General features: G+C 59.2%; 51 protein-coding genes (1 of these 51 running past the window's edge). 19 read left to right on the top strand and 32 right to left on the bottom strand.

All coding sequences use genetic code 11. The features are described from left to right. The first annotated feature begins 363 nt into the window (after nt 1-363). Both AACX99_RS19315 and AACX99_RS19320 read left to right on the top strand, forming a co-directional pair. Entirely contained in the window at nt 364-1431 is a 1068-nt protein-coding gene (locus AACX99_RS19315) for a phosphotransferase family protein (RefSeq protein ID WP_339414051.1), read from the top strand. Between the two features lie 38 nt (nt 1432-1469). After that, nucleotides 1470-2237: an SDR family oxidoreductase gene (locus AACX99_RS19320; RefSeq protein ID WP_339414052.1), complete on the top strand. Its 768-nt coding sequence runs from the start codon at nt 1470-1472 to the stop codon at nt 2235-2237. A 58-nt stretch (nt 2238-2295) separates the two neighbouring features. On the opposite strand, the gene AACX99_RS19325 is transcribed toward AACX99_RS19320, so the two are convergent. After that, nucleotides 2296-2943: a hypothetical protein gene (locus AACX99_RS19325; protein WP_339414053.1), complete on the bottom strand. Its 648-nt coding sequence runs from the start codon at nt 2941-2943 to the stop codon at nt 2296-2298. Nucleotides 2944-3045: 102 nt separating this feature from the next. Between AACX99_RS19325 and AACX99_RS19330 the strand changes: the two genes are divergently transcribed. Further along, entirely contained in the window at nt 3046-3831 is a 786-nt protein-coding gene (locus AACX99_RS19330) for a TSUP family transporter (RefSeq protein ID WP_339414054.1), read from the top strand. On the opposite strand, the gene nudC is transcribed toward AACX99_RS19330, so the two are convergent. The 7 genes from nudC to AACX99_RS19365 form a co-directional block, all read right to left on the bottom strand. Further along, the gene (nudC, locus tag AACX99_RS19335; RefSeq protein WP_339414055.1) at nt 3799-4626 is read right to left on the bottom strand and encodes an NAD(+) diphosphatase; all 828 of its coding nucleotides are present in this window, start codon (nt 4624-4626) and stop codon (nt 3799-3801) included. The genes AACX99_RS19330 and nudC overlap by 33 nt on opposite strands. A 2-nt stretch (nt 4627-4628) precedes the next feature. Further along, a complete protein-coding gene (locus AACX99_RS19340; RefSeq protein ID WP_339414056.1) occupies nt 4629-6308 on the bottom strand; it encodes a ferrous iron transporter B in 1680 nt (559 codons plus the stop codon). Between the two features lie 50 nt (nt 6309-6358). Beyond that, complete coding sequence (locus tag AACX99_RS19345; RefSeq protein ID WP_339414057.1) at nt 6359-7171, bottom strand: crotonase/enoyl-CoA hydratase family protein; 813 nt, start codon at nt 7169-7171, stop codon at nt 6359-6361. 240 nt (nt 7172-7411) lie between these two features. Further along, nucleotides 7412-9670, bottom strand: coding sequence for an Orn/Lys/Arg decarboxylase N-terminal domain-containing protein (locus AACX99_RS19350; protein ID WP_339414058.1), 2259 nt, complete (start codon nt 9668-9670; stop codon nt 7412-7414). 393 nt (nt 9671-10063) lie between these two features. Beyond that, entirely contained in the window at nt 10064-10807 is a 744-nt protein-coding gene (gene dnaQ, locus AACX99_RS19355; RefSeq protein WP_339414059.1) for a DNA polymerase III subunit epsilon, read from the bottom strand. After that, nucleotides 10800-11252, bottom strand: a complete 453-nt coding sequence (gene rnhA, locus AACX99_RS19360) for a ribonuclease HI (protein WP_339414060.1) — start codon at nt 11250-11252, stop codon at nt 10800-10802. The genes dnaQ and rnhA overlap by 8 nt, the downstream gene beginning before the upstream one ends. 18 nt (nt 11253-11270) lie before the next feature. Further along, nucleotides 11271-12050 carry a class I SAM-dependent methyltransferase gene (locus AACX99_RS19365; RefSeq protein ID WP_339414061.1) on the bottom strand — a complete coding sequence of 260 codons (780 nt, stop codon included), beginning with the start codon at nt 12048-12050 and terminating at the stop codon, nt 11271-11273. Between the two features lie 96 nt (nt 12051-12146). Here AACX99_RS19365 and gloB point away from each other — a divergent pair, with 96 nt between their 5' ends. Both gloB and AACX99_RS19375 read left to right on the top strand, forming a co-directional pair. Next, complete coding sequence (gene gloB / locus AACX99_RS19370) at nt 12147-12920, top strand: hydroxyacylglutathione hydrolase (RefSeq protein WP_339414062.1); 774 nt, start codon at nt 12147-12149, stop codon at nt 12918-12920. A 98-nt stretch (nt 12921-13018) separates the two neighbouring features. Then, nucleotides 13019-14587 carry a lytic transglycosylase domain-containing protein gene (locus AACX99_RS19375; protein WP_339414063.1) on the top strand — a complete coding sequence of 523 codons (1569 nt, stop codon included), beginning with the start codon at nt 13019-13021 and terminating at the stop codon, nt 14585-14587. Here the strand turns inward: AACX99_RS19375 and AACX99_RS19380 are convergent, their stop codons facing one another. Beyond that, nucleotides 14588-16012 (bottom strand): HDOD domain-containing protein, encoded by a 1425-nt coding sequence (locus tag AACX99_RS19380; protein ID WP_339414064.1) that lies wholly within the window; start codon nt 16010-16012, stop codon nt 14588-14590. Nucleotides 16013-16180: 168 nt separating this feature from the next. On the opposite strand from AACX99_RS19380, the gene AACX99_RS19385 reads away from it, so the two are divergent. From AACX99_RS19385 to fabI, 6 genes are read left to right on the top strand one after another with little or no spacing between them, the layout of a single operon-like run. Then, nucleotides 16181-18010, top strand: coding sequence for an extracellular solute-binding protein (locus AACX99_RS19385; RefSeq protein ID WP_339414111.1), 1830 nt, complete (start codon nt 16181-16183; stop codon nt 18008-18010). After that, complete coding sequence (locus tag AACX99_RS19390; RefSeq protein ID WP_339414065.1) at nt 18007-19860, top strand: extracellular solute-binding protein; 1854 nt, start codon at nt 18007-18009, stop codon at nt 19858-19860. The genes AACX99_RS19385 and AACX99_RS19390 overlap by 4 nt, the downstream gene beginning before the upstream one ends. A gap of 1 nt (nt 19861) precedes the next feature. Then, the gene (locus tag AACX99_RS19395) at nt 19862-20935 is read left to right on the top strand and encodes a microcin C ABC transporter permease YejB (RefSeq protein ID WP_339414066.1); all 1074 of its coding nucleotides are present in this window, start codon (nt 19862-19864) and stop codon (nt 20933-20935) included. Between the two features lies 1 nt (nt 20936). Next, on the top strand, nt 20937-21956 hold the full coding sequence (locus tag AACX99_RS19400) for an ABC transporter permease (protein ID WP_339414067.1): 1020 nt from the start codon (nt 20937-20939) through the stop codon (nt 21954-21956). A gap of 1 nt (nt 21957) precedes the next feature. Further along, nucleotides 21958-23565, top strand: a complete 1608-nt coding sequence (locus AACX99_RS19405; protein WP_339414069.1) for an ABC transporter ATP-binding protein — start codon at nt 21958-21960, stop codon at nt 23563-23565. A gap of 30 nt (nt 23566-23595) precedes the next feature. Continuing rightward, nucleotides 23596-24390 (top strand): enoyl-ACP reductase FabI, encoded by a 795-nt coding sequence (fabI, locus tag AACX99_RS19410; RefSeq protein WP_274086671.1) that lies wholly within the window; start codon nt 23596-23598, stop codon nt 24388-24390. Nucleotides 24391-24606: 216 nt separating this feature from the next. Here the strand turns inward: fabI and sucD are convergent, their stop codons facing one another. The 9 genes from sucD to sdhC all read right to left on the bottom strand — a co-directional run bounded on the left by sucD (nt 24607) and on the right by sdhC (nt 35992). Next, nucleotides 24607-25494, bottom strand: coding sequence for a succinate--CoA ligase subunit alpha (gene sucD, locus AACX99_RS19415; RefSeq protein WP_136664820.1), 888 nt, complete (start codon nt 25492-25494; stop codon nt 24607-24609). Beyond that, on the bottom strand, nt 25494-26660 hold the full coding sequence (sucC, locus tag AACX99_RS19420; protein WP_339414071.1) for an ADP-forming succinate--CoA ligase subunit beta: 1167 nt from the start codon (nt 26658-26660) through the stop codon (nt 25494-25496). The genes sucD and sucC overlap by 1 nt, the downstream gene beginning before the upstream one ends. Nucleotides 26661-26868: 208 nt before the next feature. Next, nucleotides 26869-28305 (bottom strand): dihydrolipoyl dehydrogenase, encoded by a 1437-nt coding sequence (gene lpdA, locus AACX99_RS19425; protein WP_339414073.1) that lies wholly within the window; start codon nt 28303-28305, stop codon nt 26869-26871. Between the two features lie 66 nt (nt 28306-28371). Continuing rightward, nucleotides 28372-29598: a 2-oxoglutarate dehydrogenase complex dihydrolipoyllysine-residue succinyltransferase gene (gene odhB / locus AACX99_RS19430; RefSeq protein ID WP_339414074.1), complete on the bottom strand. Its 1227-nt coding sequence runs from the start codon at nt 29596-29598 to the stop codon at nt 28372-28374. A 69-nt stretch (nt 29599-29667) separates the two neighbouring features. Further along, nucleotides 29668-32499 carry a 2-oxoglutarate dehydrogenase E1 component gene (locus tag AACX99_RS19435; RefSeq protein ID WP_339414076.1) on the bottom strand — a complete coding sequence of 944 codons (2832 nt, stop codon included), beginning with the start codon at nt 32497-32499 and terminating at the stop codon, nt 29668-29670. Nucleotides 32500-32745: 246 nt separating this feature from the next. Beyond that, entirely contained in the window at nt 32746-33453 is a 708-nt protein-coding gene (locus tag AACX99_RS19440) for a succinate dehydrogenase iron-sulfur subunit (RefSeq protein ID WP_339414112.1), read from the bottom strand. A 26-nt stretch (nt 33454-33479) separates the two neighbouring features. Next, nucleotides 33480-35252: a succinate dehydrogenase flavoprotein subunit gene (sdhA, locus tag AACX99_RS19445; protein ID WP_339414077.1), complete on the bottom strand. Its 1773-nt coding sequence runs from the start codon at nt 35250-35252 to the stop codon at nt 33480-33482. 3 nt (nt 35253-35255) lie between these two features. Next, a complete protein-coding gene (sdhD, locus tag AACX99_RS19450; RefSeq protein WP_339414078.1) occupies nt 35256-35624 on the bottom strand; it encodes a succinate dehydrogenase, hydrophobic membrane anchor protein in 369 nt (122 codons plus the stop codon). Further along, nucleotides 35618-35992, bottom strand: a complete 375-nt coding sequence (gene sdhC, locus AACX99_RS19455) for a succinate dehydrogenase, cytochrome b556 subunit (RefSeq protein ID WP_339414079.1) — start codon at nt 35990-35992, stop codon at nt 35618-35620. Before sdhC ends, sdhD begins: the two co-directional genes overlap by 7 nt. 362 nt (nt 35993-36354) lie before the next feature. Here sdhC and gltA point away from each other — a divergent pair, with 362 nt between their 5' ends. After that, on the top strand, nt 36355-37629 hold the full coding sequence (gltA, locus tag AACX99_RS19460) for a citrate synthase (RefSeq protein WP_339414080.1): 1275 nt from the start codon (nt 36355-36357) through the stop codon (nt 37627-37629). A 66-nt stretch (nt 37630-37695) separates the two neighbouring features. On the opposite strand, the gene AACX99_RS19465 is transcribed toward gltA, so the two are convergent. From AACX99_RS19465 to AACX99_RS19485, 5 genes are all read right to left on the bottom strand, one after another. Continuing rightward, entirely contained in the window at nt 37696-38298 is a 603-nt protein-coding gene (locus AACX99_RS19465; protein ID WP_339414081.1) for an START domain-containing protein, read from the bottom strand. Between the two features lie 36 nt (nt 38299-38334). After that, nucleotides 38335-38595 carry a YkgJ family cysteine cluster protein gene (locus AACX99_RS19470; protein WP_339414082.1) on the bottom strand — a complete coding sequence of 87 codons (261 nt, stop codon included), beginning with the start codon at nt 38593-38595 and terminating at the stop codon, nt 38335-38337. 89 nt (nt 38596-38684) lie between these two features. Continuing rightward, the gene (locus AACX99_RS19475; RefSeq protein WP_339414083.1) at nt 38685-40580 is read right to left on the bottom strand and encodes a sensor histidine kinase; all 1896 of its coding nucleotides are present in this window, start codon (nt 40578-40580) and stop codon (nt 38685-38687) included. Next, nucleotides 40580-42799, bottom strand: coding sequence for a putative bifunctional diguanylate cyclase/phosphodiesterase (locus AACX99_RS19480; RefSeq protein WP_339414084.1), 2220 nt, complete (start codon nt 42797-42799; stop codon nt 40580-40582). The genes AACX99_RS19475 and AACX99_RS19480 overlap by 1 nt, the downstream gene beginning before the upstream one ends. A gap of 87 nt (nt 42800-42886) precedes the next feature. Continuing rightward, a complete protein-coding gene (locus AACX99_RS19485) occupies nt 42887-43756 on the bottom strand; it encodes an NAD(P)-dependent oxidoreductase (protein ID WP_339414085.1) in 870 nt (289 codons plus the stop codon). A gap of 403 nt (nt 43757-44159) precedes the next feature. Between AACX99_RS19485 and AACX99_RS19490 the strand changes: the two genes are divergently transcribed. From AACX99_RS19490 to rhtA, 3 genes are all read left to right on the top strand, one after another. Further along, on the top strand, nt 44160-44711 hold the full coding sequence (locus tag AACX99_RS19490) for an exonuclease domain-containing protein (protein WP_339414087.1): 552 nt from the start codon (nt 44160-44162) through the stop codon (nt 44709-44711). A 92-nt stretch (nt 44712-44803) separates the two neighbouring features. After that, nucleotides 44804-45085, top strand: coding sequence for a pyrimidine/purine nucleoside phosphorylase (gene ppnP, locus AACX99_RS19495; protein WP_339414088.1), 282 nt, complete (start codon nt 44804-44806; stop codon nt 45083-45085). An 80-nt stretch (nt 45086-45165) separates the two neighbouring features. After that, entirely contained in the window at nt 45166-46038 is an 873-nt protein-coding gene (gene rhtA, locus AACX99_RS19500) for a threonine/homoserine exporter RhtA (RefSeq protein WP_339414089.1), read from the top strand. On the opposite strand, the gene AACX99_RS19505 is transcribed toward rhtA, so the two are convergent. The 5 genes from AACX99_RS19505 to AACX99_RS19525 are packed head-to-tail and all read right to left on the bottom strand — an operon-like array spanning nt 46035 to nt 50402. Then, nucleotides 46035-47813, bottom strand: coding sequence for an ABC transporter transmembrane domain-containing protein (locus AACX99_RS19505; RefSeq protein WP_339414090.1), 1779 nt, complete (start codon nt 47811-47813; stop codon nt 46035-46037). The genes rhtA and AACX99_RS19505 overlap by 4 nt on opposite strands. A 27-nt stretch (nt 47814-47840) precedes the next feature. Beyond that, on the bottom strand, nt 47841-48230 hold the full coding sequence (locus AACX99_RS19510) for a DoxX-like family protein (RefSeq protein WP_339414091.1): 390 nt from the start codon (nt 48228-48230) through the stop codon (nt 47841-47843). Further along, a complete protein-coding gene (locus AACX99_RS19515) occupies nt 48223-48663 on the bottom strand; it encodes a thiol-disulfide oxidoreductase DCC family protein (protein WP_339414092.1) in 441 nt (146 codons plus the stop codon). Before AACX99_RS19515 ends, AACX99_RS19510 begins: the two co-directional genes overlap by 8 nt. Nucleotides 48664-48686: 23 nt before the next feature. After that, nucleotides 48687-49262: a DUF1287 domain-containing protein gene (locus AACX99_RS19520; protein WP_339414093.1), complete on the bottom strand. Its 576-nt coding sequence runs from the start codon at nt 49260-49262 to the stop codon at nt 48687-48689. Between the two features lie 24 nt (nt 49263-49286). Then, nucleotides 49287-50402, bottom strand: a complete 1116-nt coding sequence (locus tag AACX99_RS19525) for an ATP-NAD kinase family protein (RefSeq protein ID WP_339414094.1) — start codon at nt 50400-50402, stop codon at nt 49287-49289. Between the two features lie 152 nt (nt 50403-50554). Between AACX99_RS19525 and AACX99_RS19530 the strand changes: the two genes are divergently transcribed. Beyond that, entirely contained in the window at nt 50555-50731 is a 177-nt protein-coding gene (locus AACX99_RS19530) for a PA1571 family protein (protein WP_339414095.1), read from the top strand. Between the two features lie 80 nt (nt 50732-50811). Here the strand turns inward: AACX99_RS19530 and pdxB are convergent, their stop codons facing one another. Further along, the gene (gene pdxB / locus AACX99_RS19535; RefSeq protein WP_339414096.1) at nt 50812-51957 is read right to left on the bottom strand and encodes a 4-phosphoerythronate dehydrogenase PdxB; all 1146 of its coding nucleotides are present in this window, start codon (nt 51955-51957) and stop codon (nt 50812-50814) included. Nucleotides 51958-52123: 166 nt separating this feature from the next. Here pdxB and AACX99_RS19540 point away from each other — a divergent pair, with 166 nt between their 5' ends. Then, a complete protein-coding gene (locus tag AACX99_RS19540) occupies nt 52124-53503 on the top strand; it encodes an MATE family efflux transporter (RefSeq protein ID WP_339414097.1) in 1380 nt (459 codons plus the stop codon). Next, on the top strand, nt 53503-54585 hold the full coding sequence (locus tag AACX99_RS19545; protein WP_339414098.1) for a DUF3080 family protein: 1083 nt from the start codon (nt 53503-53505) through the stop codon (nt 54583-54585). Before AACX99_RS19540 ends, AACX99_RS19545 begins: the two co-directional genes overlap by 1 nt. Here AACX99_RS19545 and AACX99_RS19550 read toward each other — a convergent pair. Next, complete coding sequence (locus AACX99_RS19550) at nt 54543-55037, bottom strand: gamma-glutamylcyclotransferase family protein (protein ID WP_339414099.1); 495 nt, start codon at nt 55035-55037, stop codon at nt 54543-54545. The genes AACX99_RS19545 and AACX99_RS19550 overlap by 43 nt on opposite strands. A 104-nt stretch (nt 55038-55141) precedes the next feature. Further along, on the bottom strand, nt 55142-55393 hold the full coding sequence (gene tusA / locus AACX99_RS19555; protein ID WP_339414100.1) for a sulfurtransferase TusA: 252 nt from the start codon (nt 55391-55393) through the stop codon (nt 55142-55144). Between the two features lie 186 nt (nt 55394-55579). Between tusA and AACX99_RS19560 the strand changes: the two genes are divergently transcribed. After that, nucleotides 55580-57121, top strand: coding sequence for an alpha/beta fold hydrolase (locus tag AACX99_RS19560; RefSeq protein ID WP_339414101.1), 1542 nt, complete (start codon nt 55580-55582; stop codon nt 57119-57121). Between the two features lie 114 nt (nt 57122-57235). On the opposite strand, the gene rlmM is transcribed toward AACX99_RS19560, so the two are convergent. Then, nucleotides 57236-57671: the 3' portion of a 23S rRNA (cytidine(2498)-2'-O)-methyltransferase RlmM gene (rlmM, locus tag AACX99_RS19565; protein WP_339414102.1), read on the bottom strand. Its footprint extends 620 nt past the window's final position; the window shows 436 of its 1056 coding nt (coding positions 621-1056); its start codon lies beyond the right edge, outside the window; the stop codon is at nt 57236-57238.

Here is a 57671-nt window from a genome sequence, read left to right on the forward strand (position 1 = left end):
CTGGCTCACCTGGGCCAACCAGCGCTGAAAGGCTTGAGTATCCATGGTGGGCTGACCTCACAAGCGGATGTCTGCCTTAAAGCTTAGTCCTTGCAACACGGTCTTGGGACATAGCCTTTTTTATGGCCGCCATCCATGGCCGCCATCCATGGCGGCCATCCTACAGGCCGTCGCTACGCGACATTAACACTGGCTCCCGACCATTGTTTTATGGCTAAAAACTAAGCTTGAATGACCGATTAGGTAGCTTGATTGGGTAGCAACACGCCCGCCTATAACGGCGGGTAATTCTTGTGAGCCGCAGGTTGCAGCATTAGATTAGCTAATTATCTTAGGCACCCATCATAAGCAGAAGGGATAAACATGGCGCTTACTGACCAGTCCACCCGAATCCGCGAAGGCGAAGAACTCGACGCCGCGGTCATCGACCAGTACCTCAAGGCGCGTATCCCCGGTCTGACGGGCGAGCCACGCATCAGCCAGTTCCCCGGCGGCGCCTCGAACCTGACCTACCTGCTGGAATACCCGGACAAAGAATTCGTACTGCGCCGCCCGCCCTTTGGCCACAAGGCCAAATCCGCCCACGACATGGGCCGCGAGTACCGCATCCTCAATCAGCTCAACGCCGGCTTCCCCTACTGCCCGAAAGCCTATGTGCACTGCATCGACGAGTCGGTGATCGGCGCTGAGTTCTATGTGATGGAACGGGTCAACGGCATCATCCTGCGTTCGGACATGCCGGCCGAGCTGAACTTCAGCGCCGAGCAGACCCGCGAACTGTGCAAGAGCTTTATCGACAAGATGGTCGAGCTGCACAACGTCGACTATCAGGCCTGTGGCCTGGGCGACCTGGGTAAGCCCGAAGGCTATGTGCAACGGCAGATCGGTGGCTGGAGTGATCGCTACGACAAGGCCCTGACCCCCGACGCGCCGCTGTGGGAGCCGGTCAAAGCCTGGCTCAAGGACAAGATGCCTGCCGACCACCATAAGCCTGGCATCGTGCACAACGATTACCGCTTCGATAACGTGATCCTCAACCCACAGAACCCGAGCCAGATCATCGGCGTGCTGGACTGGGAGCTGACCACCATTGGCGACCCGCTGATGGACCTGGGCAACACCCTCGCCTACTGGATCGAAGCCGGCGATTCCGCACCGATCCAGATGATGCGTCGCCAACCGAGCAATGCGCCAGGCATGCTCACCCGTCAGCAGTTCGCCGACTACTACGCCGAACGCTCGGGCATCGAGATCAAGAGCATCGATTTCTACTACACCTACGGCCTGTTCCGCCTGGCCGGCATTGTGCAGCAGATCTACTACCGCTACTTCCATGGCCAGACTCAGGACAAACGCTTCGCGCAGTTCATTCACATGAACAAGCTGTTGGAGCAGATGAGCCTGCAGGTCATCAATAAATCGCAGCTGTAAACGGCCGAACAGGCCCCCTAAATAGGAAAGAAAAAGCCATGTCCAAGACCCAACTGTTCGACCTCGACGGCAAGATCGCTTTCGTTTCCGGCGCCAGCCGTGGCATCGGTGAAGCCATCGCCAAATTGCTGGCCCAGCAAGGCGCTCACGTGATCGTCTCGAGCCGCAAAATCGACGATTGCCAGAAAGTTGCCGACGCCATCATCGCTGACGGCGGCAAGGCCACCGCCGTGGCCTGCCATATCGGCGAGATGGAACAGATCAGCAACGTCTTCGCACAGATCAAAGAGCAATTCGGCCGCCTCGATGTGCTGGTCAACAACGCCGCCACCAACCCGCAGTTCTGCAACGTGCTGGACACCGACCTGGGCGCGTTCCAGAAGACTGTCGATGTGAATATCCGTGGCTACTACTTTATGTCCATCGAAGGCGGCAAGCTGATGAAGGCCAATGGTGGTGGCAGCATCATCAACGTCGCCTCGATCAACGGCGTTTCGCCGGGCGAATTCCAGGGCATCTATTCGGTAACCAAGGCTGCAGTAATCAGCATGACCAAGGTCTTCGCCAAGGAATGCGCGCAGTTCGGCATTCGCTGCAACGCCCTGCTGCCAGGCCTGACCGACACCAAGTTCGCCTCGGCGCTGGTGAAGAACGATGCCATTCTCAACCTCGCTTTGCAGCGTATCCCGCTCAAGCGCGTAGCAGACCCAAGCGAAATGGCCGGCACCGTGCTGTACCTTGCCAGCGATGCGTCCAGCTACACCACAGGCGTAGCGCTGAACGTGGATGGCGGCTTCCTCTCTTAAGAAAACCTGCCCAATAAAAAAGGCGACCTAGGGTCGCCTTTTTTACATCCACAGAAATTCACTGCCAGTCTTTCAGCGCCTGTTTGGCCGCCGGATTCATCGGCTCGGCGAGCAAGCCGGCAGGCGTCAGGTTGATGCTGTAAACCGCCTCATCAGCCAGCGGTAGGTAGGTCACCCGGCGCGCCTGCGGATCGAAGATAAGCAGATCATGCTGGCCCAACCGCAGCCAACGCCACAGATCGATACCATAAGGACTGCGCGCCAGTTCGACCCGGGTGTGCTGCGCCAGACTTTGCTGCTCAATGGAGAGGAAACGCCCCGACAGTTTCTCCAGGCGATAACCCGGCTGCAGGCCGATCAATGCCGCCACGCCCTTCCACTGCAAGAAGCGCGCATCCAGTTGCCAGAGATCACCCTCCATGGTCAGCGTGCGCTCACGCCCCCCCTCCAGCACACTGACTCGATAGAGCGGGCCGTCAGCCTTGAAGCTCAGCGTGGCCAGCGGTTTTCCTTCAGGGATTGGTGCATAGCTGCGTAAATCGTTGGCCAGCACGCCAATCAGCGCGGCAAGGGCAAGAAATGCCAGGCCGCAGGTGCCACGCAACCAACCAAGAAACCACTGCCGATTGAACAGGATGCGCGCCGCAACAAACGCTGCCAGTAACGCCAGCAATGCCATTGCCCATGCCAGTCCGCCGTATTGCATTGCTGTGCATTCCTTATGCTTGAAATTGTCGGCATTATGCGCAGCTACTTGGCTGGCGAACAGCCAGAGAACACCACAATTAGACACAGGACGTGTTTTTAAATGGCTTTCCCGTTTGAACTCAGTGTTGACCTAAGCACTTTGGCGATTCTCGCCCTTGTCGCGTTTATTGCCGGCTTTATCGATGCAATTGCCGGCGGTGGCGGCTTGCTGACCATTCCCGCGCTGCTGACTGCCGGCCTGCCGCCGCACCTGGCCCTGGGCACTAACAAACTCAGCTCAACCTTTGGCGCGGCCGCCGCGAGCTACACCTTCTACCGGCGCAAACTGTTTGCCCCCAACCAATGGCGCAATGCATTGATCGGTACAGCCGTCGGCGCCCTGCTTGGCGCCGCCATGGCGCAATGGCTGCCCTCAGAGTGGTTGAACCAGCTTTTACCTGCAGTGGTGTTTGGCTGCGGCCTGTACCTGCTGTTCGGCAAAACCCCAGCCGCACCGCTGCTCGCCGAGGCACCTATTGCCAAAGGCAGGCAATGGCCACAAAGCCTCAGCCTGGGTTTTTATGATGGGGTGGCAGGCCCAGGCACTGGCGCTTTCTGGACAGTCAGCAGCCTGCTGCTCTACCCACTTGACCTGGTCAAAGCCAGCGGCGTAGCCCGCAGCATGAATTTCGTCAGCAACATCTGCGCCCTGAGCGTGTTTATCATCAGCGGGCAAGTGGCCTGGCTGCTGGGCATCTGCATGGGCTTGGCGTTGATGGTCGGCGCGTTTCTCGGCGCACGTACGGCAATCAAGGGCGGTTCGAAGTTTATCCGCCCGGTATTTATCTTGGTGGTGCTGGCGTTGACCGTGCGCCTAGCCTGGCAGCACTGGTTCGGGCAGGCCTAGACGACGTGCTACATAGACGTCGATCAGATAGCGGGCAATCGAGCGTGCCGCCGGCAATGGCGGTAGATCATGCACACTGAACCACTGGGCATCCTCGATTTCGTCGGCCTGCATGACGATATCGCCCGAGGCGTATTCGGCATGAAAGCCCAGCATCAGTGAATGCGGGAATGGCCAGCCTTGGCTGCCCAGGTACTGCAGGTTGCTGATCTCGACCCCAACCTCTTCACGTACTTCACGGGCTACGCAGTGCTCGACCGATTCCCCCGCTTCTACGAAGCCCGCAAGGGTGCTGTAGACCCCGGCAACAAAGCGCGGCGAGCGCGCCAGAAGAACCTCATCGCCGCGAGTGACCAGCACGATCATGCTCGGTGAAAGCCGCGGATAATGCTGCAGCTCGCACTGCATGCAGTGCATCGCGCGCTCGCCCGGCAAATGCTGCATCGCTCCACCGCAGCTACCACAGAAGCGGTGCTGGCTCGCCCAGGTACCAATCTGAGTGGCATAACTGAGTAATCTAAAAATGTCGGCATCGCCCTGCAGCATAAACTGGCGCAGGCTCTGCCAGGCGCAGCCAGGCATGTCGAACGGCTGGCTCAGCTCCAGCAGGTAGACCGCATCACCATCAAAATGGCCGAGGCCGTGCTCAGCAATGATTGGCAAATCCTGCTTCTTCAGCCATTCACGGGGAAACAGCACACCATTGCTGTCCGCGAGAAAGTGCTGCTTGCAGTGCACGACCACCCAGCCACCGGGTTGCTGACTGTCGAGCAGCGTGGCTTGCCAACGTTGCATGCTCAAGCCCCCAGCGGCATGCCCAGGGCTCGCACGCTTTCCGCGGCAAGATCAAGCACGCTTGGCTGGGTTTCCGGACGCATCACCGCACCGGCTTCGAGGTAGTACTCAAGACTACTGAGAGCATCAGCCAGGGTTTCCAACATCTGTTCAGACGGCATTTGCTGCGCATCGAACATATGCTGCTGGATGTAATCGGCGCAGGCACCGACCAACAACGCGGCGCGCTCTTGACCGAGGAACCACAGCCCACCGCGAACGGCTTGTAGGCTGAACGGCACGTTGGATAGGTGCATACGATCACCACCCGACTCCAAGTATGCGGTAATCGCACGCTTGGCTAACGCCAGGCCAGCCTGGGCCTCATCGACGACGACTATGCGTGCCTCGTTGAGCTGATGCAGGGCGAACGACTCAGCCTCATCACCCGGTTTAGCCTGGGCAGGCCGCGTTTCACGGCGCTCGCCACGCTCCAGGCTGGCGACCATACCTTCGACATAAAGCACAGCATCGGCCAGCTTGTGCAGCTCCTCCGGTGCGGGGGCGCTTTCTTCGCTCCAGTTGGCAACGGTTTGCAGTTGGGCATTAAGGGAGTTGCCGGCCGAACTCAGGCCGACCATGCCAAGGGTCTTGCTCAACTTTCCGAGCAAGGCATGCAAGCTGTTGAGGCTATCGCTTTGCAACGTACCGCGCTCGATCAGGTCGAGCATGTCCTTGACGCTATTAAGCTCTTCACGGATCGCCGAGCTCAGCGAACGCATGACGGCCTGCCCTGGGCCGGCCAGGCGTTGGTATTCCTCTTCCAGCAGGTGATCGGTAAAGGGCAGCGGCATTAGGCCAAACACTTCACTTAGGGCTGCCGCTTGCGGCCCGCGCGTGTCTGCTAGGGCGACCAGATAGAGCAACTCCTTGAGGTGCCCACGCGGCGCTTCGTACTGTCCGTTAACAAGCATCTGCTTGAGTTCGCGATCAATTCGCGAGAACAGCTGTTTACGCGACTTGCGCGCCAGCAGTTGGCCCTCGACCTGCGCCTCAACGGCCGCCGCACCAATCCAGCACAGGCGACCGCGCGGTTCGTTGGCAAACAAGCTGTCGAGACGCGTCAGTGCGCGCCCCATCAGCTTGAGACTGGCTTGAGGGTTCTGCTCACGGATAAAACCCAGCAGCCCCACCTGATACATGTGCCGCAGACGACGCCCTTCACTTTCACGGGCGGCGCCATCTACCGATGGCGGCGAGGTTCGCGGACGAGCGTGGTCGAGGCGCACGCTGAAGAAGAAGCTTTCCGGCAAGGCGGGCTGGCCGCCGGCCTGTCGCAGATCGTTGATCGCCGGCAGCAGCAGCTCCGGCATTTCCTGACGATGCGCCTCAACATTTTCCAGATAACGGCGCAGCACGTGCAGCGCATTGCTCAGGGCCGAAAGCTGGACATCGCGCTCTTCACCAGCGCCTGCGGGAATATCGGTGGCTTGATCCAGTACTTCTTGAGCCAGCAGTTCGGCACCGGCTAGTTCGATCAAGTTCAGTGTGCCGCGTACCTGATGCAGGTTTTCCACGGCCTGTTGCAGCAGGCTACCGTTGTGACGATCGGCGATAAAATGCTCGAGGCTCGACTCTGCCTCTTCCATGGTGGTGAACAGTTCATCGCGCACCAGATTAAGCGACGTGGCTCCAGAAACCATGAGCTATTGCGCCTCCCGCGTCGGTGATAAAAACAGGTGGTAAGGCAGCATCAGTCAGCGAACTCCGGTTTCTGCTTGCTCATATGAGCCGTCATGGCCACCCGCAGGTCCGCCGACTGCAGCATGGCGGCGTTCCAGGTGGCGATATATTCCAGGCCGTCATCGACCCGGTGATCACGCATGTAGCGAAGCATTTCCTTGGTACCGCGAATTGCCACCGGCGACTTGCTGGCAATCTCGCGGGCGATGCCCATCACGCCATCAAGCAAGGCATCGGCATCGGCATAAGTGCGATTGACCAGACCGATACTACGCGCCTCCTCACCATCAATGGTGCGGCCGGTAAAAGCCAACTCGCGCATCATGCCATCGCCAATAATGCGCGGCAGACGCTGTAGGGTGCCGACGTCGGCGGCCATGCCGATGTCGATTTCCTTGATCGAGAACTGCGCATCAGCCGTCGAGTAACGCATGTCGCAGGCCGAGATCAGATCGATCGCACCACCCAGGCAATAACCTTGAATGGCCGCAAGAACCGGCTTGCGACAGTTATCCACGGCATTGAACGAGGCCTGCAGCTCAAGAATCTTGCGTCGCAGCTTTTCAGCATTGCGGCCAACATCCGGGCCCAGCTGGCTGCCGACGGAAGCCAGCATCATCAAGTCGATGCCAGAAGAGAAATGCTTGCCCGCACCGGAGATCACCACTGCCCGCACTTCATCGGTGTCATCGGCCCAGCGGAAAATCTCGATGATTTCACGCCAGAAGTCCGAGTTCATCGCGTTGACTTTCTCTGGGCGATTGATCACCACATGGGCGACCTTATCTGCCAACACGACATTAAAGGCTTTGTAGTCGGACACGGCAGTCATCCTCAGCAGGGGTGCAAGCGCACAATGAAAATTTTCTTATGCTAAAAATCGAGCAACTATAACAACCAACTGACAAATGTCGATGCTGGTCACTGTGACGCAGAACACGTCATCAAAGTTAAGCTCAATTTTGACTTATCGGCGATAAGCGCTTGATCTACTGAGAAACACTGGCGGAAAGCCGGCGAATAACACCGGCGCCGTTAGATAAAGCCGCAGGCCAGGACGGAATCAGGCCTTGATGCAGTCCACGGTGTAGATCCCCTCCTCACGCTGCAGGCCATGCACATCTGCATCGAAACCAGGGAAGCTGCGATCAAACGTGCGGGCAAATGCCAGGTAATCAATGATCGAGCGCGTCTGCGCGGTAAAGCGCTCGCCCGGCATGATCAGCGGAATACCTGGCGGGTATGGCACCAGCATTACGGCGGCAATTCGACCTTCCAGATGCTCAATCGGCACGGCCTCTACCTCGCCACGCACTAACTGGTTATAGGCGTCGGCAGGTTTGATTGCCACTTCCGGCAGCACGGTGTACATGCGCTTTAGCGCCTTGGCCGTGGCATTTTCTCGGTAGCAGGCATGCAAGGCATCACACAAATCGCGCAGGCCCATGCCTTGGTAGAAGGTCTTGCCGGCCTGAGCAATCGAGGGCAGTACATCGCTTAATGGCAGGTTGGCGTCATAGCTGCGCTTGAACTCCAGCAGCTCGGTCAGCAAGGTGCTCCACTTGCCTTTGGTAATGCCCATGGAGAACAGCACCAGGAAGGAATACAGGCCGGTCTTCTCAACCACCAAGCCACGCTCCCAGAGGAACTTGCTGACCACGGCAGCCGGAATACCCCGCTCGTCCAACTTGCCGTCGGCGGTCAGCCCTGGCGTCACCAAAGTGACTTTGATCGGATCGAGCAGCACGTAATCTTCGGCAACATCGCCAAAGCCGTGCCAATCGGCTTGCGGCTGCAGCAGCCAATCCTGAGTCACCACGTCATCGGCGCCTTCGGCCTTGGCCGGTTGCCAGATACTGAACCACCAGTCATCGCTGCTGAGGTTCTGCCGCAAGTTGGCCAATGCACGACGGAAGCTCAGGGCTTCATCGAAAGTTTCCTGAATCAATGAGCGTCCCGCCGGACCTTCCATCATCGCCGAGGCCACATCCAGCGAAGCGATGATGCCGTACTGCGGCGAGGTGGAGATGTGCATCATAAAGGCTTCGTTGAAGCGATCCCGATCCAGCTGACGCTTACCACCGTCCTGCACGTGGATCATCGAGGCCTGGCTGAACGCGGCCAGCAGTTTATGGGTGGAGTGAGTGGTAAACACCAGCGGCGTATCTTCGGTGCGCGCGGTGCCCATGCCGTAACGCCCGTTGTAAAACTCATGAAATGCCGCATAGGCGTACCAGGCCTCATCGAAATGCAGCACTTCGACGCTATTGCCTAGGGTTTGTTTGATCAGCTCGGCGTTGTAGCAAAGGCCGTCATAGGTCGAGTTGGTCACCACCACCAGCTTGACCATCGCCCCGCTGCTGCTCGGCACGCGACCGCGTGCCAGCGGGCTGGCATCGATCTTGGCCTGAATCGATTCACGGCTGAATTCGGACAGCGGAATCGGCCCGATAATCCCCAGCTCGTTGCGTTCCGGGCACAGGTAGAGCGGGATCGCGCCAGTCATGATGATCGAATGCAGGATCGACTTGTGGCAGTTGCGATCCACCAGCACCAGGTCATCGCGGCCAACCATGGAATGCCAGACAATCTTGTTCGCCGTTGAAGTGCCGTTGATCACAAAATAGGTGTGATCCGCGCCGAAATTGCGCGCCGCGCGCGCCTCAGCCTCGGCCAAGGGGCCGGTGTGATCAAGCAGCGAACCCAGTTCGGGCACCGATACCGAAAGATCCGAACGTAAGGTGTTCTCGCCGAAGAACTGGTGGAACGCCTGCCCTACCGGGCTTTTGCGATAGGCCACGCCGCCGCCATGGCCAGGGGTGTGCCAGGAATAGTTGGACTGCGCAGTGTGTTGCACCAACGCTTTGAAGAATGGCGGCAGTAGACAATCCAGATAATTGCGCGCGGCGCGGGCAACCTGGCGAGCGAGAAACGGCACGGTGTCTTCGAACAGGTAGAGAATGCCGCGCAACTGGTTGAGATCGACCATGGCCTCTGCCGGTGCGTTCTCGATGGTCACCTGTTCGCCCAAGGCGAAAATCGGCAACTGCGGTGCACGACGGCGAGCGATGCGAATCAGCTCGACCATGTCCTGCAGCAGGTTCTTGTTTTCCCCCGCGCCTTCGGCGGCCACCAGAATGCAGGCCAGGCCGTGGTGGGTGGAGGCTACGATACGCCCCTCAGCGGAGCTGGCAGTGGAGAGAATGCTGAAGCCGTCCTGCTCCAGTTCTTGGGCGATGGCGCGAACCCGATCACCGGCCACGGTATCGGCCTTGATGTCACGGTGCACGATCAGGACGGGGAATTTTAGGTCTTTATACATTGTGGCGTCCCTGGAAGTGGCAGGCCCGAACCTGCCTATCGCCTCAGGGTAGAGGCTGGCTCCGCCAGGCGGAACCCCCTCTGCGTGACGCTGTACGAAAAGGTCGCGAGTGGATAACTCGTTAGGGTCTGTTACCGTTTCAGCGCGGCCGCGCCGGAGCCTGTTTTAGCGCGAGGTAAGGCACGAGACGCGAAGTTTGGTGTTCCAAATGAGCGTCGAGAAACGCCGCATCGCGCTAAAACAGGCCCGGCCCTTCGGGTTGCGCGCAAAATCTCGCCATGCGGTGTTGTGGGACTTGGCAAGGGAACACCATTCCCTGCGTCCCACGCCTAGCCTGGCGAGATTTTGCGCGGCAACGCGACTCGCGATGAAACGGCAACACACCCTAGGCTCTCAGGCCTCAGCCGTGGGCTGCTCCATCTGCACCCAGAGCGGCGGCGCGCCAGCGGATTTTTCGATAATCGCCAGACGCGCTGCATGCTCGGCAAGTTCTGCAGCGCTAGCCTGAATCACCCGCGTACGCGCGCGCTCAGCAGGCAGGCGGCGGATCGCACTGGGTTGCTGACGGCCATTGCTGTCGCCTTCCGAGCCATCGCCTGCCAGGGACAGATTGGTCTGCCCGCCGGTCATGGTCAGGTAGACGTCAGCAAGAATCTCGGCGTCGAGCAAGGCGCCGTGCAGGTCACGGCCGGAGTTGTCGACGCCATAACGTTTGCACAGGGCGTCGAGGTTGTTGCGCTGCCCCGGGTGGCGCTCGCGGGCCATCATCAGGGTGTCAAGGATTGAGCAGTGCTCGCTGATATCGGCGCGGTCGTCCTGCTTGATCAGCGCGAATTCGTTGTTGATAAAGCCAACGTCGAACGCCGCATTGTGGATGATCAACTGTGCGCCTTTGATGAACTCGAAGAACTCATCAGCGACTTCCTTGAAGCGCGGTTTGTCTTTCAGCGCCTCATTGGTGATGCCGTGGACAGCGATTGCGCCTTCGTCGATCTCGCGATCAGGCTGCAGATAAACGTGAAAGTGCCGGCCTGTCAGGCGCCGGCCGATCAGTTCAACACAGCCGATTTCGATGACCCGATGGCCATCAGCCACCGGCATACCAGTAGTCTCGGTATCGAGCACCACACTACGCATGCTTCAACCCTCTTATTTCATCCACACCGCGATTGGCCAATTGGTCGGCGCGCTCGTTACCCGGATGACCGGTATGGCCGCGCACCCATTGCCACGTCACCTCATGACGATTGACCTGTTCGTCCAGCGCCTGCCATAGATCGGCGTTCTTCACGGGCTCTTTGGCGGCGGTTTTCCAGCCGCGCTTCTTCCAGTTCGGCATCCACTCCTGGATACCCTTCATCACATATTGCGAGTCGGTAATCAGGCGTACCGAACAAGGCCGAGTAAGCGCGATCAGGGCGCAAATCGCCGCCATCAGCTCCATGCGATTATTCGTGGTATTGGGCTCACCGCCCCACAGCTCCTTCTCCACACCCTTGCAAACCAACAACGCGCCCCAGCCACCGACGCCAGGGTTACCCTTGCAGGCACCATCGGTGTAGATCTCGACCTGTTCACTCATGTATCTACAATCTCTCGCTCAATTAATCGGCCGATGTTGTTCATCTGGCGTTTCGCGCCGGCTGACTTTGGCCACGGGCATGGGGATCAACTTGCCCACAGCTTGCCGGCTGGGTTGGCGTAATGGCCGCAGCCCCACCACCAGCTTGCGCGCCACCAGCACATAAAAGCCGCCACCGGGTGGCTGCCAGGCCGCGCCCAGTCGTTCCAACCCAGCCAGCCGCGTCTGCCAGGCCGGCGCAGAAAGCGGCGGACGATAGCACCCGAAGCGGCGTTTCTCCAGCGCGAAGCCCAGCAGGTGCAACCAGTCGCTGACCCGACTGGGCGCAATACAGCGAGCCTGACGCAGAGCGTCGCGGGCAAACAGATGACGCGCTCCCCAGCTGCTCATTGGATTGATCCCGACGATCAGCAGATGACCACCCGGGCGCACGCTGCGCGCTGCTTCACGCAGCAGGCCGTGGGGCGACAGGCTGAAATCCAGACCATGCTGCAACACCACCACATCGGCAGCGTGCTCGGTCAACGGCCAGGATTGCTCCTCACAAACAATCTCCACGCCCTTGAACGGCGCCCCAAGCCGCACGCTGCGCTGAATCTGCTGAGCGTCCGGCGGCGTATCGGCCGCTGGGCCGTAATGCACCAGATAACCACCAAAGAAACGCGCCAGTTCTTCTTCCAGCAGTTGCCGTTCCTGTTCCAGCAACAACTGCCCAAGAGGGCTGCTCAGCCAGCTGCGCGCTGCGGCGATAAGATCGAGCCATTCACTGTCCGCGAGGGCAAATGGATGATCGGACATAAATACTGCTCCCGTTTCATTCACCGCGGCACCAAGTAGTCAGCACCGCCGATGCGACCTAAGATGCACCTTTGTGCCCTGCTTAGCGACCCGCTCATGATTAAAATCGACGCCCTGCCTGCATTCTCCGACAACTATATATGGCTCTTGCAAGACGCTGAACAGCGCCGCTGCGCGGTTGTCGACCCGGGTGACGCCACGCCCGTCGAAACCTGGTTGGCGGCCAACCCCGGCTGGCAGCTAAGCGACATTTTGATCACCCACCATCATTTCGACCACGTCGGCGGTATTGAACGGCTGAAGGCGATTACCGGTGCGCGGGTATTGGGCCCGGCCAACGAAAAGATTCCTGGCTGTGAGCTGGCGCTGCGCGACGGCGACCAAACAGAAGTGCTGGGCCAGCGTTTCGAGATCTACGAAGTGCCCGGGCATACCCTGGGGCATATCGCCTATATCCAGCCCGAACAGCACTGGCTGTTCTGTGGCGACACACTGTTTGCTGGCGGCTGTGGCCGCCTGTTTGAGGGCAGCCCCGAACAGATGTTCAGCTCGCTGAGCCGCTTGGCCGCCCTCCCCGAACAGACTCAAGTGTTTTGCACCCACGAATACACCCTGAGCAACTTGCGCTTTGCCGCGGCTGTTGAGCCCGATAACCCGCAAATCCAGCAACGTCTGGCACAGGTCAGCCAATGGCGCGAAGCCGGACAAATCAGCCTGCCGTCATCAATTGGCCTGGAGCGTATAACCAATCCTTTTTTACGCAGCGCACAACCGTCGGTCGGCGCCCGTATCAGTGAGCGTGAAGGGCCCGCGAACCGCTCGCCAGCGCAGGTTTTTGCCGCATTACGCGCCTGGAAGGACCATTTCTAAACCTCGACAACCACACAAAAGACTGGTTAAAACTTGACCAGCGGCATGTTGATTCCTAGAATCGCCCGACCTTTTCGCCGAGAAGTACATCGCCGCCAATGCCTTTATCACCACGCAAGACCTTGAATTTAAAGGCATTGACACGAAGCATTCACACGCTTGTGGTGATCATGTGCGTTACCCTGGCGGGTTGCCAGACCAGCAACCAACACCGCCCCGATAGCGGCCGCGACACCGATCGCGCGGTCGGTCTTGAGCAAGAGCCAGAATGGCTCGACAGCAGCGCAGTGGTGCCCCCCGAAGAGCCGAAAGATATCTGGGAGCGGGTGCGCAACGGCTATCAGTTACAGGACACCATCACCCTCAACCCGCGTATTGAGCAGCAACGCCTGTGGTTCGTCAGCAACCCCTCGTTTATCGAGAAAGCCGGCGAGCGCAGCAGCCCCTATATCCATTTCATCGTTGAGCGCCTGGAACAGCGCAATATGCCGATGGAGCTGGCGCTGCTGCCTATGATCGAAAGCTCGTACAACCCTCTGGCTTACTCCCATGCTCATGCCGTTGGGCTGTGGCAGTTCATCCCCTCCACGGGGCGCAGCTTCAACCTGCGCCAGACCAACTGGTACGACGGCCGCCGTGACGTGATGGCCTCGACCGATGCAGCGATCAGCTACCTGACCCGTCTCAAGGAAATGTTCAACGGTGACTGGCTTTTGGCCCTGGCGGCTTACAACGCGGGCGAAGGCCGGGTCAGCCGGGCGATTGAGCGCAACCAGAAGCTTGGCCTGCCGACCGACTACTGGAACCTCACGCTGCCAGTGGAAACCCAGAATTACGTGCCCAAGCTGCTGGCTCTCTCGCAAGTGGTGATGACTCCACAAGCCTATGGCGTCAGCCTCAACCCGATTGCCAACGAGCCGTACTTCGAGAAGGTTGAATTTAAGCAACGCATGGACCTCGCCCGCGTCGCCGCCATGGCCGACCTGGATGAAGATGAGCTTTACCTGCTCAACCCCGCCTTCAAGAAAGGCATAACCCTCGACGGCCCGAAGCACCTACTGGTACCAACCGACAAGGCCGAGCTGCTGACCGCCAACCTGTCATTGATGAAGCCGCAGGAGCTGGTGGACTGGCAGCAATACCGGGTTCGCTCAGGCGATAGCCTGCATAGCATCGCTAACCGGCATCAGTTGACCGTGAACACCCTGAAGGATATCAACAAGCTCTCCAGCAACAACCTGCGTATCGGCCAGGTGTTGAGCATTCCTGCGCAGCCCGGTGTAGCGGCGCGCGAACCGGTCTTCCAGCGCAGCGTGGCACCTAGTGCTGCGAGCCTTACCTACCGGGTAAAAAGCGGCGACAACCTCTGGCAGATCGCCAAGAACCACAAGGTTGCCGTCAAGGATGTGCAACGCTGGAACAAGCTCTCCGGCAACAGCTTGCGGGTCGGCCAGGTGCTCACCTTGCAAGCCGGCAAACCTAGCAGTGGCGGGAGTGGTAGTGTCGCCCGGCAGAGCGCGACCTATTACAAGGTGCGCCAGGGCGATTCGCTGTACCTGATTGCCAAACGCTTCAAGGTGCCGATGAAGAGCCTGCAGAATTGGAACCCGAAAGCCGGCAAAGCGCTCAAGCCAGGGCAGACTCTAACCCTGTATAGCCTTAACTGATCAGGCCTTCTTGCTCATCGCTTCCAGGCATCGCCCGGTCAGCTGGGTAAAGCGTTGAAAGGCGACAAACTGCTCATGCTTCAATGCCCGCCCCGATACTCGACTGTCGGCGTACAGCAAGCCAATTTCCCGGGTGCCGGCCAACAGCGGTGCAATAAAGAACATGCCCTGCCCCAGGCGCTGACGAATGGGCTGAGTGACCAGCTCATTAAGGTTGTAACTGGCCGGCACGCCCATCCAGAGCGCTTCTTTATTACGCAGTGCATAACTGAAAATATGCGGCTGCTCTTGCTGCGCCACGGGCAGAACGAAATCATGGTTCCAGCCCTCAGTGCCTTCGCCAATCACCCGCTTGGCGCGGAAACAGCTCTGCCCGTCCGCCAGCACCACCAACATGATGCGCTCCAACCCCGCGCCCTGATGCAGGCCCTTGAACAAGGTGTCGAGCACCAGGCCGAGATCACCACGACGCGAAACCATCAGACCGAGGTCCTGCAAGGCCTGCTGCAAAACCAGCAGATTGGGCTGCAACAGACGCGCCTTGCGCTGTTCCTGCTGTAAACGGATCTGTTCAGGGTCGGTATTGGGGATCAGCTTGCACAGCTGGCTGGCACCGAAGGTCGCTGCCATCTTCACGGTTTCCTCGGCGCTAGCCAGCACTTGCTGCATGGCCTCCCGCGGAGTCACTCCAATAAAACTCGCCAGCTGCCCGACCAGCGCTTCCATAGCTGGAGTATCCCAGCCATCCAGCGCCGCCTGACTAATCTTCGCCCCCAGGGTCACAGCCTTGACGGCCGGATCATTCTGGCTGGTCGATTGATGCGCGAGGCTAACGGTGTCGCCCAGGTTCCAGCTTTTCACCAGTGCCAAACTCAGCTGGCGGAAACTGGTGCCCAGCAGCTGCATCACCACCTCATCTTCATCGACACCCGGCTGAGCCAGAGCACTGGCCAGATCATCCGCCGCATCTCCGGCACAACCCCAGAACGCCAGCTCACCGACGTTATGCAGCAAGGCGGCGATAAACACTTCCTCATCATTTTTCGTCAGCACATAGCCGGCGATATTGCGCGCCTGCACGGCGGCATGAAACGAGCGTGCCAATAGTTCGGCAAGCTGATCGCGTGAGCTGCGCGCCAACAGGCCATCGATCAGACTGACCGACAGACCGATCTGCCGCACATTATCGAAACCGATCAGCACGATGGCCCGAGAAATGGTGCGGATAGGCTCTTGGGACGGGTTGTAATACACACTATTGCCGATACGCAGCACCTTGGTGGTCAAGGCCGCATCACGTAGCAGCACGTCTGCCAGTTGCTGCACAGACGATTTGTCACCCAGGGTCAAACGGTGCAGATCCTGCACCACTGAGGCCAGGGCGGGTAATTCGGCTTGGTTGAAGCGATCGATCCATGACTGCAAACCATGGCAAGCTGTTACCAAAGTGACACCCTCATATTCTCGTGATTTCAGTGTAGTCAAAGTGCCGCTATCGGCTGCTGTCGAGCCTACCCTTTTTCCAGCCCATACAAGCTGTTAATGTGCCTGACCAGCAGCCCACAAGACGCCACGGATCGGATATTTCACTTGATACGTCCCCTCCTCTCGTTACTTCTCTGCATGGCCATCAGTTCATCTGCCTGGGCCACACTGTATAAAAGCCACGGTTACGCCCAGTTTGGCGAGTTGAAGTATCCCGCGAGTTTTACCCATTTTGCCTGGGTCAACCCGGAAGCCCCCAAGGGCGGCACGCTGCGGATGATGGCCAACGGCACCTTCGACACGCTCAACCCATACACCCTCAAGGGCAGCAGCCCGATCAGCACCGCCAACTTCTTGCAGTACGGCGTTAACGAGTTCAACGCACCGCTGATGGTCGGCACCGGCGCCTATGACCCTTCCGGTGACGAGCCCGCCTCCAGCTATGGCTTGATCGCCGAATCGGTGGAATACAGCGATGACCGCAGCTGGGTGGTGTTCAACCTGCGCCCCGAAGCACGCTTCCACGACGGCAAGCCGATCACCGCCTATGACGTCGCCTTCTCCTACCGTCTGCTGCTCAAAGAAGGCCACCCGCAATACCGCACCAATCTTCAAGAAGTAAAACGGGTCGATATTCTCAATCGTCACAGCATCCGTTTTGTGCTCAAGCGTGCCGGTAACTCCCTGCTGATCCTGCGCCTGGGCGAATTGCCAGTGCTGCCGCAGCATTACTGGAAAGACCGCGACTTCAAGGCCACCACCTATGAGCCGCCACTGGGCAGCGGGCCCTACCGCATTACTCAGGTCAGCCCAGGACGCAGCCTGAGGTTCGAGCGGGTCAAGGACTGGTGGGGCGCGAAACTGCCGGTCAACCGCGGCAAGTACAATTTCGACCGGGTCGACGTGGAGTTCTACCGCGACAGCCATGTGGCTTTCGAGGCGTTCAAGGCCGGTGAGTTCGACATTTATATCGAGCAACAGGCAAAGAACTGGGCCAACGGCTACCGTTTCCCGGCATTGAGCCGTGGCGAAGTCGTCAAGGCGGAAATCCCGCACCAGATTCCTACCCAGACCCAGGCGCTGTTTATGAACACTCGCCGCGCAGTATTTGCCGACCGCCAGGTGCGTGAAGCGCTGGGCCTGATGTTCGACTTTGAGTGGGCCAACCGTGCCCTGTTCAACAGTTCCTACACCCGCGCCAAAAGCTACTACCCCAATAGCGAGTTCTCGGCGCGTGGCAAGCCGGAAGGCGCGGAATGGCTGCTGCTCTCGCCCTACCGCAAGCAGTTGCAGGCGCGCCTGTTCAGCGAGCCTTTCAGCATGCCGCAGACCGATGGCCGGGGTATCCCGCGGGAAACCTTGCGCCGCGCCCTCGGTCTATTGGCCGAAGCCGGCTGGAAGCCATCCGGCCAATACCTGCTCAACAGTGACGGGCAGCCGCTGCGCTTCGAAATATTGCTAGTCAATCCCAACCTTGAACGTATTCTCCAGCCATTTACCGACAACCTTGCCAGCATTGGCATACAAGCCAACCTGCGCACCGTCGACCGCGCCCAGTACAAGCAGCGCCTCGACCAGTACGACTTCGACATGATTCTGCTGACCCTGCCGCAAACCCTCAGCCCCGGCCTGGAACAGTCGCTGTATTTCCATTCCTCCCAGGCCAAGATCAAAGGCGGCAGGAACTACGCCGGGGTCACCCACCCGGTGGTCGACGCACTGATTGAAAAACTGCTCTCGGCACAGAGCCGCGACGAGCAAGTCGCCGCCACTCGCGCCCTCGACCGGGTACTGTTGTGGCAGCACTACAGCATTCCGAACTGGTATATCGATTACCACCGCCTGGCTTACCGCAACCGATTTGCCTTCGTCACCACGCCGCCCTACACCCTGGGCCTGCGCACCTGGTGGCTGAAATCCATGGAGAACGCTGAATGACCCATGCATTGCGCGCCCTGTTTATCCACGCCAGCAGCATTGCTCTGCTTGGCATTGCCAGCCTGGCCCTGGCCAGCCCCAAGCACGCTCAAACCTTGTATGACGAACCGCCCAAATACCCGGCGGACTTCAAGCACTTCGAGTACGTCAACCCGGATGCACCCAAAGGCGGCACCCTACGCCAGGCCGGTTTTGGTAGTTTTGACAGTCTTAACCCCTTTATCAACAAGGGCGTGCCTGCCAGCGATATCGGCATGATCTACGACAGCCTGACCCTCCAAAGCCTGGATGAGCCCTTTACCGCTTACGGCCTGCTTGCCGAGAAAATCGAGAAAGCGCCAGACAACGCCTGGGTACGCTTCTACCTACGGCCCGAAGCGCGCTTCCATGATGGCCAGCCCGTCACAGCGGAGGACGTCAAATTCAGCTTCGATACCTTGATGAGCAAAGGCGCGCCGATGTACCGCGGTTACTACGCCGATGTCGACAAGGTCGAGGTTGAAAGCCCTCACCGGGTACGTTTTATCTTCAAGCAGGCCGGCAACCGCGAGCTGCCATTGATCGTCGGCCAGCTGCCGGTGCTGCCAAAACACTGGTGGGCAGAGCGTGACTTCAGCAAAGGCAACCTCGACGTGCCACTGGGCAGTGGCCCCTACAAGGTTGCGGACGTGCAGGCCGGTCGTTCGATCCGCTATGAGCGGGTCAAGGACTGGTGGGGCAAGGATCTGCCGGTCAATCGCGGCTTCTACAATTTCGACACCCTGGAAATCGACTACTACCGCGACAACACCGTCGCACTCGAAGCACTCAAAGCCGGGCAATTCGATTATTGGCTGGAAACCAGCGCAAAGAACTGGGCCACCGCCTACAACACCCCCGCAGTTGCCAACGGCCAGCTGATCAAGGAAGAGATCGCCAATCACAACCCCACCGGCATGCAGGGTTTTATCTTCAACACCCGCCGCCCGCTGTTCAGCGACCGCCGTGTGCGTGAAGCCCTGGGCCTGCTGTTTGATTATGAGTGGACCAATCGGCAGCTATTCAACGGTGCCTACACCCGGACCCGCAGCTACTTCGACAACTCCGAGCTGGCCTCCGTCGGCCTACCCTCCGCAGATGAGTTGAAGCTGCTGGAGCCTTTGCGCGCGCAGGTTCCACCCCAGGTATTTACCGACGAGTACCAGCCTTCAACAACTGATGGCAGCGGCATCATTCGTGAGCAGCAACGCCGCGCTTACCAGTTGTTTCAGGAAGCCGGCTGGCGAGTGGATGGAGATAGGATGCTCGACAGCACGGGGAAGCCGGTGAGCATCGAATTCCTGCTTGCGCAAACTGAATTCGAACGCATCCTGCTGCCGTTCAAACGCAACCTAGCCGACCTAGGCATTGAACTGGTAATCCGTCGTGTTGATGTCTCCCAGTATTACAACCGGGAGCGCTCGCGCGACTATGACCTGATTGTGAGAGGCTTTGGCCAGTCCAACTCGCCCGGTAACGAGCAGCGCGAATACTGGCACTCCAGCAGCGCCGACAATCCTGGCAGCCGCAACTTTATCGGCCTGAAAGACCCGGCGGTGGACAAGCTGGTTGAGGGCCTGATCAACGCCGACTCGCGCAAGAGCCTGATCACCCATACCCGCGCGCTCGACCGCGTGCTGCTGTGGGGCCATTACGTGGTGCCCAACTGGCATATCAAGACCTGGCGCGTGGCCTACTGGAACCGCTTCGAGCACCCCAAAGTCACCCCGCAATACGATATAGGCCTGCACACCTGGTGGGCCCGGGCAAAATCACCTGAAGCGGCAGCCGACGAAGCTGCCGCGCAGAACACTGCCGACGTGGAGCAATAAGATGCTGGCGTATATCTTTCGTCGGCTGCTGCTGATCATCCCAACGCTGTTCGGCATTCTGCTGATCAACTTCGTCATCATCCAGGCCGCCCCAGGTGGCCCGGTCGAGCAGATGATCGCCAAGCTGGAAGGCTTCGACGGCGCTACCAGCCGGATTGCCGGTGGCGGTGCCGAAGTCTCGGTGGCCGGTTCCAACTACCGCGGCGCCCAGGGCCTGGACCCCGAGCTAGTAGCGGAAATTGAACGCATGTACGGCTTCGATAAATCCGCCCCGGAACGCTTCTGGCTGATGCTCAAGAGCTACGCCCAATTGGACTTCGGCTCCAGCTTCTTTCGCGATGCCGAGGTCATCGACCTGATTATCGAGAAAATGCCGGTGTCGATCTCATTGGGGCTATGGAGCACCCTGATCATGTACCTGGTGTCGATCCCGCTGGGTATCGCCAAGGCCACCCGCCACGGCAGCGCCTTCGACGTATGGACCAGCTCACTGATCATCGTCGGCTACGCCATCCCCGCCTTTCTCTTCGCCATTTTGCTGATCGTGCTGTTTGCCGGCGGCAGTTACTGGGACTGGTTCCCGCTGCGCGGGCTGACCTCGAACAACTTCGATGAACTGAGCTTTACCGGCAAGCTGCTCGACTACTTCTGGCACCTGGCGCTGCCCGTTACCGCCCTGGTAATCGGCAACTTCGCCACCCTGACGCTGCTGACCAAAAACAGCTTTCTCGATGAGATCAACAAACAATACGTGGTCACCGCCCGGTCCAAGGGCCTGAGCAACAACCGCGTGTTGTATGGCCATGTGTTCCGCAACGCCATGTTGATCATCATCGCCGGCTTCCCGGCGGCCTTTATCGGCATCTTCTTTACCGGCTCCCTGCTGATCGAGGTGATCTTCTCGCTCGACGGCTTGGGCCTGATGAGTTTTGAGGCCGCGATCAACCGCGATTATCCGGTGGTATTCGGCACCCTGTTTATCTTCACGTTGCTGGGCCTGGTGGTGAAATTGATCGGCGACATTACCTATACCCTGGTCGATCCGCGTATCGACTTCGAAAGCCGGGAGGGTTGAGATGAAACTGTCGCCAATCAATCAACGCCGCTTCCAGCTGTTCAAGGCGCACAAGCGCGGCTGGTGGTCGCTGTGGATCTTCCTTGCGCTGTTCTTCGTCACCCTCGGCGCCGAGCTGATCGCCAACGACAAGCCGCTGGTGGTGAGCTACGACAGCGAATTGTATTTCCCGGTATTCAAGCGCTACCCGGAAACCACCTTTGGCGGCGAATTCCCGCTGCAGGCCAACTATAAAAGCCCCTATATCCAGGATCTGATCAAGGAAAAGGACGGCTGGATGATCTGGCCGCCGATCCGCTACAGCTACTCCAGCATCAATTACGACCTGCAGGTACCCGCCCCGGCGCCACCCTCGGCGGAAAACCTGCTGGGCACCGATGACCAGGGCCGCGATGTACTGGCGCGGGTGATCTATGGCTTCCGCATCTCCGTGCTGTTTGCCCTGATCCTGACCCTGGCCAGTTCGGTGATCGGCGTATTTGCCGGCGCCCTGCAGGGTTTCTACGGCGGCTGGGTCGACCTCGTAGGCCAACGCTTTCTGGAAATATGGTCTGGGCTGCCGGTGCTGTACCTGCTGATCATCCTCGCCAGCTTCGTGCAGCCGAATTTCTGGTGGCTGCTGGGTATCATGCTGCTGTTTTCCTGGATGAGCCTGGTGGACGTGGTGCGCGCCGAATTCCTGCGTGGGCGCAACCTGGAATATGTGCGCGCCGCGCGCGCGCTGGGCATGCAGAACGGCGCGATCATGTTCCGCCATATTCTGCCCAACGCGATGATTTCCACCATGACCTTTATGCCGTTTATCCTCACCGGCGCGATTGGCACCCTCACTGCTCTGGATTTCCTCGGTTTTGGCCTGCCGCCAGGCGCACCGTCACTCGGCGAATTGGTGGCCCAGGGCAAATCCAACCTGCAGGCGCCCTGGCTGGGGATCAGCGCCTTTGCCGTACTCGCCCTGATGCTCAGCCTGCTGGTGTTTATCGGCGAAGCGGCGCGCGATGCCTTCGATCCGAGGAAATGACATGACTGACTCCAACACCCTCATCGAAGTCCGCGACCTGGCTGTCGAATTCGTTACCGGCAACCTGAAACAGCGCGTGCTGGAAGGCGTCAGCTTCGATATCAAGCGCGGTGAAACCCTGGCCCTGGTGGGCGAAAGCGGCTCGGGTAAATCGGTGACCGCGCACTCGATCCTGCGCCTGCTGCCCTACCCGCTGGCCCAACACCCCAGTGGCAGCATTCACTACGCTGAGCAGGACCTGCTCAAACTGAACGAGAACAAACTGCGCGGCATCCGTGGCAACCGCATCGCCATGGTCTTTCAGGAGCCCATGACCTCGCTGAATCCGCTGCACAGCATTGAAAAACAGATCAACGAAGTGCTGGCCCTGCACAAAGGCCTGCGCGGCAAGGCGGCTACCGCACGCACTCTGGAACTGCTTGATTTGGTCGGCATTCCCGAACCGCATAAGCGCCTCAAGGCCTACCCACACGAGCTTTCGGGCGGGCAACGCCAGCGCGTGGTGATCGCCATGGCCCTGGCCAACGAGCCGGAACTGCTGATCGCCGACGAGCCCACCACCGCCCTGGACGTCACCGTGCAGTTGAAAATCCTTGAGCTGCTCAAGGACCTGCAGGCGCGTCTGGGCATGGCGATTCTACTGATCAGCCACGACCTCAATCTGGTACGGCGGATTGCCCACCGTGTGTGCGTGATGCAGCGCGGGCATATCGTTGAACAAGCGGCCTGCGAAACGCTATTTAAAGAGCCACAGCACCCCTATACCCGCGAGCTGCTAGGAGCCGAACCCACTGGCGGGCCGGTTGATCAACCGCCCGGCAAAACCATGCTGGAAATCGACAACCTGCGCGTCTGGTTTCCGATCAAAAAGGGCCTGCTGCGCCGCACCGTCGACCATGTAAAAGCCGTGGACGGCATCAACTTCAGCCTGCCGCAGGGGCATACCCTGGGCATCGTCGGCGAAAGCGGTTCGGGCAAATCCACCCTGGGTTTGGCAATCCTGCGCCTGCTTGGCAGCCAGGGTGGTATCCGCTTCCAGGGCCAGGCGATTGAGCAACTGTCACAGCACGATGTGCGGCCACTGCGCAGGCAAATGCAGGTGGTTTTTCAGGATCCATTCGGCAGCCTCAGCCCACGTATGTGCGTTGGCCAAATTGTCGGTGAGGGTTTGCAGATTCACCGCATGGGCAGCGAGGCCGAGCAGGAACAGGCGATTATCGATGCGTTAGTCGAAGTCGGACTTGATCCGGAAACCCGCCACCGTTATCCCCATGAGTTCTCCGGTGGCCAGCGCCAACGTATTGCTATTGCCCGCGCCCTGGTACTCAAACCCGCACTGATCCTGCTCGATGAACCAACCTCTGCCCTCGACCGCACCGTGCAGCGCCAGGTGGTCGAGCTGCTACGCTCGCTGCAGGCCAAATACAACCTGACCTATCTGTTTATCAGCCATGACCTGGCCGTGGTCAGGGCCCTGAGCCACCAGATCATGGTGGTCAAGCAAGGCAAGGTGGTGGAACAAGGCCCAGCGGCACGTGTCTTTACCGCGCCACAGGACATCTATACACAGCAGTTGCTGGAAGCGGCCTTTATGGTCCCAGCTGATTAATTCTTGAAAACAGGAAGAGGAATCACACCCATGGGTTTTCTAAGCGGCAAGCGCGTACTGATCGTTGGCGTCGCCAGCAAACTGTCCATCGCCTCCGGTATCGCGGCAGCCATGCACCGTGAAGGCGCCGAACTGGCCTTCACCTACCAGAACGAGAAGCTCAAGGGTCGCGTCGAAGGTTTTGCCGCTGACTGGGGCTCGAACGCTGATCTGTGCTTCCCGTGCGATGTGGCCAACGATGAAGAAATCGCTTCGGTATTCGAAGCCCTGAGCAAGAAGTGGGATGGCCTGGATTGCATCGTTCACTCCGTTGGTTTCGCTCCAGGTGATCAGCTGGATGGCGACTTTACTGACGTCACCACCCGTGAAGGCTTCCGCATCGCGCACGACATCAGCGCCTACAGCTTCGTCGCCCTGGCTAAAGCCGGCCGCGAGATGATGAAAGGCCGCAATGGCAGCCTGCTGACCCTGTCCTACCTCGGTGCCGAGCGCACCATGCCGAACTACAACGTGATGGGCATGGCTAAGGCCAGCCTGGAAGCCGGTGTACGTTACCTGGCTGGCAGCCTTGGTCCAGAAGGCACTCGCGTGAATGCCATCTCCGCCGGCCCGATCCGCACCCTGGCCGCATCTGGCATCAAGAGCTTCCGCAAGATGCTGGCAGCGAACGAAAAGCAGACCCCTCTGCGCCGCAACGTAACCATCGATGAAGTCGGCAACGCCGGCGCCTTCCTCTGCTCCGACCTGGCCTCGGGCGTCAGCGGCGAGATCATGTACGTCGACGGCGGCTTCAACACCACCGCCATGGGCGCCATGGAAGAGTAAGCAGTTAAAGCGTATCGATTCCTAGATAGGCACAACCCTCAGAACGCCCGATGCACAGCATCGGGCGTTTTGTATTCAGGGCCAGACGCAGCCTACGGAGTTGAAGATATTGATGGCTTAGCGCCACCCATCGACGAACTCGCTCTAAGTCGGCTGGCCGCTGGAGTTAAATAAAAAAGGCCACCCGAAGGTGGCCTTTTCTCAGATCAAAAAGCCTTAGGCTTTTTTCACTTCCCAACCGGTCAGCTCGGCAAGGGCCTTGCCGATGTCAGCCAGGGAACGCACGGTTTTCACACCCGCGTCTTGCAGGGCTGCAAACTTCTCGTCCGCAGTACCCTTGCCGCCAGAGATGATTGCACCGGCGTGGCCCATACGCTTGCCTGGAGGCGCAGTAACGCCGGCAATGTAGGACACAACTGGCTTGGTCACGTTGGCTTTGATGTAGGCAGCCGCTTCTTCTTCAGCCGAACCGCCGATCTCACCGATCATCACGATCGCTTCGGTCTTCGGGTCTTCCTGGAACAACTTCAGGATGTCGATGAAGTTGGAGCCTGGGATCGGGTCACCACCGATACCAACGCAGGTGGACTGACCGAAACCGGCGTCGGTGGTCTGCTTAACAGCTTCGTAAGTCAGGGTGCCGGAACGCGACACGATGCCTACTTTGCCTGGCAAGTGGATGTGGCCCGGCATGATGCCGATTTTGCACTCGCCCGGAGTGATCACGCCTGGGCAGTTTGGGCCGATCAGGACCACGCCCAGCTCGTCACACTTGACCTTGGCTTCGAGCATGTCGATGGTCGCGATGCCTTCGGTGATGCAAACGATCAGCTTGATGCCGCCCATGGCCGCTTCAAGGATCGAGTCCTTGCAGAACGGAGCCGGAACGTAGATCACGCTGGCGGTAGCGCCAGTCTGCTCAACTGCTTCACGCACGGTGTTGAACACCGGAAGATTCAGGTGAGTGGTGCCACCTTTGCCCGGAGTCACGCCGCCAACCATCTTGGTGCCGTAAGCAATGGCTTGCTCGGAGTGGAAAGTACCCTGCGAGCCGGTGAAGCCCTGGCAGATAACTTTGGTGTCTTTATTGATCAGGACGCTCATTACTTGCCCTCCGCAGCTTTGACGACTTGCTGAGCAGCGTCGGTCAGGCTGGTTGCCGCGATGATGTTCAGGCCGCTTTCTGCCAGGACTTTAGCGCCCAGCTCAGCGTTGTTGCCTTCCAGACGAACGACAACCGGGATTTTCACGCCGACTTCTTTCACTGCGCCGATGATGCCTTCGGCAATCATGTCGCAACGAACGATACCGCCGAAGATGTTTACCAGTACGGCAGCGACGTTGCTGTCGGACAGGATGATCTTGAAGGCTTCGGTTACGCGCTCTTTGGTTGCGCCGCCACCTACGTCGAGGAAGTTGGCTGGCTTGCCGCCGTGCAGGTTGACGATGTCCATGGTACCCATGGCCAGGCCAGCACCGTTGACCATGCAACCGATGTTGCCTTCCAGCGCTACGTAGTTCAGTTCGAACTTGGCAGCGTGGGCTTCACGCGGATCGTCCTGGGACGGATCGTGCATGGCGCGCAGCTTCGGCTGACGGTACATGGCGTTGCTGTCGATGTTGATCTTGGCGTCGAGGCAATGCAGGTTGCCGTCAGCTTTGATCACCAGCGGGTTCACTTCCAGCAGCGCCAGGTCATAGTCCTGGAACAGCTTGGCCAGACCAACGAAGATCTGAGTGAACTGCTTGATCTGATCACCTTCCAGACCCAGCTGGAATGCCAGCTCGCGACCCTGGAACGGCTGAGCGCCGACCAGCGGGTCAATAGTCGCCTTGAGAATCTTCTCAGGGGTGTCGTGAGCGATCTTCTCGATGTCCACGCCACCTTCGGTGGAGGCCATGAACACGATACGACGGCTCGAACGATCAACAACGGCGCCCAGGTACAGTTCCTTGGCGATGTCGGTGCAGGATTCGACCAGGATCTGATTAACCGGCTGACCATTGGCATCAGTCTGATAAGTCACCAGACGCTTGCCCAACCAGTTGGCAGCAAATGCCTTGGCGTCTTCTTTGCTCTTAACCAGCTTCACGCCGCCAGCTTTACCGCGACCACCGGCATGAACTTGAGCCTTGACGACCCACTCAGTGCCACCGATTTTTTCGCAGGCTGCTGCGGCTTCTTCCGGGGTGTTTACCGCGAAGCCCTTGGATACGGGCAGGCCGTATTCAGCGAACAGCTGCTTACCCTGATACTCGTGGAGATTCATGCTTGTCTACCGTCTTCGTTTAGGTATTGCGCATACGGTGCTGCACTTGTGATGCCGCACCACCTGTGACTGCTTCTGCAGCAATCCGGCTGACGTTCCGCGCAGAACCTGAGCTGTACGCGGGCAGTCGGCCGTGGTTCTTCCTGTTGAGCTGCACCTTCACCGGTACACAACGCCGGTGAAGGCATCCGCTCAAACAAACAACGACTTAACGCTTCTTGCGGTTGGCGATGTGGATGGCGTGGCCATTCACTGCCAGAGCAGCTTCGTGCAGGGCTTCGGACAGCGTTGGGTGGGAGAACACCATCATTCCCAGATCCTCGGCGCTGGTACCGAATTCCATACCGATTGCACCTTGCTGCACCAGTTCGGCAGCGCTTGGGCCAATCACGTGTACACCCAGGACGCGGTCGGTGTTGGCATCAGCGATAACCTTGACCATACCGCCGGTGTCGTTGGCGGCCATGGCGCGACCGCTGGCAGCGAACGGGAAGGTGCCGACATTAACGGCGACGCCTTCGGTCTTCAGCTGTTGCTCGGTTTTACCCACCCATGCGATTTCCGGATGGGTATAGATGACTGACGGGATCAGGTCGTAGTTCATCTGGGCCTTGTGGCCGGCGATACGCTCGGCGACCATGATGCCCTCTTCCGAGGCTTTGTGGGCCAGCATTGCGCCACGCACCACGTCACCAATGGCATATACGCCCGGTACGCTGGTGGTGCACTGGTCGTCAACGAAGATGAAACCCCGCTCGTCCATGTCGACACCGCTATCGGCTGCCAACAGGTCGGTGGTCACCGGGCGACGGCCGACCGCGACGATCAGCTTATCGAACACAATCTTCTGTTCGCCTTCAGCGTCGGTGAAGTTGACGGTCACCTGCTTCTTCTTCACTTCCGAACCAGTGACGCGAGCGCCCAGACGGATTTTCAGGCCTTGCTTGGTCAGGGTTTTCAGCGCTTCTTTGGCGATCTGCTCATCAGCAGCCGGGAGGAACTTGTCCAGGGCTTCCAGCACGGTGACTTCAGCACCCAGGCGCGACCAGACCGAACCTAGCTCCAGACCGATTACGCCAGCGCCGATCACGCCAAGCTTCTTCGGTACGCTCTGGAATTCCAGAGCGCCGGTGGAATCGACGATTACGTCCTGATCAACCGGAGCTGGCGGAATGTCGATCGGCTTGGAGCCGGAGGCCAGAATCACGTTCTCGGCCTCAACGATCTGCGTTTTGCCGTCGGAGCCAGTGACTTCAACCTGCTTGTTCGCCAGCAGCTTGCCGTGGCCTTCAAGCAGGGTCACGCCATTGGCCTTGAACAAAGTGGCAACGCCGCCAGTAAGGTTTTTCACGATGTTGGCCTTACGACCGATCATCGCAGGCACGTCGATAGTCACGCCTTTGGCTTCGATACCGTGAATGGCAAAGCCTTCGTGCGCTTCGTGATACTTCCAGGAGCTGTCGAGCAGCGCCTTGGAAGGAATGCAGCCGACGTTCAGGCAAGTACCGCCGAGGGCGATCTTGCCCTCTTTGTCCTGGTACTTCTCGATGCATGCAGTCTTCAAACCGAGCTGAGCTGCTTTGATGGCGGCTACATAGCCACCAGGGCCGGCACCGATGACTACCACGTCGAATTTCTGGGTCATAACGTATTCCTTCTCGAATAAACCGGACGGCCCTGGTTAGAGGGCCGCCGTGGGAGAAACTGGCTTTTAGATGTCCAGCAGCAGACGTGCCGGGTCTTCTAGCAAGTTCTTGATGGTTACCAGGAAGGTCACGGCTTCCTTACCATCAATCAGGCGGTGGTCGTAGGACAACGCCAGGTACATCATCGGACGGATAACCACCTGACCATTCACTGCCATCGGGCGCTGGATGATGTTATGCATCCCCAGGATCGCGGCTTGCGGCGGATTGACGATCGGCGTCGACATCATCGAACCAAAAGTACCACCGTTAGTGATGGTGAAGGTGCCGCCGGTCATTTCTTCGATCGACAGTTTGCCGTCTTTGGCTTTCTTGCCGAAGGTGGCAATGCCGTTCTCGATTTCAGCCAGGCTCATCAGCTCGGCGTTACGCAGCACCGGAACTACCAGACCACGGTCGCTGGAAACGGCAACACCGATATCGGCGTAGCCGTGGTAAACGATGTCAGTACCGTCGATCGAGGCGTTGACTGCCGGGAAACGCTTGAGCGCTTCGGTAGCGGCCTTGACGAAGAACGACATAAAGCCCAGGCGCACGCCGTTGTGGCTCTTCTCGAACAGGTCCTTGTACTTCGAGCGCAGCGCCATGACTTCGCTCATGTCCACTTCGTTGAAGGTGGTCAGCATGGCCATAGAGGATTGTGCTTCGACCAGACGCTCGGCGATCTTGGCGCGCAGACGGGTCATCGGCACACGCTTCTCGGTACGGTCGCCGGTGGCGAATACTGGAGCGGCAGCAGCCGGTGCAGCAGGTTTAGCGGCAGGTGCAGCGGCCGGCGCGCTCTTCTTAGCGGAGGCGGCAGCCACAACGTCTTCCTTAGTTACGCGACCGCCTTTGCCGGTGCCAGCAATGCTGTTCGGGTCGATGCCGTTTTCTTCAGCAATCTTGCGTGCAGCTGGCGAAAGGATCTGATCGTCGCCCGCGGCAGCGGCCGGAGCGGCAGCAGCAGGCGCAGCAGTCTGAGCGGCAGCAGACGGCGCGGGAGCAGCAGCACCACCCTCACCCAGAGTGCCGAGCAGTTCGTTGGACAGGACGGTGTCGCCTTCATTCTTGATGATTTCTGCGAGGACGCCGTCGGCCTCGGCCAGCACTTCGATCACTACCTTGTCGGTTTCGATGTCAACGATCAGCTCGTCGCGCTTGACCGCATCGCCCGGCTTCTTGTGCCAAGTGGCCACGGTGCCGTCGGCAACCGATTCCGGGAAAGTAGGGGCTTTGATCTCGATAGCCATTGTGTGTGGTTCCTTAAATTCGGTTTCTTCTAGCAGGCGGCCCAGTTGGCCGCCTGTTGCGCGAAGGCGTTAAACAGTAAAGGCGTCTTGCAGGAGTTTTTCCTGCTGTTCGGCGTGCATCGATGCATAACCACAGGCAGGTGCAGCAGACGCATCACGACCGGCGTATTCGAGGAACAGCGCTTTTTTGTGCGCTGTCGCCACGCGACGCATGTGATGCTGGCTGCAGTACCAGGCGCCCTGGTTCATCGGCTCTTCCTGACACCAGACGATGTGCTTGAGATTCTTGTACGGGGCAATTGCCTCGGCCAGATCATCTTCCGGGAACGGATAGAGCTGCTCGATACGCACAATGGCGATGTCTTCGCGGCCTTCGTTGCGGCGCTTCTCCAGCAAGTCGTAGTAAACCTTGCCGCTGCACAGCACCAGACGATCCACTTTCTTCGGATCGATTGCATCGATCTCCGGGATCACGGTCTGGAACGAGCCTTCGGCCAGATCTTCCAGCGTCGAGATGGCCAATTTGTGGCGCAACAGCGACTTCGGCGTCAATACGACCAATGGCTTGCGCAGCGGACGGATCACCTGACGACGCAACAAGTGGTAGATCTGCGCCGGGGTGGTCGGTACGGCAACCTGCATATTGTGCTCTGCGCACAGCTGCAGATACCGCTCCAGGCGCGCCGAGCTGTGCTCAGGCCCCTGCCCTTCATAACCGTGCGGCAGCAGCATGGTCAGACCACACAGACGGCCCCATTTGTGCTCACCGCTGGAAATGAATTGGTCGAACACTACCTGGGCGCCGTTGGCGAAGTCGCCGAACTGCGCTTCCCAGATCACCAGCGACTGTGGCTGAGTGGTGGCATAGCCGTATTCAAAGGCCAGCACCGCTTCTTCCGAAAGGAAGGAGTCGTACAGATCGAAACGCGGCTGACCCTGGTAGAGGTTCTGCAGCGGCAGATGGGTGCCAGCGTCCTTCTGGTTGTGCAGGACCGCGTGACGGTGCGAGAAAGTGCCACGACCGATGTCCTGGCCGGTCATGCGGATCGGATGCCCCTCAAACAACAGGGTGGCGTAGGCCATGGTCTCGGCGTAGCCCCAGTTGATTGGCAGCGCACCTGCGCTCATCTTCTGGCGGTCTTCGAGAATCTTTGCGACCTGGCGCTGCACCACAAAGCCTTCTGGAATTTCCAGCAGCTTATTGGACAGTTCCTGCAGGGTTTTCAGCTCGAAACGCGTGTCATGACGCGCAGTCCAGGCGTGACCCAGGTACGGACGCCAATCAACGAACAGCTCCTTGTTTGGTTCCTTGACCAGGCTCTTGACCACGTGCTGACCGTTATCCAGCGCGGTGCGGTACTCGTCGATCTTGGCCTGAACATCATCCACCGACTGACGCACGGCGGTGGTCAGAACGTCTGCATAGAGTTCACGGGTGGTGCGCTGTTTGGTGATCTGCTGATACATGATCGGCTGAGTGCCGCTCGGCTCGTCGGCCTCGTTGTGACCGCGACGGCGGTAGCAGACCAGGTCAATGACCACGTCACGCTTGTACTGCATGCGGTAATCGACAGCCAGCTGAGTGACGAACAACACCGCTTCCGGATCATCGCCGTTAACGTGCAGGATCGGCGCCTGGATCATCTTCGCCACATCGGTGCAGTACTCGGTGGAACGCGAGTCCAGCGGGTTGCTGATAGTGAAACCGACCTGGTTGTTGATCACGATATGGATGGTGCCGCCCGTCTTGAAACCACGGGTTTGCGACATCTGGAAGGTTTCCATGACCACACCCTGACCGGCGAATGCCGCGTCACCGTGCAGGGAAACCGGCAGCACTTTCTCGCCGATGGCGTCGTTGCGACGATCCTGACGGGCACGTACCGAACCTTCGACTACTGGAGAGACGATCTCCAGGTGCGATGGGTTGAATGCCATCGCCAGGTGCACTTCGCCGCCAGCGGTCATCACGTTGGAGGAGAAACCCTGGTGGTATTTCACGTCACCGGAAGACAAACCTTCGGTTTTCTTGCCTTCGAACTCATCGAACAAGTCGCGAGGGTTCTTGCCGAAGGTGTTAACCAGCACGTTGAGGCGGCCACGGTGGGCCATGCCGATGACGATTTCCTTGGTGCCGTAGGAACCGGAACGCTGAATTAGCTCATCAAGCAGCGGAATCAGGCTCTCGCCGCCCTCCAGACCAAAACGCTTGGTGCCCGGGTATTTGGTGCCCAGGTACTTTTCCAGCCCTTCAGCTGCGGTCAGGCGCTCGAGCAGGTGGCTCTGCACCTCAACCGAGAAATCAGGACGACCGCGCACGCTTTCCAGGCGCTGCTGGAACCAGCTGCGCTGCTCGGAATCAACGATATGGGTGAACTCGGCACCGATGGTGCGGCAATATGTCTGCTGCAACGCATCGCGAATTTCGCGCAGAGTAGCCTCTTCCTTGCCAATGAACAGCCCACCGGTACGGAAGGTGGTGTCCAGATCGGCATCGGTCAGACCATAGTGATTGGTTGCCAGATCAGCCGGCACAGGACGTTGCCAGAGACCAAGCGGATCGAGCTGGGCAGCCTGATGGCCGCGCATGCGATAAGCCTGAATCAGGCGCAGCACTTCGACTTGCTTCTTCTCGTGCTCACTGCTCACGCTACCAGCAGACACCGGTTGGGCGCGGCGCTGATTTTTAGCAAGCAGGACGAAATGATCGCGAATCGTTGAGTGCGATACGTCTGTGGCGGCGCTGCCGTCGGTCGGCAACTTCTGAAAGTAAGTGCGCCACTCTTCTGGCACAGCGTTGGGATCGTGCAGGTAAAGCTCATAGAGCTCTTCCACATAGGCAGCGTTACCACCGGATAGGTGGGCACTGTCCCACATGCGCTGCATCACGCTTTCTTGCATGCTTGGTCACCCTCGGTAAGGGGACACCACCGGCGAAGAAACCGCATGGCTGTCAGTCCTGAAGCAGCGACTGGTAAGCCACTACGGATCCCGCAGATAGTCCGGGCACCAGCCCGGATGCCCCTGCTGGTCGTCATATTTTTCAAATTAAGAACCACCGCTTTGTGAGCAGCAGCCCTGGCTAAACCGCGACGCTGGGTTGAAAGCAGCGCCGCAGGTGTTACAGATCTAGCAAACAACCATGGATCAGGTACCGCTTTGCAGCAACATATTGCGTACGTGGCCGATTGCCTTAGTCGGGTTGAGACCCTTAGGGCAAACGCTGACGCAGTTCATGATGCCGCGGCAACGGAACACACTGAACGGATCATCCAGCGACGCCAGACGTTGTTCAGTCTGGGTATCACGGCTGTCCGCCAGGAAACGATAAGCCTGCAGCAATGCAGCCGGGCCGAGGAACTTGTCTGGATTCCACCAGAACGACGGGCAGCTGGTGGAGCAGCAAGCGCACAGGATGCACTCGTACAGACCGTCCAGCTTTTCACGTTCTTCCGGGGTTTGCAGGCGTTCAATGGCCGGAGCCGGCGTGTTGTTCTGCAGGTATGGTTGCACCTTCTCGTACTGCTTGTAGAAGATGCTCATATCAACAGCCAGGTCACGAATGACCGGCAGACCAGGCAGCGGACGAATCACCAGCTTGCCGCCTTTAAGGCCAGCTGCCGAAATCGGCGTGATGCAGGCCAGGCCATTCTTGCCGTTGATGTTCATGCCATCAGAACCGCACACGCCTTCACGGCAGGAGCGACGATAGGAGAAACCCTCGTCCTGCTCCTTGATCAGCGCCAGGACATCAAGAACCATGATGTCCTTGCCGCCGGTGTCGATCTGGAAATCCTGCATAAACGGCGCAGCATCTTTTTCCGGGTTGTAACGATAAACGCTTACTTGCAACAGATTGGCTTGCGACATATCAGGCACCCTTAATAAGTCCGGACCTTGGGTTCAAACGCTGGAACTGTCTTCGGCGAGAAGTTGACCGAACGCTTGCTCACGCGCTTTTCACCTGGGATATACAGGGAATGGCACAGCCAGTTTTCGTCGTCACGTTCCTCGAAGTCTTCACGAGCGTGAGCACCACGGGATTCTTTACGAACCTCAGCAGCGATCGCGGTGGCCTCAGCCACTTCGAGAAGGTTTTGCAGCTCCAATGCTTCGATACGCGCAGTGTTGAATGCTTGGCTCTTGTCCGCGATTTTGACAGTCGCGATCCGCTCACGCAGGTCGGCCAGTTGGGCGATGCCCTTTTGCATGTATTCGCCGGTGCGGAACACACCGAAGTAGTTTTGCATGCACTGTTGCAGTTCTTTACGCAGTGGCGCGACATCTTCGCCAGTGGTGCGTTCGTTGACGCCCGCCAGACGCTTGAGCGACAGCTCGATATCGGTTTCGCTGGCACCACGGACTTCCACGCCTTCTTTCAGCGCTTTTTCCAAATGGATACCCGCCGCGCGGCCAAACACCACCAGATCGAGCAACGAGTTGCCGCCCAGACGATTAGCGCCGTGTACCGATACGCAAGCCACTTCGCCTACAGCGAACAGGCCTTCGATGATCTTGTCGTTGCCGTTGGCATCCTGGGTGATGGCCTGACCGTGAATGTTGGTCGGCACGCCGCCCATCATGTAATGGCAGGTTGGAATCACAGGAACCGGAGCAACCACCGGGTCAACGTGAGCAAAGGTCTTCGACAGCTCACAGATGCCTGGCAAACGGCTGTGCAGTACTTCTTCGCCGAGGTGATCGAGCTTGAGCAGTACGTGGTCCTTGTCAGGGCCACAGCCATTACCGGCGATTACTTCTTTAACCATCGACCGCGCAACCACGTCACGACCGGCCAAGTCTTTGGCGTTCGGCGCATAACGCTCCATGAAGCGCTCGCCGTGAGCGTTGATCAGGTAACCACCTTCACCACGGCAACCTTCAGTAACCAGTACACCAGCGCCGGCAATACCGGTCGGGTGGAACTGCCACATCTCGATGTCCTGCACCGGCACGCCGGCACGCAGAGCCATGCCCACACCGTCACCGGTGTTGATCAGGGCGTTGGTAGTGGAAGCGTAGATACGACCCGCACCGCCAGTGGCCAGAACCACGGCCTTGGAGCGGATGTAAACGGTTTCGCCGTTTTCGATGCAGATGGCGATAACACCCACAATGGCGCCGTCTTGGTTTTTCACCAGATCCACCGCGTACCACTCGTTAAGGAACGAGGTGCCAGCTTTGAGGTTGGCTTGGTAGAGGGTGTGCAACAGCGCATGGCCGGTACGGTCAGCAGCAGCGCAGGTACGTGCAGCCTGAGTCGGATTGTTCGGGCCTTTGGACTGGCCGCCGAACGGACGCTGATAAATGCGGCCTTGTTCGGTGCGAGAGAACGGCAGACCCATGTGCTCCAATTCGAACACGGCTTCTGGGCCCACGGAGCACATATATTCGATAGCGTCCTGATCACCGATGTAGTCGGAACCTTTAACGGTGTCATACATGTGCCAGCGCCAATCATCATTCGGATCGGCCGAGGCGATGGCGCAGGTGATGCCACCCTGAGCGGACACAGTGTGCGAACGGGTCGGGAAGACCTTAGTCACAACTGCGGTTTTATGACCACCCTGAGCCAACTGCAGTGCAGCGCGCATACCCGCGCCGCCGCCACCAATAATGATGGCGTCATATGAAAGAGTGCGAATGCTTGTCATGGATCACTTACCCCAAAAAATCTGCACGCCCCAGACGAAGAACGCGAACATGGCAACGCCACACGCAGCCTGGAACAGAAAACGCACGACAGTCGCCCACTTACCCAGCGCCATCGGCGTCAGGTAGTCGGTGGAAATTGTCCACATGCCAACCCAGGCGTGAACGCTGAGCGCCACCAGGGTCAACAGACTGAAAATACGCATTGCGTTGTTGGAGAACAGCGCCTGCCACTCGGCATAGCCCAGACCTGGGTTACACACGACAAAGCCAAGCAGAAACAGCACATAAGCCGCGAGGACGACAGCAGATACACGCTGCGCCATCCAGTCATACAGACCCGAACGCGAGAAGTTCGTGACGTTGGTTACCATATCCACACCCCCAGCAGCACGATCACGATCGTCGACACGACGAGAACGATTTTCGAACCCAGCTTGCCGCCTTCCAGCGTCTCACCGATGCCCATGTCCATGATCAAGTGGCGTACACCGGCCACCAGGTGGTACAGCAGAGCGGACAACAGACCCCAAATCACAAACTTGGCCAGCGGGCTGGTCAAGCATTCTTTCACCTCGGCAAAACCTTCTGCAGACATCAGCGATTTGTCGAGCCCGTACAGCAGCACGGCGATGCCGAAGAACAGAATGATTCCAGAAACGCGGTGAAGGAATGACGTAACGCCAGTGATAGGAAGTTTGATCGTCCTAAGGTCGAGGTTTACAGGTCTTTGGCTATTCACGGCTTTTTTATCACACTGAGAGCCCCTAACTATCAGGGCAAAGTTGTCGGGAAGTGCACTGGTCAGGTACCCATCACCCAAGGAGTGACAACTACCAAAAGACAGGCTAAAGCCCTTGGTAGCTGGGCGCAGAGTATAGACAGTTAGGTTACTAATGACAACGCAAAGCCCCCTACCTAAAAGCGCATTGCACACCTCTAATAAATGGCGTAAAGAGCCGCTTTAAAAGCCTGAAAACTAGCCGCAAACCCTTCTGCCGCCTGGGTTTTCGCAAATTGACATTCGAATTTATCTCACTATAGTGGTGCGGGCCCTGCGTGGGGGGCAGTCAGATGATTTCAAGCATAACTAGGAGGCCAAACATGGCTGACAAAAAAGCGCAGTTGATCATCGAGGGCGCAGCCCCCGTCGAGCTGCCCATTTTAACCGGCACCGTTGGTCCCGATGTAATTGACGTGCGGGGCTTAACCGCCACGGGCCGTTTCACATTTGATCCTGGCTTTATGTCCACCGCCTCGTGCGAGTCGAAGATCACCTACATCGACGGCGACCAGGGCATCCTGCTGCACCGCGGCTACCCCATTGAACAGCTGGCAGAGCAATCCGATTACCTGGAAACCTGCTATCTGCTGCTGAACGGCGAACTGCCGAACGCAGAAGAGAAAGCCAAGTTCGTCAGCACCATCAAGAACCACACCATGGTTCACGAGCAACTGAAGACCTTCTTCAACGGCTTCCGCCGTGACGCTCACCCGATGGCCATTATGTGCGGTGTAGTAGGCGCGCTTTCAGCCTTCTATCACGACTCCCTGGACATCAAGAACCCGCATCACCGCGAAGTTTCGGCCATGCGCCTGATCGCCAAGATGCCAACCATCGCGGCCATGACCTATAAGTACTCCATGGGTCAGCCGATGATGTATCCGCGTAACGACCTGAACTACGCGGAAAACTTCCTGCACATGATGTTCAACACTCCGTGCGAGATCAAACCGATCAGCCCGGTGTTGGCCAAGGCCATGGATAAGATCTTTATCCTGCACGCCGACCATGAGCAAAATGCCTCGACGTCCACCGTCCGCCTGGCAGGCTCTTCGGGCGCCAACCCGTTCGCCTGTATCGCCGCTGGTATTGCTGCCCTCTGGGGCCCGGCGCATGGCGGCGCTAACGAAGCTGTTTTGGCCATGCTTGACGAGATTGGCAGTGTCGACAATATCGACACCTTTATCGCCAAGGCTAAAGACAAGGACGATCCGTTCAAACTCATGGGCTTCGGTCACCGCGTTTACAAAAATCGTGACCCGCGCGCCACCGTAATGAAGCAGACCTGCGACGAAGTACTGAAAGAACTGGGTATCACCAACGATCCGCAGCTGGCACTGGCCATGCGATTGGAAGAGATCGCCCTGACCGACCCGTACTTCAAAGAGCGCAACCTGTACCCGAACGTTGACTTCTACTCGGGCATCATCCTCAAGGCTATCGGTATTCCGACCAGTATGTTCACCGTGATCTTCGCCCTGGCGCGGACCGTTGGCTGGATCTCGCACTGGAAAGAAATGCTCTCCAGCCCGTACAAGATTGGCCGCCCGCGCCAGCTGTACACCGGCTACACGCAGCGCGATCTGAAGAAGTAACTCAGTTCTCGCCGGACAAAAAAGGCTGCCCCAGGGCAGCCTTTTTTGTATCTGAATTAACCAGTTCTACGGTTGCTCAGCCAACTGGCGCAGCCCCTGCAAGGTATTGAACGGCGCATCCACAACAAAGCTATTGGCCAACCAGGCTGGCACGCTGCCACCCGGTTCGGAATGCACCTGATAGACCACTTCGATTTCTCCCTCGCGCGGCGTGAGGCTCCAGAAACCCTCCACCTTAGTCACCCGCACAAAGCCCTGCTGCGGCGGCAAATAATCGGCAACCCCATGCAGGGTCCGAGTTACCCGACCATCGGTATCACGCGTGGTAGTCACCTGCAGGATCGAATCCCGCGGCTGTACTGGCCATGGCGTATGGAAGCGGCTGTAGGCCCAACTCCGATCGCCCTCATGCTTGAGCAGCTTCTGCTCGCTACAGGCATGAATCCAGGCACACGCTGCACTGACATCATCCTGCAAGGCCAATAACCGCGGCATATCTGTCCGCATGCGGGTTACGCCACGAAACGCCTGAAAGCTCGAACCGGGAATCTGCTGCAAATAAACCTGAATACCCGCTTCATCCTTGACCAAACGCCATTGCGCCGCCTGTGCCCCGCTCGCCACCAGCAATGCGATTGCACTCAAGAACAGCCCTGTAAACCGCACCATTGCGCCTCCGGCAGCCAATAACCTTGCGCCACAGTATCAGACTGCAACCGCCGTGCTCTGCTCCAGCCAGCCAATCAACTGCAGAGCCTCTGCGGCATTGTCGCCACAGACGTACTCAGCGGCATGAAATGCTGAACACACCGCAGGTCGAGCAGGCTGGCCGAAAATCATGCAGTAGTTATTGGCATCCAGCTGCACGCAGCGCACACCTGCCGGCTTGCCATCGGGCATGCCTGGAATAGGGGAGCTGATCGACGGGGCGATACAACAGGCGCCACAGCCAGCACGGCAAATCATGACAAGAGGACCTCAAAGGCATCAGCACTAAACATAAGCCGACGATTCTACGTGGGCACAGACGACTTGGCAGCCGGCCAAGCGCAGATTCAGGCGAGCGGTAGGCGCAGACGAAACCGTGTGCCCTGCTCCAGTGCACTGCACACCTGTAATTCCGCCCCCAGAATGTCCACCGCCAGTTGATGGGTGAGATGCAGCCCCAGCCCGGTACCACCACGACCACGCCGGGTGGTAAAGAAGGGGTCGAAGATCTTCGCCAAAACGTCTTCGCTCATACCGCAGCCATTATCCTGCACCTCAATCACACACTCGTGGCGCAGTGCATCATGATCAATACGTACAGTAACGATGCCATGCACCGTTGGTTCGAAGGCGTGAATCAAGGCATTGTCGATCAGATTCTGCAGAATTTGCCCAAGCGGCCCAGGGTAGCTATCCAACTGCAGGCGCTCAGGCATCTCAAGAATCACCTGATGCGCTGACTGCCTAAGCTTCGGGGTAAACAGCAGCATGACCTCGTGCACCAGCTCGACCAGATCGAAAAGGCGCCGTTCGGTACTGGCTCGGTCACTAGCCAACTGCTTGAAGGCACGCGTCAGCTGCGCCATACGCGTCAGATTGTTGAGGATGATCGTCATACCTTCGCCGTTACGCTGCAAAAAGCGCTCAAGCACTGATCGCTGCAGCCCGTCGCTCAGACTCTGCTGCACCCCCTGAGTTGCTTTCTCCAGCGTAGAGGCCGCTACGCTGGCTGCGCCGATGGGCGTATTCAGCTCGTGTGCCACGCCGGCAACCAGCGTACCGAGCGAGGAGAGCTTCTCCGCCTGCAGCAACGCACCGCGGGTGCGCTGCAGTTGTTCCACCGTCTCGCGCAATTCGCCATTGCTCTGCTGCAACGCCTGACTGCTGTCCTCCAGTGCCTGGCGCACCTGGTCGCGCTCAAACTCACTCAATCCCAGACGCAGCGCCACAAGCAAACCCAGCGGCAGCATCACACAAGTAAACAGCAGCACCTGCCAGAGCACCTCGGCGCGCAAGCCCTGCACCTGCTCACTGGGTAGATGCGAGACCAATAACCATTGCTCACTCGTAGCCAGGCTCTTATCTGCACGCTGATAGGGGTCGAAATGGTTGAACGCCCAATAACCTGAATGATCACTAAACACGCCACTGTTCTGCGCCTTCATACGCTGCCAACTGGCCGGGTAGCGGCTGGCCAATGTCGCCTCGGCCTTACCCAGCATAAAACCCCAGGCATCTTGCGGGTCGACCGCCAACATCCAGTACCCCTCATGATCGACCAGGGTCAGGTTGCCACCATAGCTGGCGGAAACTTGGCTAAGGCGCTGCAGCAGCGCATGACCACGGTAATTCAGCACCAGAATGCCGCGTCGCTTGCCCGCGCCATCGAATACCGGCGCAGCACTGCGCAAGGTTGGCTTGAGAGGCTGCTCGACCACTCCATACTCTTTATTGAGGTCGAATCGCGAAAGATAGAATGAGCCTTTCCCCAGGCTCATAGCTTCAACAAAATAGTAATAGTTCGCCTTGTTCTGCAGTTGTGCGTAGTCACGCAGCACTGGCGAATCCTCCAGCCAGTCGACCCGCACCTGCTCTATACCCGTTTCATCCAACCAACGAATCTGGTCGTACAACTCAGTGCTGCGCGCAAACTCGATAAACAGCTGGCCCAGAGCATCTCTATTGTCAGCACTGGGATAGGCCAGGACATCGGCAAACAATGGTTGGCGGATGAGAAATTGAAGATTGCCGCGCAGGGTTGCCAGGTGCCGATTGAGCACCCCGCCACCCTCATTCAAGCTGCTCTGCTGGTCACGCAGCAACGGTGCCAGCTTGGCATCCAGCAAACGCTCGTGAAGCAGCAGCGTCAACAACAGAATCAGCAACGCCCAGGGTAGAAACAGCAACAATAAGTTGCGTCTGACCGGCGCGCTGAACAAGCGTTTTCGCCAGTGCTCGCGCATCACCCCTGGCGCCCCGGCCAACCATCCAGCCAGGTCAGTAAGTCTGCACAAGCCATCGGTTTGGCAAACAGATAACCCTGCGCCTGCCGGCAACCATGGTTAAGAATCCAGTCGGCCTGTTGCTGGGTCTCAACACCTTCAGCAATGACTTGCATGCCGACCCGAGCAGCAATCTGGATAACGGCTTCAGCAATCATCTGCTGGTCACTGACCTCACCGATTTCCAGAACAAAGCTGCGGTCGATTTTCAAACGATCGGCCGGCAGCAAACGCAGGTAGCTGAGCGATGAGAAGCCGGTGCCAAAATCATCAATGGCCACCTCAACACCCATGGCACGCAGCGCACGCAGTTTTTCACAAACGGTATCGAAGGTGCGCATGGCTACCGACTCGGTAATTTCCACTTCGATCTGCTCAGGCGCGACTCCCGCAGCCTGTATATGCGAATTGAATCGCTCGATAAAATCATGCTGCAGCAGCTGCGGCGCAGAGACGTTGACTGCCACGCGGATATGCGGGTAACCCGCATCGGCCAGCTGTTTTGCCGCTTGCAGGGCTAAACGCATCAGCAGATCACCCAGCGGCAAGATGTAACCGGTGGCCTCGGCCAAAGGGATAAAACTCAGTGGCGGGACCATTTTTCCGTCAGCTTTGCGCCAGCGCGCCAGGGCCTCAACACCGATAACACGGCGGGTTTTCAGGTCAATCTGCGGCTGCAACTCGACGCTGATCTGCCCCGCTTCTACCGCATCGCGCAAAGCTAGCAACAGACGGTAAGACTCGGCATGTGCGCTCTGCAATCGCGGGTCATACACCCCGTGCTGATCATGGCCCAGGCGCTTTGCCTGCTTCAGGGTCAGCAAAGCATCCTGCAAGGCCACGCTGGCGCTGCCGGTAAAATCAGCCAGGTTCATGGTCACGCTACTCAGGCTGTGCACCTGGCCCATCTCATAGGGGCGCTTATGTCGGCGAAACAATGCCACCACTTCCGCCGCATTGACCTGCGCCTGTGGGCCGAGGATGGCAAACAGGTCATCACGCACCCGTGCAATCAGCACATCATGGGAGAAAGCATCGCAGAGTTTCTTCGCCACCAGGCCGAGGATGAAATCACCATAACCGGTACCAAAGGCGGTGTTGGCGCCGGAGAAGTTGTCAATATCGATCAATACCAGCACACGCTGATCCTTGGCCTCGGAAGTCAGCGTCATATCCAGCATGCGGATTAGCGCATTACGGTTGGGGATTTTCAGCAGATCGTCCTGGTAGGCCATTTCTTCAAGACGGCTGAATAACGCAACGTTATATAGCCCACGACTGATGCTGGCACTGAACACCTTAAGCAACTCCAGCTCGGTGTCATTCAGCGCACGTGCACTGGAGATATAACAGGCGTAGTCGGCACCAGCCTGAAAGCGCGGGAAGAACAACACCGTGCAATCGCTCAGACGCAAGGTTTTCTGCTCCTGCAGACTACGACGCAAGGCTGCGACTACCAGGGGATAATCGAGGGCATCGAGGTTGCTATCAATGCTCTTGAGGAAGCGCCCGCTTGCACTGACAACCCGCGCATTCGGCGGCGCATTAGCATCCCTCTCTTCGGCCCGAACGCAAACAATCCCCTCGGTCTGCACATTGAGTAGCGAGGAGATTTCCGAGAGAATTTTCGCCGACAGCTCACGAGTGTTCTTCGAGCAGAACAGGGCATTGCTCGATTCAACAATCATCTGCAAGCCACGGCGAGCGTTGGCCACCGCCTTAAGCTGGGAATATCCACGCACCGCAGCGGTGAGCACCGTGAGCAAGCGCTCGGCGCTGAGCTCGCTCTTGGTCCAATAGTCGTTGATGTCGTAATCGCGCATCACTTCATGGGCCGGCGCCAGACCTGGCTCACCCGTCAGCATCACCACGCGGGTTTCGCGATTACCGATAACCTCGCGTAACGCCTTGATCAGGCGCAGGCCGGCATCTTCGGTTTCCATCACCACATCAAGCAATACCAGGGCAATGTCATGGTGCTTGGCCAGCAACATCGAGGCTTCGCGACAACTAAAGGCCTGGATCAGCTCAATGCGCCTACCCAGCAGCTCCAGGTCACTCAGGGCAAAAGCCGTGGCGCGCTGAAAATCGGCGTCATCATCAACGGCCAACACACGCCATACAGGCTGGGAGGGGATGCTGGGTAAGTCATCGTCACTGAATGCAAATTGATCATCCATGAACAGTGCCCGCATGTACGAAGGGTGAGAACAACGCCAAATACTGGCTGGGTTAACGCAGTATAGACGGCAGTTCTCAGCTGCCAGTCATGGCTTGTGCAGGCGGGCAAAAAGGCTTGAAGTATCCCAACGGCCGCCGCCCATGCCCTGCACGTCGGCATAGAACTGATCGACCAGCGCGGTTACCGGCAGCTGCGCGCCATTGCTGCGGGCTTCGGTCAGCAGGATCGACAAGTCCTTGCGCATCCAGTCCACGGCAAAACCATGCTCGAATTCACCGGCCAGCATAGTCTTGTGGCGATTTTCCAGCTGCCAGGACTGCGCTGCGCCCTTGCTGATCACATCCATCGCACCATGTGCATCGAGCCCGGCGCACTCGGCGAAATGCAGGGCCTCGGATAAGCCCTGCACCAGGCCGGCGATGCAAATCTGGTTGACCATTTTGGTCAGCTGACCGCTACCGGCTTCGCCCATCAAGCGGGTCATGCGTGCATAGGCCTGAATGATCGGCTCAGCCTTGGCGTAGGTCGCAGCCTCGCCACCGACCATGATGGTCAGCGCACCGTTCTGCGCACCGGCCTGACCACCGGATACCGGTGCATCGAGAAAACCCAGTTGACGCGTAGCGGCCTGCTCGGCCAGCTCACGCGCTACCTGCGCCGAGGCGGTGGTGTGATCGACCAACACCGCACCGGCTTGCATGCCGGCAAATGCGCCCTGCTCGCCCAATACCACAGCGCGCAGATCATCATCATTGCCCACGCAAACCATCACAAACTCGGCGCCCGCGGCCGCTTCACGCGGGGTTGGCGCGTGGCTGCCGGAATACTCAGCGGCCCATTGCGCAGCCTTGGCGGCGGTGCGGTTGTACACACACACCTGATGCCCGGCGCGCGCCAGATGCCCGGCCATCGGGTAACCCATTACGCCCAGCCCGATAAACGCCAGCTTTGCCATATCCACCTCTACCTTCTAGCGCCATTTACAACGCGCTTTTGCTTAATTTCACATCCGCACTACCCGGCAGATACGAGCCCGGCTGCAAGCATGCCCGGCACATGGGGCCAACGCCAGTACAGCCATAGGGCAAAACTGTATGGATAGGCTCACCTAGCAGGCCGTTGAAAAATGTAGGCGAGGCAGGCAAGACAAGGCAAAAAAGGCCGAGAAAGCGGAGTTTACGATCTGTAAATGAGCATTACTCGCTGCACTCGCCCTTCGGGTCGCGCTGAAGCGCGTTAGCCGCAGCGGCTTGCCGAGCGCGGTATTGCCAACACAGGTCGTTTTACAACGGACTGACAACAGGCTTTACCCAATGCCGATCCTGCTTTCATACTCGCGGGCACGCTAAGGAGGGCCTATGCAGCATTGGCTGGTAATCGACCTGGAAGCCACCACCGAAGAAGGCGGCTGGCCGGTCACAGATATGGAAATCATCGAAATCGGCGCCAGCCTGGTCAACGCTGACGGTCATGAAATCGAGTATTTCCAGCGCTTTGTGCGGCCCACCCGGCGCCCACACCTGACCCACTTCTGCCGTCAGCTCACCCAAATCAGCCAAGCCGATGTCGATGCCGCAGCGCCACTGAGTGCGGTATGGGCGCAATTCGAACGCTGGCTGCTGGCCCATCAAGGACAGCTAGCAGGCTGGGCCAGCTGGGGCGACTACGATCGCTGCCAGTTCGAACAGGAATGGCGCGCCCATGGCCTAGAGAGCTATCTGAACCAGATTCCGCATATCAACCTGAAAAAACGCTTCGCCGAAGCCCGCCAGCTGCCCAGTCCAATTGGCTTGAAGATGGCGCTTAATCTCGCTGGCTTCCAGTTCCAGGGCCAGCAGCACCGCGCCCTGACCGACGCACGCAATACCGCTCGGCTGCTGCCGCTGGTATTGCCTGTGCAAAGCAGATGACGAAGAAAAACCGCTTGGGCATACTGGCCAGCCTTTTTATGGTCTGCCGCTCAAGGCAGCCAGCCTTTTAATACCCTTTCGAGGAACTGCTGATGTTCAAGGTCAATGAATACTTCGACGGCACCGTCAAATCCATCGCCTTCGGCATGGCTGAAGGCCCTGCCACCATTGGCGTGATGGCTGCAGGCGAGTACGAATTCGGCACCAGCCAGCTGGAAATCATGCACGTGGTCGCTGGCGCCCTGACCGTGAAATTGCCAGGTAGCGAAAACTGGGAAACCTTTACCAGCGGCAGCAAATTCACCGTACCGGCCGACAGCAAGTTTCAGCTCAAGGTGGCGACTGATACTGCTTATTTGTGTGAATACCGCTAAGCCTTAGCCGTGATGCCTGAAAGCCGGCCCCAGTGGCCGGCTTTTTTATTAATGGATAGAAAATCCACAAGGAGCAGCCCATGCCGCGCTCAACGCAATTCTCCCTGGTGATCCTGCCGATCATTTTGCTGCTGATCGCCATGACTTCAATCCAGAGCGGTGCGTCCCTGGCCAAAGGCTTGTTTCCGGAAATTGGCGCCAGCGGCACCACGGCCCTGCGCCTGAGCCTCGGCGCGCTGATTCTGTGCATCTTAATGCGACCCTGGCAGGCCAAGCTGACGCTGAAGTCCAGCCGATCGTTACTGGCTTACGGGCTGTCGCTGGGTGGCATGAACCTGCTGTTCTACCTCTCGCTGAAAACCATTCCACTGGGCATTGCCGTAGCCCTGGAATTTACCGGGCCGCTGGGCCTGGCGCTGTTATCGTCACGTCGCCTGGTGGATTTCATCTGGATTGCCCTGGCGGTTTTCGGCCTCTGGCTGTTATTGCCCACCGGACAAAGCGCTGTACCGCTGGACCCGGTCGGCATGGGCCTGGCTTTGGCCGCTGGGATGTGCTGGGCGCTGTATATCGTCTTCGGACAGAAAGCCGGTGCTGAACACGGCAAACAAACCGTCGCCCTGGGTACGATAGTCGCCGCGTTGCTGGTGTTTCCGATTGGCCTGTGGCAAGCCGGCAGCGGTTTGTTTTCAGTGGATCTGCTGCCCATCGCCCTCGGCGTAGCGGTACTCTCCTCGGCCCTGCCCTACAGCCTGGAAATGGTCGCACTGACCCGCCTGCCCGCGCGCACGTTCAGTGTCCTGATGAGCATGGAGCCGGCGATTGCCGCCCTCTCCGGTCTGCTGTTCCTCAGCGAGCGCCTGACCCTCAGTCAATGGCTGGCGATCAGCGCCATCATCCTCGCCTCGGCGGGCGCGGCGGCAACCATCAAACCGAAAGCCAAACCACTTTAAACCGAGGCTTCAGCCTCGCTGCTGAACTGCAATTCGGCCAGTCGCGCATACAGCGGACTACTGCTGACCAACTCGCTGTGGCTGCCGATAGCCGCCAGCTTGCCGTGCTCGATCACGGCGATGCGGTCAGCGCTTTTGACCGTCGCCAGGCGATGGGCGATCACCAGGGTGGTTCGCCCTTCCATCAGTGGCGGCAAGGCTTGCTGAATCAAGTGCTCGCTTTCGGCGTCCAGTGCACTGGTCGCCTCATCGAGCAGCAGAATCGGCGCATCCACCAGCAATGCCCGAGCAATTGCCAGACGCTGACGCTGTCCACCGGACAAGCCCAGCCCGGCGTCCCCCAGATGAGTCTGGTAGCCATTCGGCAGTTTCATGATGAATTCGTGGGCATGGGCGGCCCTGGCCGCTGCCTCTACTTCGGCCAGCGTCGCGCTGGTTTTGCCATAACGGATATTGTCCTCTACCGAGCCGAAGAACAGTGCCGGGTTCTGCGACACCAGGGCAAAGCTGCTGCGCAGTTCGCGCGGATCAAGCTGCTGGATTGGCACGCCATCAATCAGGATGCGGCCCTGCTGCGGGTCAAAAAAGCGCAGCAGCAGATCAAACAATGTCGATTTACCTGCGCCAGACGGCCCGACCAGCGCCAAGGTTTCCCCCGCTGCGACCTGCAGATCGATGCCATCCACGGCAAAACTGCCAGGGCGCGACGGATAAGCGAAACGCAGCTCTTGCAGCTCGATACGGCCCTGCACCGGCTGGGTCAGGTGCAAAGCATCCGTAGCCGGCGGGGTGATTTCATTGCGCGCCTGCAACAGCTCGGCGATACGTTCGGCGGCACCGGCAGCCCGTTGCAGCTCACCGATCACCTCGCTCAGCGTGCCAAAGGCCGAGCCGACGATCAGGCTGTAAAACACAAAGGCAGCCAACTCACCGCCGGAAATCCGCCCGGCAATTACGTCCATGCCGCCAACCCAAAGCATCACCCCCACCGCACCGAGCACCAGCACGATCACCACAGTGATCAGCCAGGCACGCTGGGCAATGCGCTGGCGCGCAGTGTCAAAGGCTGCCTCAGCGGACAGACCGAAACGGCGCTTGTCCTCATTTTGGTGGTTATAGGCCTGCACGGTCTTGATCTGCCCCAGCACCTCGCCAACATAGCTGCCGACATCCGCCACCCGATCCTGGCTCTGCCGTGACAGCGCACGCACGCGGCGGCCGAAAATCAGAATCGGCGCGACCACCAGCGGCAGCGCCATCAGCACGATGCCGCTGAGCTTGGCGTTAGTGACCACCAACAGCACGCTGCCGCCCACCAGCATGATCACGTTGCGCAGCGCCATCGACAGCGACGAGCCAATCACCGACTGCAACAGCGTGGTATCGGCCGTCAGCCGTGACTGAATCTCCGAGCTGCGGTTGCTCTCATAAAAGCCCGGATGCAGTTCGATCAGGTGGTTGAACACGCGCTTGCGGATATCGGCGACAAAGCGCTCGCCAATCCACGACACCAGGTAGAAACGGGTAAAGGTGCCAATGGCCAGCGCCAGCACCAGCACGAAGAACAGCCCGATGGACTGCTGCAGCGCCGCCGGCGACTGGGTCGCCAGGCCCTGGTCGACCAGCAGCTTGATGCCCTGGCCCATCGACAGGGTGATGGCGGCGGTAAACATCAGCGCCAGCAAGGCCCCGAACACGCGACCACGGTACGGTGCAATAAAGCGCCAGGCCATACGCAGGGCATTGCGCTGACGAGAAGACAGGATCGAAAGCATGGAGGCTCGCTGGGGCGCTGACGCCCGTTAATGAGGAGGCGATTGCGGCGTTTCCGCCCGCCAGGCCAGCCAACACAGCGCCAGGGCGGCGAGGTTGGTGCTCAGCGGATTGAACGCCTGCAGCAGTAGATGGGGGCTGAATAGCGCTACATCAAGCAGCAGCCCAATCAACAGCACGCCGGCTAGCAGCAAGGGCCAGCGCTGACGCCGCCACAGCAGCAATAAACCCAGGATGATTTCCGCCAGACCAGCGATGCGCGCCACCCACTCGGGGGCAGGTAAGCCGTGGGCCTGGATCATCGCCAGCTCATCCGGGCTCAACCAGAGAATCTTCGGCACCAGGCCGTGCCAGATAAACACCAGGGCCAGGGCGATACGCGCGCCCCAGGCGATCTGCTGTAAACGGGGATCAGTCATGCAAAAAGCGCCGGGCATGGTCGGCGCTGGGTATCAGGCAACTGTCGTAGCGACCAAATAGCCGGTAGCGATTTAACGCAATACGGTCATAGCACCAGTCACGCAGCGGACGCGGAATCAGCCGCAGCCACGCTAGAAAACGCCATGGACTGGGCAATTGCGCAACGATACGCAGCACGGCATCCGAACGCAGCAGCATCTGGCCATTCTCGATTAGCGCCATGGTATCGAAGCGCTCGGTCGGCAAACCGCCCCACGCCAACAACGCCTGGCCCTGTTCAGACTGCACCGAAGCCAGGCGAAAGCGCTGCTCAGTATCATGGCGAATCAGAAACTTCGCCCAGCCGTTGCACAGCTTACATACCCCATCAAACAGCACCACGCGTTCGCCGGGCTGGATAAGCGGTGGCGGTGTTTGTGATTGCTCCTGCATAGCCAACTCCTGCTGCACAGCCCTCAGGCTGCGGGAATACGGTAATGACCGGTAATCTTAAAGCTGAAGAGAATGTCCTCTTCCTGGGTGCCGCGGCCGATATTGTGCAGCACCAGGGGCACGCCGCTGCTGGCCTGGCGGTCACTGATAATGCCGATATGGGCCAGGCCGCCACCCAGATCCCAGGTGACAATATCGCCGGCGCGGTAGCCCGCCGCATCCTGGCTGACTGGTAGCCCCCAGCCCTGGCGTTTAAACCAGGTCATCAGGTTCGGCACACGGCGGTGGTCGATATTGCTGTCGGGCCGGCTTAGCCCCCAGTTCTTTGGATACAGGCGAAAATTCGCGCGCATGTCCTGATGCACCGCCTGCTGCAAATCCAAGCCTTGCTGGCGCAGCGCGCGGATTACCACATCGGTACACACGCCGGTATTGAGCGGCACATCGCCACTGGGGTAACTCAGGCGGCGATAGGCGGGATCGTAGCTCAGGGTTACGCCGACCTGCTCGCGGGCGGCCGTGACCAGGGTATCGGCCTGCAGCGCCCAGGCCTGGACGCTCAGCAGAATGCTCAACGCGAACAGCAGAATCGCCCGCATAACATCTCCTTAATAGTTCAGCGGCTACTTGCCTACGGGATACAGCAGCTCTTCCTTATAACCGGCCCACACGCGCACTACATCGGGAAAGACATCGTCCAACGCTATATCACCGCTGTCGACCAGCAGCGGCCGGCCCTCCAGCGTGCCAAGTTTGCGTTTGGTGGCGACCACCCGCAGGTTGTCCAAGCCTATAGCGCGCAGCACCCGTGGGCTGATCTGCTGGTTGCCGCGACCGATAATATGACCCTGGCCACCAATCGCAGTCACTAGCAGCCGCGCTGGATGGCCGTCAATCAGTTCAAACAGCTGCGCTTCGGTTACATCGCTGGCCAGTAGCTGACCATTCTCGATCACATCGACGCCGAGCAAGCTGGTCTGCAAGCCGAGGTTCTGCGCCAAACCATGCAGCGTCGAACCAGGGCCGAACACATAGCGCACATCGGTTTCCCAGCTGTCCTGTAACCAGTCAGCCAGATCATTCAGCACCAGCTCTTCAGACTCCATACCGCCCTGCTTGACCTGTTGCACATAGCCACCTTCCTGCGGCACCGTCAGTTCACCGTACCAACGCGCCGTTACGCGCCCTTCGCGCAAGGCGTTTTCATCAATATCACGCACTTCGCCACTGCTCAGGCGCACCAAGCCGCCTTCAATCAGTCGCGCAGTCAATTCGCCGGCGGCGCGCGGGCTGATGGCGTAAACCCCGGACTGAATCTTTACCCCTGCCGGTATCCCCAGCACCGGCTGGCCTTCGCGTACTGCGGCGCAGATATCCCGCGCCGTACCATCGCCACCAGCGAACAGAATCAGCGCCACGCCGGCATCCTGCAGCAACTCAACCGCCTGACGGGTATCGGCGGCGCTGCTTGGAGCTGCGCCCAATTCGCCGACCACGCGGTGGACAAAGCCCATCTCGCTCAACAGATCCGCACCCATGGCGCCGGGAAAGGTGACGAATTCCAGGCGCTCACGCAGTGGTAGCAGCTCCTCAAGAGCCGTTTGCGTACGCAACGCCGACTTGGCCTCGACACCCAGAGCCAGAGCCTGTTCGGCCATGCCGTCACTGCCCTTGAACCCCGCCGGGCCGCCCAGCCCAGCCAATGGGTTGATGATCAGACCAATATGGAAAAGCCCCATAACACCCTCTAATTCAATAACTGCCTGCTCAATGCCTACCTGTCCCTGGCACAGTGCCTGCAAAGCTGACTTGCCCTGTGCCTTGCGGCGGTTTTCTGCCGTCGCAGTTGTCATAGCGCCTTCATCTAACACTCATAAAATCGCGCTAACCGATGAGGAGACAAGCCATGCACAGCCACCAACAGAATTCGCAAAAAGCCACCACAATGCCGGTAGGCGGCTTTGTCATCGACGCCCAGGGCCGCGAAATCCCGATCACCGAAGAGATGATCCAGCAGGCCTGCAGCGCGCTGGAAAAAGCTCAAAAAGAAGAACCTCAAGCCAAGTAAGCATGCCTTTTGTAGGGTGGATGACGTTTTTCATCCACCATTGAGGCCGCTGATGGTGGATGAGTAACGCGCCATCCACCCTACCCCTTCAGCTTCGCGCCCAACGCCTGCACCAGGCTTAACAACGCCGGCGCTTCACCCTTAACACAAACCTTGAGCCCGTCGATTTCCCGGCGCATTGGGTAGTGTTTGCGTAGGCCATCAAAAGCCGCACGCCGCGTTGCCGCATCGCCCTGCAGGCTCCGGCGAAAATCCGCATCATCGCGGCGCGGGTCATACACCGCGCGGCAGATGCTAGCTAGGGCCCAGGCCGGATTGGCGCAGGCATCGATAATCAGCTCACTCAGCCAGGCGGCTGGCATCAGTTGTTCCAGCTCAACGCTGGGCGCCACGCCCAGGTGTTGACACAGCGCCTGATAAATCTGCGCCGTGCCGCGCAGCTTGCCGTCGAGGCTGTAACCGGCAATATGCGGCGTGGCGATGCGGCATAACGCGGCCAGATCAACATCCACCAGCGGCTCGCCTTCCCAGACATCCAGCACCACCTGCAGATCGCTGCGTTGCGGCAACAGCTCGAGCAAAGCCTGGTTATCCACCACCGCGCCACGGCTGGCGTTGATCAGCCAACTGCCTGGCGTCAATGCTGCCAAGCGCGCAGCATCGAATAGATGGTGAGTGGCATGCTCGCCGATGCGTTCAAGTGGCGTATGCAGGCTGATCACATCGCACTGCTCCAACACCTGCTGCAAACTGACGAAATCACCACCCTCAGCGGCCTGACGCGGCGGATCGCAGACCAGCACACGCCAGCCCAGACCACGCAGCACCTTAAGCAGACGACTGCCAACCTGCCCAGCACCGATTACCCCGTATGTGCGACTGGCCAGGTCGACACCCTGCTGCTCGGCCAATACCAGCAGGCTGCCCAGCACATAGTCGACCACGCCACGGGCATTGCAGCCCGGCGCACTGGCCCAGGTGATACCAGCCTGCTGGAAGTAGTCGAGGTCCAGATGGTCGGTGCCGATGGTGCAGGTGCCAACAAATTTAACCGCCGACCCTTCGAGCAGCATGCGATTCACCTGGGTCACCGAACGCACCAGCAGCAAGTCGGCATCGGCGACAGCAGTTGCATCGATGCTGCGGCCGGGCAGGCGGCGAACTTCACCAAAACCGGCAAAGAATTCGTCAAGCAGAGGGATATTTTCATCGGCGACTATGCGCATAGCAGGCTCCGTAAATCAGGCGGGCATTCTAACCTGACATATGCGGTTGGCTAGGACGCTGCGCCTCCAATCAGCAATTGCTTAAAGATGTCGCCTTTAGGATTCCTGACCACCCTGTCAAGGCGTAGACTGCGCGGTTTCCCGACACCCTGCCGGATACCCCTCCATGCTTGCCCAAACCCGCTTGCAACGCGCCAGCACCGAACTTTACGGCCTGCTGAAGCTCGCGACGCCGATCATCATTGCCCAGTTGGCCAACACTGCCATGGGCTTCGTCGACACCGTGATGGCCGGCCGGGTCAGCCCGCAGGATCTGGCCGCCGTGGCGCTGGGCAATTCGATCTGGGTGCCGGTTTTTCTGCTGATGACCGGAGTTCTGCTGGCCACCACACCCAAGGTCGCGCAGCGCTTTGGCGCAGGTGCGCATACCGAGATTGGTCCGTTGGTGCGCCAGGCGCTGTGGTTGGCCCTGGCGGTGGGCATCGCGGCGGCGGTGATGCTGTGGAATGCGGAAATCATCCTTACCCTGATGAACGTCGACCCCGCGTTGATCAAACCGGCCATGGGCTACCTGCGCGCGGTGGCGTGTGGCTTCCCGGCCGTGGCGCTGTACCACGTGCTGCGTTGCTTCAGCGATGGCTTGGGGCATACCCGGCCGAGCATGGTCTTCGGTCTGTGTGGGTTGGCGCTAAACATCCCGCTCAATTACATCTTTATCTACGGCAAGCTCGGCCTGCCGGCCATGGGCGGCGTCGGCTGCGGCTGGGCCACAGCTCTGGTCATGGTGTTTATGTTTGTGAGCATGCTCTGGTGGGTGAGGTGGGCACCGTTTTATCAGCCGAGCAAAATCTTTAGCCATTTCGAATGGCCGCAGTGGCCGGTGCTCAAGCGCTTGCTCTCGGTCGGCCTGCCGATTGGCATTGCGGTGTTTGCTGAGTCGAGCATATTCGCGGTGATTGCACTGCTGATCGGCGGCCTGGGTGCCACCGTGGTGGCCGGTCACCAGATCGCCCTCAACTTCAGCTCCATGGTGTTTATGATCCCCTACTCCCTGGGCATGGCCGCCACCGTGCGCGTCGGCCAGGCGCTGGGCCGCGGCGAGGCACGCGAAGCACGCTTTGCTGCTGGGGTGAGCATGGCGGCAGCACTGGGCTATGCATGCCTGTCCGCCAGTCTGATGTTGCTGCTGCGCGAACAGATTGCGCAAATCTATACCCCAGACACGGCCGTGATCGCTGTAGCCACGACGTTGCTGGTGTACACCGCACTGTTTCAATTCTCCGATGCGATTCAGGTCACCGCCGCCGGGGCACTGCGCGGCTATCAGGACACCCGGGTCACCATGATTCTGACCCTGTTTGCCTATTGGGGCATCGGTTTGCCGGTGGGCTACACGCTTGGGCTTACCGATTGGTTCGGCGAACCCAGTGGCCCCAGCGGACTCTGGCAAGGCTTGGTGGTTGGCCTGACCTGCGCCGGCGGCATGCTCGCCGTGCGCTTGGCAGGCAGCGCACGCAAACGTATTCGAGCCGCTAAGATGGCCTGATGAATGCTCGCCTGCTGTTTCTGATTACTGCACTTTGCCTGTGCGCCTGCACCCCAGCCGATGATGGGCTGGCGCTGCAGGCCGATTACCTGCAGCGTTTGAGCAATGCTCTGGACGTCGAATCGGCAACCGCTTTCGACTCTGCCGAGCTGACCCGTTACCGCCTGCCAGCCCGCCGTGAGCGTCTGCTGAATATTGCCGAAGTGCGCATCAGCCTGCTTGAGCTGCTGGTCGAGATCCGCCGGTGCCCGGCCTTGCAACAACAGATCAGCCTGCGCAATAACAGCCTGGGCAAACAGCTGACGCCCAGCAGTCGCCTGGCTTACGAAGGTGATCTGTTGCGCGCGATTGATGCCTGCCGCGAACACCTGCGCAGGGAGAATCAAGATCCACTGCTCGGCACTCTTGACCAGTTGGCTGCCGATAAACGCGGGCAACTGCCCGACGTGTTCTGGAATGCCTTGAATGCCAGCCCGGAATTTGAGCGCTACTTGCGCTTTGCCGAGCAAACTTTGCCGCCAAACGCTGGTGAAGATAACGCCGCTCTGGATGCCCTGGCGCAGTTGGCCACACTCGGCCGCGCCCTGCCCGCCACATTGCCGCCGAGTGGCGAACAGCTTGATCCGCTGTTTTTCGCCTTGCATGCCAGCGATCAGGGCGGCCAGCTGATCAGCAGCCTGGTCAGCCTGACCCATAACCTTAATCAAGGCAGCGATATGTTAGAAAGCCGCCAAGAACAGCGGCCGCTCTGCCCAACAGGCAAGGCCACCGAGCGCGGGCGTATTGTGCAAAACATCTTCGTTAAGTATTACGCCGGCAGCCTGCAACCCTATCTGGCGCAGGTGGATCAACAAGGGCAGGCCTGGAGCAGAAGCTTGCGTGCCCTCAGCGAGGTGACGCAGATACCGCCCGCAACCCGTCAGTACCTGCAACGCCTGAGCGGCCCAGAGACTTCGTTATGGGCGGATTTTCAGCAGGCGACTGCACGCCATGTGCGCAGCTGGCAGGAGTTGCTAAATAGCTGCGGCCTGGCTCCCGGTCAGTCGGGGTGGAACGCCAACGCCGATAGCGCCGACCAGTAGGCCTCGGACAACAGCTCGCGCCCCGCCAACAGATGGGCCAGGTAATCGGCGCTGGGTAGCAGGCCCTCTGCGCGAAAGGCCGGGTTGGCGATATACACCCAGGCTGGCTGTAGGCCATGGGCTGCGACAATCGTCAGGCGCTCACGGCTGTAATAGATAGGCGTGCCTTCGAAGTGATCCAGCTTGGCGATCTCGCCAGCGTCCTGCAGGCGATAGAGCACGCCCTCCACTACGCTGCCGTGCTGGTGGCGAATATTGGCGTAAGCCCGCCCCGGTGCACGGTCCGCCGCGCGTTTGTTAAAGCACAGACTGTAACCCGGCAGATGCCCAGGTAATGCCTCCAGCACCGTCAGGCCACGGGCCTGCATGCGTGCCGGGTTCATATTCGAGCCGTAGGCGAAGTACCAGTTGTCCCAGGCGCTGTGAGCATGTAACGAGCGAAGGCCAGGCAAGGCAAAAACAGGCGAGGACGCCGAGTTTACTGGCTGTAAATGAACGTCCGAGGCTGTTTTTAACGCAGCATGGTCGAGCGCAGTAGTGCTCACATCGTCTGGCATTAATCGAACTTCTTGCGGATCAAGTACAGATAGGTCGCACCGTCCTCAGCCTGCTCCACCAGTTCATGGCCGAGAAACACACAGAACTTGGGAATATCGCGGCGGGTCGAGGGATCGGTAGCAATCACCTTGAGCAGGCCACCGGCCTGCAGGTCGCGCACCTTGTTGTGCAACATCATCACCGGCTCGGGGCAGTTGAGTCCGGTGGCATCAAGGGTGGCATCGGGAATGGCGGTGGTTTGCAAAGACATCGGCGGGCTCCAGTAGCAGGCCGCTATTCTCGCGCAAAGTTGACCCCCAGGTCATCTAGCCCTGATGGAAAACTGCTGTGTACCGATGCTGGCCCGACAACAGGTCAACACAACCTTGGATGGGCAGGCAGCCACGTCCTGATCAGGCAGGCTGCGCAGCGCCAACCCGTCCAATAAGAGCCATTTATGCGCCTTGCCCTGCTCTTCGCCGTCCTGCTACTCAGCGGCTGCGCCGCCCGCGATCAACTACCGGATTTCAGCGCCAGCGCGCAGCAGGACCTGCCTGCGACCTATTTCGACGCGGTAATTTATGGTCGCGACGGCACCCGATTGTCGGCCACGGTGTTCCAACCCGCGCTCAAAGTGGGCGAACAGGCGCCGGTGATTGTGCATACCCATGGCTGGGGCGGCTGGCGCGTCACCCGACCGAACGGTTTCTACGGCACTCGCATGATGTCCGGCCGCGCTGCAATTAAAGCCTGGCAGGCCGGTTACTGGGTGATCAGCTACGACCAGCGCGGCTGGGGCGGCAGCGATGGCGATATCGAAATGATGAATCCCGAGTACGAGGTGCAGGACGCACTGGCGGTAATAGACTGGGCTGCAGCCAATTTGCCGCGCCTTAGCATGGACGCACCGAATGACCCCAAGGTCGGCATGCTCGGTGAAAGCTATGGCGGCGCCGTGCAGCTACTGGCCTCCGCGACCGATCCACGTATCGACGCTATTGTGCCGATTGCCACCTGGTACGACCTCAGCGAAGCCCTGGCCCCGGACAGCCATATGAAAGTCGGCTGGACCGGTGTGCTGCTCAGCCTGGGCCTGTCGACCGGTTATGACCTGGGTAAGTTCGTTCAGGCGCCTTACCTGAAAAGCGCCGACGGCCGTATGCGTGAAGCGGTGCGCGCCGAACTCAAGGCTCACAGCCTGACCAGCTACTGCGCACGCGGTCAGCGTCCGCATGCCGATGCTCTGCTGATTCAGGGCATGCGCGACACCCTGTTCCCGCTCAACCAGGGCCTGGCGATTCGTGATTGCCTGCAACAAGGTGAGCGCGACGTACGCCTGCTCGGCATGCAAGGCGGGCATATCCTGCCGCCGCCGCTGCAACACTGGAGTGGCCTGCCGCCGTTCAACAACGAAGCGGTGCTGCACTGCGATGGCCGGGCGATCAACCTCTACCAGAGCATCGTCAGCTGGTACGAAGACAAACTACGCGGGCGCAAGGGCGTGGCCGCGAGCATTCCCGAGTTCTGCGTCAGCCTTAATCTGGATCAGGGCCTGGCCTTGCAGCAACTGCCTACCAACCAGCGGATCGCGCTACCGGCCACCGTGATCCGGCCGCTTAGCAGCGGGCTGCTGCAACCATCGCGCTTTATCCCGCTGCAACAGGTACAGAGGAGCAGCGCCCTGGTCGGCGTGCCGCGCGTACATCTGGAAAACGCCGCACAGTTGCCGACGCTGTTTGCCGCCTTGGTGGTCAAACGCGCCAACGGCACTAGTGAGGTGCTGAGCGAGCAAGTCACCCCGCTAAACGGCCAGGCCAGCACCGAACTGGCGGCCGTCAGCGCACAGCTGCAACCGGGCGACACCTTGGGTTTGCGTATCAGCGGTTTTAGCGGCCAATACCTGCTTAACAGCTCCTGGCAGCTCTCCAGCAGCACCCTGCAAGGGACGCTCGAACTGCCGCGCCTGCTGCCACTCTTGCAACAGCTAGTTGAAAAGTAGACAGCATAGGATCAGCTGCGGCGCTATGTAGGGTGGATGACGCCGTTTTCATCCACCATCGATGTTGGTGGATGGGTAAAACGTCATCCACCCTACACTGGCCAAACATTGAAGCTATTTGCTTAAGCGACGCAGGTGGCAGGTCACTTCCTCACGGTCGTGATAGAGCTGCTTGCAGGCAATCGCGACCTTGATCTTGCGCTCGGCGAAGCCGTCTTCCAGGCGTTGCAGCAGGCGGCGCACTTCGGCGTAGCGCTGCTTCATCGGCAACTTGAGGTTGACCACCGCCTCACGGCAGTGACCCTCACCGATCCAGGCTTCCAGCAAGGCAGCGCTGCGCGCGGGTTTTTCGACAATGTCGCAAACCATCCAGTCAACCGGATGTTTGGGCTTCCAGGTGAAGCCGTCGACCATCAAATGGGTTACCAAACCGCTATCCATCAGGCTTTCGGCCATCGGCCCGTTGTCGATGGCGGTGACCAGCATGCCGCGTTTGACCAGCTGATAGGTCCAGCCACCCGGCGCGGCGCCCAGATCGACCCCGGTCATC

Source organism: Pseudomonas sp. EA_35y_Pfl2_R5 (assembly GCF_963970805.1).
Classification (GTDB): domain Bacteria; phylum Pseudomonadota; class Gammaproteobacteria; order Pseudomonadales; family Pseudomonadaceae; genus Aquipseudomonas.

Coding starts and splice junctions, on each gene's coding strand:
- fabI (WP_274086671.1), top strand. CDS start 23,596: ATGGGTTTTCTAAGCGGCAAGCGCGTACTGATCGTTGGCGTCGCCAGC.
- sdhD (WP_339414078.1), bottom strand. CDS start 35,624: ATGGTAACCAACGTCACGAACTTCTCGCGTTCGGGTCTGTATGACTGG.
- AACX99_RS19505 (WP_339414090.1), bottom strand. CDS start 47,813: ATGCTTTCGATCCTGTCTTCTCGTCAGCGCAATGCCCTGCGTATGGCC.
- pdxB (WP_339414096.1), bottom strand. CDS start 51,957: ATGCGCATAGTCGCCGATGAAAATATCCCTCTGCTTGACGAATTCTTT.
- sucD (WP_136664820.1), bottom strand. CDS start 25,494: ATGAGCGTCCTGATCAATAAAGACACCAAAGTTATCTGCCAGGGCTTC.
- AACX99_RS19510 (WP_339414091.1), bottom strand. CDS start 48,230: ATGACTGATCCCCGTTTACAGCAGATCGCCTGGGGCGCGCGTATCGCC.
- AACX99_RS19435 (WP_339414076.1), bottom strand. CDS start 32,499: ATGCAAGAAAGCGTGATGCAGCGCATGTGGGACAGTGCCCACCTATCC.
- gloB (WP_339414062.1), top strand. CDS start 12,147: ATGATTAAAATCGACGCCCTGCCTGCATTCTCCGACAACTATATATGG.
- AACX99_RS19475 (WP_339414083.1), bottom strand. CDS start 40,580: ATGCGCGAGCACTGGCGAAAACGCTTGTTCAGCGCGCCGGTCAGACGC.
- AACX99_RS19365 (WP_339414061.1), bottom strand. CDS start 12,050: ATGTCCGATCATCCATTTGCCCTCGCGGACAGTGAATGGCTCGATCTT.
- AACX99_RS19525 (WP_339414094.1), bottom strand. CDS start 50,402: ATGGGGCTTTTCCATATTGGTCTGATCATCAACCCATTGGCTGGGCTG.
- nudC (WP_339414055.1), bottom strand. CDS start 4,626: ATGCAACGTTGGCAAGCCACGCTGCTCGACAGTCAGCAACCCGGTGGC.
- sdhA (WP_339414077.1), bottom strand. CDS start 35,252: ATGACAAGCATTCGCACTCTTTCATATGACGCCATCATTATTGGTGGC.
- AACX99_RS19530 (WP_339414095.1), top strand. CDS start 50,555: ATGAGGAGACAAGCCATGCACAGCCACCAACAGAATTCGCAAAAAGCC.
- gltA (WP_339414080.1), top strand. CDS start 36,355: ATGGCTGACAAAAAAGCGCAGTTGATCATCGAGGGCGCAGCCCCCGTC.
- ppnP (WP_339414088.1), top strand. CDS start 44,804: ATGTTCAAGGTCAATGAATACTTCGACGGCACCGTCAAATCCATCGCC.
- rnhA (WP_339414060.1), bottom strand. CDS start 11,252: ATGAGTGAACAGGTCGAGATCTACACCGATGGTGCCTGCAAGGGTAAC.
- lpdA (WP_339414073.1), bottom strand. CDS start 28,305: ATGACCCAGAAATTCGACGTGGTAGTCATCGGTGCCGGCCCTGGTGGC.
- AACX99_RS19560 (WP_339414101.1), top strand. CDS start 55,580: ATGCGCCTTGCCCTGCTCTTCGCCGTCCTGCTACTCAGCGGCTGCGCC.
- AACX99_RS19325 (WP_339414053.1), bottom strand. CDS start 2,943: ATGCAATACGGCGGACTGGCATGGGCAATGGCATTGCTGGCGTTACTG.
- AACX99_RS19350 (WP_339414058.1), bottom strand. CDS start 9,670: ATGTATAAAGACCTAAAATTCCCCGTCCTGATCGTGCACCGTGACATC.
- AACX99_RS19480 (WP_339414084.1), bottom strand. CDS start 42,799: ATGGATGATCAATTTGCATTCAGTGACGATGACTTACCCAGCATCCCC.
- AACX99_RS19485 (WP_339414085.1), bottom strand. CDS start 43,756: ATGGCAAAGCTGGCGTTTATCGGGCTGGGCGTAATGGGTTACCCGATG.
- rhtA (WP_339414089.1), top strand. CDS start 45,166: ATGCCGCGCTCAACGCAATTCTCCCTGGTGATCCTGCCGATCATTTTG.
- AACX99_RS19320 (WP_339414052.1), top strand. CDS start 1,470: ATGTCCAAGACCCAACTGTTCGACCTCGACGGCAAGATCGCTTTCGTT.
- AACX99_RS19315 (WP_339414051.1), top strand. CDS start 364: ATGGCGCTTACTGACCAGTCCACCCGAATCCGCGAAGGCGAAGAACTC.
- AACX99_RS19405 (WP_339414069.1), top strand. CDS start 21,958: ATGACTGACTCCAACACCCTCATCGAAGTCCGCGACCTGGCTGTCGAA.
- sucC (WP_339414071.1), bottom strand. CDS start 26,660: ATGAATCTCCACGAGTATCAGGGTAAGCAGCTGTTCGCTGAATACGGC.
- dnaQ (WP_339414059.1), bottom strand. CDS start 10,807: ATGCGTAGTGTGGTGCTCGATACCGAGACTACTGGTATGCCGGTGGCT.
- AACX99_RS19490 (WP_339414087.1), top strand. CDS start 44,160: ATGCAGCATTGGCTGGTAATCGACCTGGAAGCCACCACCGAAGAAGGC.
- AACX99_RS19465 (WP_339414081.1), bottom strand. CDS start 38,298: ATGGTGCGGTTTACAGGGCTGTTCTTGAGTGCAATCGCATTGCTGGTG.
- AACX99_RS19545 (WP_339414098.1), top strand. CDS start 53,503: ATGAATGCTCGCCTGCTGTTTCTGATTACTGCACTTTGCCTGTGCGCC.
- AACX99_RS19520 (WP_339414093.1), bottom strand. CDS start 49,262: ATGCGGGCGATTCTGCTGTTCGCGTTGAGCATTCTGCTGAGCGTCCAG.
- AACX99_RS19330 (WP_339414054.1), top strand. CDS start 3,046: ATGGCTTTCCCGTTTGAACTCAGTGTTGACCTAAGCACTTTGGCGATT.
- AACX99_RS19375 (WP_339414063.1), top strand. CDS start 13,019: ATGCCTTTATCACCACGCAAGACCTTGAATTTAAAGGCATTGACACGA.
- AACX99_RS19340 (WP_339414056.1), bottom strand. CDS start 6,308: ATGGTTTCTGGAGCCACGTCGCTTAATCTGGTGCGCGATGAACTGTTC.
- odhB (WP_339414074.1), bottom strand. CDS start 29,598: ATGGCTATCGAGATCAAAGCCCCTACTTTCCCGGAATCGGTTGCCGAC.
- AACX99_RS19540 (WP_339414097.1), top strand. CDS start 52,124: ATGCTTGCCCAAACCCGCTTGCAACGCGCCAGCACCGAACTTTACGGC.
- AACX99_RS19390 (WP_339414065.1), top strand. CDS start 18,007: ATGACCCATGCATTGCGCGCCCTGTTTATCCACGCCAGCAGCATTGCT.
- tusA (WP_339414100.1), bottom strand. CDS start 55,393: ATGTCTTTGCAAACCACCGCCATTCCCGATGCCACCCTTGATGCCACC.
- AACX99_RS19515 (WP_339414092.1), bottom strand. CDS start 48,663: ATGCAGGAGCAATCACAAACACCGCCACCGCTTATCCAGCCCGGCGAA.
- AACX99_RS19400 (WP_339414067.1), top strand. CDS start 20,937: ATGAAACTGTCGCCAATCAATCAACGCCGCTTCCAGCTGTTCAAGGCG.
- AACX99_RS19470 (WP_339414082.1), bottom strand. CDS start 38,595: ATGATTTGCCGTGCTGGCTGTGGCGCCTGTTGTATCGCCCCGTCGATC.
- AACX99_RS19395 (WP_339414066.1), top strand. CDS start 19,862: ATGCTGGCGTATATCTTTCGTCGGCTGCTGCTGATCATCCCAACGCTG.